Here is a 57671-nt window from a genome sequence, read left to right as displayed (position 1 = left end):
TCCTCAGCCTTGCCCAGGAGGGCCGTGGCGTGGATCCGCTGCATGCCTTGCTTGACCTTTATGCCGATCGGGGCGATCCCAGCCTTGCCCGCAACGTGCATTCGATCGTGCGCATCGATTCACGCCCAGTGATCGAGCGGCTCCAGATCGACGGGCCAATGTGTTTCGGACGCGGCACCGAAGTGACACTGCATGTCGACCAGTCCGTGCTGGCGGGTCAAAGTTCGCTGCTGCTTTCGGCCCTGCTTTCGCGGCTGTTCGCCCGCCATGCAGGGATAAACGGATTTGTGCGGACCCGTACCCGGTTGCTGCAGAAGCAGGAGGACGTGCCATGGCCGATGACGCCCGGCAATCGCTACCTGATCTAGCGGAGCCCGCAACAGTCGCGGCCGAACTGTTGCTGGAGAGCTTCGACTTTTTCGAACTGCTACGGCGCCTGGAGCAGCGCCGTGGATTGTTCGGCCATTCCGGAACGGCCGACCGCGAGCCGGCGAGACTTGGCCAGCATGTGCGCCTGAGCTTCTCGGCCCGCGACGTCGTCAAGCTCCAGGACGCCGGGGAGAAGGCCCCCGCCCGTGTGACCGTCGCCAATCTCGGGCTGCTTGGACCGGAAGGACCGATGCCATTGCATCTGACACGCTGGGTGCTCGACCGGCTGTCCCAACGTTGGTTCACCGGGGCCGATGCCGAGCAGACCAGCGACACGACCTTCGTCGATTTCGTCAACATCCTGCAGCACCGCATCATGGCCCTTTACTATCGCGCCTGGGCTGACGCGCATCCGGCGGTGCAGGTCGAGCGGTCCGTCGGCGGGCGTGTTCGCGCCATGCTGGAGGCAATGTCGGGGATCGGCCTCCCCGGCACCCAGGATCCCGAACTCGACACTGTGCGACTGCGACAGGCTGGATCGCTCGCCAGCCAGGTCGACGGCGTGGAGCGGCTGACGCTGTTTCTCGCCACCGCCTTCAAGGTGCCGGTGCAGGTCAAGGAATTCGTTGCCGCTTGGACCACCATACCGACGGCACTGCAGACGCGTCTCGGCAAGGCCCATGCCGGGCTCGGACGCGGCGCGACGATCGGGCCGCGGGTCTTCAGCCGCCAAAGCAGGATCGAACTGCGCGTCGGTCCGCTAAGCCTCGACGACTTCAGGTCGTTCCTGCCTGGCGAACGGCGTCTTGGCCTGTTCAAGAAGGCGGTACGCGACATGATCGGCGAGACGCTCGACGGCGATTTGCGCATCGTGCTCGCGTGCAAAGCCGTGCCGCCGCCACGGGTCGGGACTGTCCAGCTTGGCCGAACAGCCTGGCTGGCGCGTCCCGCCGAAAGGGGTGACGCCGACGATCTCAGGTTGCACGCCATCGTCGGCTGGCGGCCGGAAATGGCGGAGGCGGCCGCATGAGCCTGCTGCTGACGCTGGAACAAGGCCCGCGCTCGCAAGTGGTCAGGCAGAGCCGGCTGGACGAGGGCGAACTGGTGATCGGGCGCAGCGCCGATGCTGGCTGGCAGATCGACGACCCGGACATGTTCGTCTCGCGCGCGCATTGCAAGATCAGCGGCGATCGGGATGGCTATTTCATTACCGACACGTCGAGCAGCGGATTGTTCGTCGATGACTCCGACAGCCCCCTGGGACCTGGCAGGTCGATGCGGCTGCAGAGCGGCATGCGGCTGCGCATGGGCGACTATGTGTTCCATGTCGAGGTTCAATCCAAAGCGAACCGGACGTCAGTAGGCCCGGTTCCGGTCGCGAGCCAACCCGCGCCTGCGTGGTCATCGCCCGGAGCGCGAACGCCTGCCAGCATCGGCGGCGACGACTTCTTCTCGGCCAAGGTCGAGGAAGAACCACGCCCGCCACGCCCGGCGGACCTGCCGAACCCGTTCGAGCAGCCTGTTCCGGGGGCTTATGATCGCGCATCGAGCCAAGGCAGTTCGCCTGCCTTTGACGACCCGTTCAGCCTCGACCCGGTGGCGACGTCGCAATCCGGTGATGTCGCTGCTCCAGGTCAGCCAGATCCGTTCGGGTTCGGCGAAATGCCTTCGCGCAACGATGCGTCAGGGCATGCGGCAAAGCCGGCCAGCTTCGATGACGATTTCAGCTTTGGGCCGGCGGCGACCCCGCCTCTCGCCAACGGAGCCGACCCGGCAGGACGTGTGCAGCATCAGGCTGAAAAGCCGCGCGCCGGGCATGCCTGGGATGTGCCGGTGCAGGCAGCCGAGCCACCGCCGCCGCGACGCGCCGCTCCAACGCCCAGGCCGGCGCGCCCGGCGCAGCCCGCATCCAGCGATATGGCGCTTCGTGCCGCATTCTTGCGCGGCATGGGCGTCGAGGAGGCCGATTTTCCCGGCCGCGATTCGATCGCCGAAATGGAAAAATTCGGGCGTGAATACCGGCTGATGCTGGATGGCTTGATGCAACTCCTGCGCAAGCGCGCCGAGGAGAAGGGTAGCGCGCGCGTCGCCCAGACGGTGGTCGGCGCTTCCGAGGTCAACCCGCTTAAATTCCTGCCGACGGCCGACGATGTCATCGTCACCATCATCTCGGAACGCAGTCCGGGCTTTCTATCCGGCGAGGCGGCGATCAACGATGCGGTAAAGGATCTTGCACAGCATCACGTACGCGCTTGGCGCGGCGTTCAGGCCGCGCTTCGGCGCATGATCGACCGTTTCGATCCGGCCGTGATCGAGGAAGAGCTTAAGTCCAATTCCGCCATCGGCAATCTGCTGTCCGGCGGACGTAATGCCAAGCTGTGGGAGCTCTACCAGAAACGCCATCGCGACATCGCCCAGAGCGCGGAATCGAGTTTCCTGGGCGAGATCGGCGCAGACTTCAGGGACGCATATGAAGAGGAGGAGTAGGACATGATCGACAGACGCGAATTCGTCGTTGCCCTCGGCGCTACCGGGCTGCTTGCGGCTTGCCAGAGCGGCCCGCCGAAACCATCGGTTATCTCGGTCAACGTGACGGGGGGCGCCGGCATGAATCCAGGACCGGGCGGCGGCGACAGGCCGGTGACGGTCCTGGTGATGCGGCTTGCCAGCACCGGCAAGTTCAACTCGGCCGACTATTTCGCGCTGCAGGGCGACGCGAGCTCGACGCTCGGTGCCGACCTCATCGGCTCCGACACGATCTCGGTTGCGCCCGGCAAGACGGCGGCCAAGACCATCACGGTCGAGCCGAACGCCACGGCACTCGGCTTCGTGGCGCTGATCCGCGAGCCAGGCGGACGCAACTGGCGCACGACCAAGTCGGTATCGCCAGGGTCGAAATTCACCATCAATGTCAGCCTCGGCAAGGGCGGTATTTCCGCCTAGCGACAGGGGCCGCGGATGGTTGTGTGCAGAAAGTAGTGGCATGAGCGATGCAAACAGGGTGCTGTGGTCGGAGGGCCTGTTTCTCAGGACCCAGCACTTCCAGCAGCAGGATCGGTTCTTCGAGGGCATGGTGCGCGGCGCATTGCAGGCCGGCCAGCTCCATACTTTCGGCTTCCAGCAACTGACCCTCGACCAGTCGCTGCTCGATGCCGGCCAGGTCTCGATCGTGTCCGCCCGGGGCATTTTCCCGGACGGCACGCCTTTCTCCATCCCGGAACTGATGGATGCGCCCAAGCCGCTGCCGGTCACGGCGGACACCGGCGCCGGGCCGGTGCTGGTCGCATTGCCGCTTGAGCCAGCCGGTGGCGTCGGATTCGATCCGGCGCATGCGGCATCGACGGGCGCGCGCTACCACGGCAAGATCGTTTCGGTGCGCGACGCCGTCCAGAGCGGCGCCGATCCGGAAGAGATCGAGATCGCGCGGCCGCAAGCCGCCCTGCTTGCGCCCGGCAAGTCGGTCGGCGGTTATACCGCCTTGCCGATCGCCGACATAAAGGGTGTGCGCGCCGACGGCGGCATCTCGCTCGATGAGACGTTCCTGCCGCCGACGCTGATCACCGGCGCAGTCCACTGGTACCGGCAATTGCTGCAGGAGGTCGTCACCGGCCTCGACCAGATCGCTGAAGCGCATGGCAAGATGGTGATGGGTGGCGCCGGTCGCAGCGTCGAAGACCTTTTGATGCTGCACCTCGCCAATGCCGCTCGCCCGCGGCTTGCCCATATGCTCGCGCAGGATGTCTTTCATCCGGCCGAACTCTATCTCGAACTTGCCGGACTGGCCGGCGAGATGGCAACCTACGGCTCGAGCTCGCGGCGGCTCGGCGAATTGCCGGCCTACGATCACATGGCGCCCGGCCCCGCCTATATGGCGCTGGCCGACGCCTTGCGCTCGCTCATTCTGAGCCTGCGCTACATCGAGCCGAAATCGCGCGTGCTGCCGGTCATGCGGCACGCGACCAATGTCTGGAAAGTGCGCATCGACAACCCGAAGCTCTTGGTCGCCAGCCGCATCGTCATCCGCGTCGGATCGGAACTGTCGGAAGACGCGCTGCGCAAGATCTTCGTCAACCAGGCGACAGTCGGCGCCGCTGACCAGTTCGAAGGTCTTTGGAAGTCCCGCCTGCCGGGCATTCCGCTGAAACCGCTTCATTCGCAGCCACGCGAGATTCCCTACGATGGCGACCGGCTGTGCCTGGAGCTTGATCAGAAGAGCGAGCATTGGGCCTCGTTGCTCGACGCCCCCGGCTTCGTCATCGGCGTTTCCGGTGTCCTGCCGAGCGAGCCGCAGGTCGACTGCTACTCAGTGAACAGGTGACGCCATGAGCCGGGATGATCCTTTCGGACTGTCGGAGGATCGCGAACGCACACGGATCAGGCTGGCGGGCGCTGCGCCACGGCCGATGGCGCCGCTAGCACCGGGCGCCCCGGTCAAAATGGCGCGCGCCCATGCCAACACGCTCATCAATATCTTCGCGCCATTGCTCGAATTCGCGCCGGAGCTCGAAAGCGCGCTGGCGCCGGAGAACCCGGAAGCGATGCGCACGCGCCTGCTCGACGAGTTGGTTCAGGCGCGCGACGCCGCGATGGTAGCGGGCTCCTCGCTGGAGCGCGCCGACCAGGCGGCCTGGGCCGTGGCGGCGTTGCTCGACGACCTCGCGTTGAACACGCCTTGGGGCGGCGCCAGCGCCTGGCCACGCCAGCCGCTGGTGGTCATGCTGCGTGGCGACGTCGATGCCGGCACCCAGTTTTTCACCCGCCTTGACGAGCTGGAGCGTCACCCGAACCGCGACCACGAGATGCTGGAGCTTCAGTATTATTGCCTGGCGCTCGGCTTCCGCGGCAAATATCGCGTGCCTGGCCGCGCCGGCGACCGGTCGCTCAACGCCGTGCGCCTCGCCGCGGCGCGCTTCCTGCGTAACGCCGACGCCGAAGACGCCCCGCTGTCGCCGCACTGGAAGGGCGTGATCGCTTCCGACGAGCCGCAGCGCTTCATCGTCCCGATCTGGGTGATGGCACTTGCCGCAATTGCCGCCGCCGCCGCCGCATACATCGGTCTGTCGATGAGCTTGAGCAGCCAGGCGGTTGAACTCTCCGCAGTCGTGCGCACGCTGCCGCCGGCTTCACGCGGCGACGTTACCCGCGCCGCCCCCAAGCAGGACGCGCCCGAACCTGAACCGCCGCAGTCGGTCGATTTCGCGCTGTTGCCCGCGTTCAAGGCCGAAGCGCCGGCCAGCCTCAAGGGCGCGCTCAGCGGCACCGAGAGCGTCTCGCTAGCCAAGCTGATCATCCAGTCTTCCGACCCCGAGCTGTTCCAGTCCTCGCGGTCGACGCTGTCCCAAGGCTATGAGCCGCTGATCGCCGCCATCGCCAAGGTCATCCTGGACAACAAGGAGCTGATCGGAAACATCACGATCATCGGCCATACCGACAACGTGCGCCTGCAACGGTCCAACCCACTCGCGAGCAACCAGCGGCTCTCGGAGGCGCGCGCCCAAACCATAGCGGACCTCCTGGTTCAGGCTGGCGTGCCACAAGAGCACATCCATTCCGAAGGCCGCGCCGACACCGATCCGGTGGCCGACAACGCGACGCGCGAGGGCCGCGCGCTCAACCGGCGCGTCGAGGTCCTGGTCGAGAAGAGGCTCTGAGATGTTCATCCTGCGCTTCTTTTGGGCTGTCATCACCTCGCGTTTCCTGTGGACGCTGCTCGGCATTGCGCTGCTTTCGCTGTTGATCTGGGTGTTCGGCCCGATCGTAAAGGTCGGGCCTTACGCGCCATTCGAATCCGACAATGTGCGCATCGCAATGATCGCGGGGCTGATCATCCTGTGGCTGATCTGGCTGATCCTCGCGCAGCGGCGAGCCATCCGCGCCAACCGCATGTTTGTCGCCGAGATCGCGGCACCGGTGGCGGAAAAGCAGCTCACACCCGGCGAGGAGAGCGTTGCAGCCGTTGGCGCCAAGTTCGGCGAGGTGATGGCCGAGCTCAAGCGCCGCAAGCTCGGCGGCAGAAAATTCCTGCGCGAGATGCCCTGGTATGTGATCGTCGGGCCGCCTGCCACCGGCAAGACCACGGCATTGCGGCAGTCAGGCCTCAATTTTCCAATTGATCTCACCGATGATTTGCAAGGCGTCGGCGGCACGCGCAATTGTGACTGGTTCTTCTCCGAAAACGCGGTGCTGATCGACACTGCTGGCCGCTACGTTCAGCAGGAGAGCCAGCCGGACGTCGACGCGGCTGAATGGCTGGGCTTCCTCGACCTTTTGAAAAAGCACCGCGGCCGCCGCGCGCTCAACGGGGTCATTGTCGCGCTGTCGATCGATGCGCTCTCGGAGGGCGACGAAGCGATCAAGGCGCATGGGCGCAAAATCCGCCGCCGGCTGGCGGAGCTGAACGATCGGCTGGAGATCCGTCTGCCTGTCTACCTGATGCTAACCAAGGCAGACCTGATCAAAGGGTTCGAAGCCTTCTTCGGCGGCTTGTCGACGAGCGCCCGCGAGCAGGTGTGGGGGACGACTTTCCCGCTCGACGCCCGTGTCGACGCCGGAACAATCCAGGCGGAACTTACCGGGCTTGCCACCGAGTTGGAGCGGCGGCTGGTACCGCGCCTGGAAGATGAAGACAAGCTCGGCTCACGCGCCGAGATCTTCCGCTTTCCGGCGCAGCTGGCGAGCCTTGTCGAGCCGATCAAGACACTGATCGAGGCGATGTTCGGCGAAAGTCGCTACGAGGAGGCAGCCTGGCTGCGTGGCCTTTACCTGACATCGGCGACACAGGAAGGCGCTCCCATCGACCGGCTGACCGCGGCGCTGTCGTCGTCCTTCGGCCTGCCACCGCGCCGCGCCATGCCGACGGCGCGTGTCGAGAAGCGCAGCTTCTTCCTCAGGAACCTTCTCACCGAGGTGATCTTCAAGGAGGCCGGCCTCGGCACATTCGATCCGCTGGCGCAGCGTCGCCGCGCCTGGATCTGGCGCGGAGCGGCCGCCGCCTGCGCACTCGCGGCTTTGCTGGCCGGCGGACTGTTCACCTGGTCCTACCTCGACAACCGCAATGCGATCACTGAACAGGCCGGCCAGTTCGAAGCCCTGCAAGGGCCGCTCACCCAAGTCGCCGCCACCCCGGCCGCGGTCGAGCAACCGACCATGGATGGCGCGCTGGCGGCGATGGACGCGGTGGCGACCGCCCGGACAGCGCCGCCAGATGCCGTCCATAACCTGCTGGGCCCGACCGCCTCGGCGGAGCTGGTGCGGGCACAGACCGATACCTACGACCATGCGCTGCGCAATATGCTCGAGCCGCATATGGTCGCCCTGCTCGAGGCCACGATGTGGCGGCAAATTCGCGATCCGGATTTCATGCTCGGCGCGCTGAAGACCTACCGGATGATGACAGGCTTGTCGCAGATGGACACCGAGTTCGTCCAGAATTGGTGGGTGAACAGCCTGCCGCAATTCGCGCCGGCTCCCCCCTTCCCCACGGCCGACGCCGAAGAGCACCAGCTCGCAGCCATCCGCCGCATGGCCGTCGACGACAGCTACATCGCTCCGGACAAGGCGCTGGTCGCGGAGGCGCTGAAGACTGTGTGCACGATCTCACTGCCGGAGCGCGCCTACAAGCAGCTCCTGGCCGACCCGGAAGTGGCGGCCGTCAAGGAATGGGTGCCGGCCAATTTCGCTGGGCCGAACGGCGCCAAAGTGTTCGCGCGCCGCTCCGACAAGACGTTGCGCGTCGGTGTTCCTGGCCCCTATACCTATGCCGGCTTCCACGACGCGATCCTCGATCGGGTCGAGGATGTAGCGGGACAGGCGGCCCTCGATCGCGCGGTGTTTGCCGGTGGCTGCGCGGAGAATTCGGAGACGTCGGTTTCAGCACTCTCGCAGGACATCTTGAAGCTTTACTATGACGACTATATCGCGCAATGGGACTCTTTCCTGCGTGACATGCGGCTTGCCCCGCTTACCGATCTCAACATCGCCAGTGAGAACCTCAAGGACCTTTCAAGCGCCGACTCCGCGCTGAAGCGCCTGTTGACGGCAGTGGTGCAGGAGACCGACCTCACCCGTTCCGACGATGCGCCAGCAGGCGACAAAGGCGGCGCTGCCGCCAGCACGGGCTCGAAGCTGCTCAGCAAACTCGGCAAGCTGGGCAAGGTGGTGACCACAGGCGCGAAGCTCCTGCCGCGCGCCGGATCCGCCAGCCAGGTGGACATGACCGGCAGCCTCGTTGCCGAGCATTTCAAGCCGCTCAAAGGCACCATCGCCCAGGTCGACGGCCAGCCGCCAGCGCTCGACGCGGCGATAGTGGCGCTGACTGCGCTGTCGAACGTGCTGCAGACGGTCACCGCCAATCCGAACCCGCAGGATGCGATCAAGAAACAGGGCGGCCTTGCCGAACTGACAGGCGCGGTCGCCAGGCAGGCGCAGATCCTGCCCTCGCCGATCAACGACTGGCTCGGCGGTATCGCCGGCGACACCAGCGGCCTGTCGCAGAAGGCCGTCACCAACGAGCTGAACGCCATCTGGCGGGCCGACATACTCCCCTTCTGCCAGGCGGCGCTCAACAACCGCTATCCATTCAGCGCCGACAGCGCGGTCGACGTCAATGTGCGCGACTTTCAGCGTCTGTTCGGACCCACCGGCATGATCGATGCATTCATCAACGACCACCTGATCAACTATGTCGACACCGCCAGCGAACCATGGAAATGGCGGGCCGATTTCGGCCTCGACCCGGCTGCGCTTGCAGCGTTCGAGCAGGCCAGGCATATCCGCGACGACCTGTTTCCAGGCGGCACTGGCCCGGTGATGAACTTCACGCTGGAACCCAAGGACCTCTCACCCAACGTGGCGCGGGTCACGCTCAACCTCGATGGCCAGAATCTCGTCTACTACAACAACGCGACGAGGCCGCAGCCGATGACGTGGCCCGGCAAGGATGGCACCGGCGTGATCTCGCTCGCCTTTCAGCCGGTTGACGGCTCGCCCGAAGTGATGCTCAACGAGACTGGCAGCTGGGCCTGGCTCAGAATGCTGCGCGGCGGCCGCTTCGCCGCGACCAAGCTCACCGACGTCTACAGCCTGCGGCTCGGCACGAAAGGCGTTTGGGCCGATTTCGAGCTCAAGGCGGCCAGCGTCGAGAACCCATATACGCTCGAAATGTTCAAGAAGTTCACATGTCCGCCGCAGATCTGACCCTGCCCGGCTTCTACGGCAAGATGCCCGCCACCGGCGATTTCGTGACGCGGCGGCTGCCGGCAGATTTCGTGCGCGCATGGGACCGCTGGCTGGCGCAGCACATCGTGCCGCTGCTTGGGCTCGAAGCCTGGCGGACAAGCACGCCCTTGCGCTTCCTGGCCGGCCCCGATTCCTTCGGTCCCTCGGCCGGCATCGTGCTGAAGAGCGCCGACCGGGTCGGCAGGCAGTTCCCGCTTAGTGTAGCTGCTTGGCTCCCCGAAGCACGGCTGAAGCTGGCCTACTTGGACGCGTGGTTCGACGGCATCGAAACCGCCGCCCTGGCCGCACAACGAGGCGAGCTGACACCCGACGAACTGGATGCCGCCCTGATGGCCTTGCCCGTGCCTCTAATCGAGCAGGATGGCGATGTCATCGACGACCTCGTCATGTGGTCCGCGCATACGGATATTTTCGACGTCGATCCGCAGGCGCCGCAAACGACACTTGAACAGATCTTCGCCGGCCACGTGGAGGCGAGCTGATGCAGATCTGGAACCAGATGGGCTATCCTCATCAGTTCACCATGGGCATGGACAAGGCCGGCCACGAATGGATCGTGGTCGTGGTCAAGGGCACTTTCGATTTTCCGACGAAGCCTGGCGGGCTGGTGCAGAAATCGGCCGAGCAGGTTCCGCTGGTCATGGCCGACACGCAAACCGGTGTGCCTGGCTATTCGGCAACGTTGTGGGAGACGGATTTCGCCTTCCGCAAGCCGCGCTGCGATGTGATCGCCAATGGCTGTGCCCATGCGCCGGGGGGACGGCCCGCGGAGCGCGTTCCGGTCGGCATCAAGGTCGGCAACTGGTCGAAGCTGTTCGAGGTCGTCGGCCACCGCGAATGGCGCGCCATCGGACCGGTCTTTACCGCGACCGCGCCGCAGCCCTTTCTGAAACTGCCTATCTCCTATGACGTTGCCTGGGGTGGCATCGACAGGCTGGATCCAGAGGACAAGCTTCCCGCCAGCTATAAGTACAACCCGGTCGGAACAGGATGGTCGCGCACCAAGAACCAGCGCCTCGTCCCAGGGTTGCGGCTGCCCAACACGCAGGCGGTCGATGAGGAGATCCGCTCGCCCTTCGGCGACTACAAGCCGATGAGCTTCGGCCCAATGGGCCGCGGCTGGCCTGGCCGGATCGAGTATGGTGGCACCTATGACGATAACTGGACGAAGAACATCTTTCCGTTCCTGCCGCCGGACTTCGATGAACGCTACTTCCAGATGGCGCCGCCTGACCAGCAGATCGATAATCCGAAAGGCGGCGAGGAAGTGGTGCTTGTGAACCTGACGCCAGAGGGACGGACGAGCTTTCGGCTGCCGGGGACCGCGCTGCCGATGACGTTGTTCAAAGGCAGGGAGAAGGTATTGGAGACAAGCATCCACCCTGACACTATCCTCTTCGACACCGAGAACAGGCGCCTCTCACTAGTTTGGCGGATATCGCAGCGTATCCACAAAACGATCCTCGACTTCAACGAATGCTGGATCGGTCCGCCAACTGCATCGATGCTCCGCGCGCGTGCTACCGGGCGAGCCTATATCCGCGCCAATGGAACAGCGCCTGAGGAAGATACCCAAAACGCATGAGCACGGCGATCGACATTGCCTCGATTGGGATGGTGACCGCCGTCGGTCTCGACGCCCCATCGGCTTGTGCCGCGATGCGGGCACGGCTCGATGGCTTTCAGGAAACGCGTTTTGTCGGATCAGGTGGAGGGTGGTTGATCGGCGCCCCTGTTCCTCTTCCGCGCAACTGGATTGGCGAGAAGCGCATCGCTCACCTCGCCGCAGGCGCGATCTGTGAAGCTTTCGAGAGTGTCCCGCAAGCGCGAGGCAAGACCGCTTTGATCTTGTGTTTGCCCGAGCAGGATCGACCGGGCCGCCCAGTTCAGGACAACTCCGTCCTGCTCCGCCGAATTGCCGAGATCGTCGAGGTGGAGCCCCACATAAGGTCTCGCATCGTCGCGCATGGTCGCCCGTCAGGGCATGTCGCGCTCGACCACGCTCGCAAGCTTCTCGCTGCCCGCGAAGTTCCTTACGTGATGATTGCCGGTGTTGACAGCTATCTGACCGCACCTGCGATCGCACACTACCTAAACCAGCGCCGTTTGCTGACACCCGATAATCCCAACGGCTTTATTCCCGGCGAGGCCGCCGCTGCAATATTGTGCACCCAATCAAAATCCGGCGGGTTTCGGCTTTTCGGTCTTGGCCTGTCACGGGAAGTCGCGTCGATCTACAACGGCCAGGATCTGCCTCTGCGAGGCGATGGAATGACGGCCGCCTATAGTGCGGCGTTCGATGAAACCGGCATCGAGATGAACCGGCTTGGTTATCGGATCGCCGACCTTATTGGCGAGCAATACTGGTTCAAACAGAGTGCGCTGGCTAGCCTGCGATTATTGCGCGGCCGTCACGATTTCCAAGACATCTGGTCACCTGGAGAATCTGTTGGCAATGTCGGCGCGGCCGTCGGCCCATTGATGATCGGCATGGCGTGGACAGCGGCGCAAAAAGGTTATGCCGCAGGAAACCCTGTGCTTATTGAGGCTTCCAACGACGCTGGTGCCTGCGGAGCGGCGCTACTCGCAGCGAGGGCGGCCTGATGACTGTCTACGCGAATGGTCTGGAAGTCGCTTGCAAGGCGCAGTCCAACAAGGTCATTGCAGCCTTTCCTGACGTCTGCTTCACGCCGCCGGAAAATCCCGCGACACCGCCAGGGGTACCTGTTCCCTATCCCTCCTTCGGCCTTGACTCCGACACCGACAGCGGCACCGGCACCGTCAAGATCGGTGGCCAAACCATCACCCAGAAGAACAAATCCTACTACACAAAGACCAGTGGCACAGAGGCTGGATGCGCCGCCAAGAAAGGCGTGATCACCTCAGTCAACACCGGCAAGGAATATGCCGTCGCATGGTCGAGCGATGTGAAGGCGGATGGCGAACCGGTCAGCCGCATGACCGATCTTTCGACTAACAACCATGCCTCGCCAACAGGTAACGCGCCGCCCTGGCCGAAAGTCGGCCAATTGACCGTCGGTGGGGTGGACTGTGCGACCATTCTCGCAAATCTCGGCATGAAGGTTCATGCCTACAAACATGCTGACAAGGAATGCAGTTCAAGTCAGCAATCTGATCACATACTTCAGAACGCCTGTTTCCAAAACTCACGCGGCGGTCAGGCAATCAGCACAGTGTCGGACTATAAGATAGGTGACGCACCCTGTGTGTGCCTCGACGACAAGACCACCCGTGGCACCGAGCATGGCGAGAAAACCGCTGAGCAGGGCGACTGGTCGAAGAAACAGCGGGCAACGGGCAAGAACCCGACCTACAAGGAAGTTCGTGAGGGCAATTTGAATGCTATGAAGAAGGCCAAGGCGCCCCATATGGACGATGGGCCTGACGGCAAGGAACATCCCGCCGTCACTTGTTTGCGGATGATCTGTGACGCCTTCTTCAAAGATATGATGGACGGCGACGATGAAGCCGCTAAGGACAGCACACAATGTCGGGCGCCGGCAACCGGGGCATTCAAGCAACAGGCCACCGTTACCAGCGGTCCGGTTTGATGAAGGACAGGATCTATGAGCGATTATTCAGTGAGTTGTGATGGCGTGGCGCTCGACGGCGACGGCGTAATCTACAGTATAGCTGTTTACAGCGACGGAGAAGGCTTCAATTCGTACGTCTACCAGGCTTCCGACGTAGCCGATCGCCTAGCGCCAAATATCCAAACCGAGTTGCTCGATGTCCAACTGTGGCTGACGTCGATCTGGCGTTCGAAAACCGGCTGGCTGTACGTCACTGATGCTGATGGCAACGTAAGAATATACGATGGCGCGGGATGGACTGTATCGCAGGCGTCCGCTCAAGCGCTAACGTGCATCTGGGGTCTGTCGGATACAGAGGTCTATGCCGCGGGCGACGAAGGGGTCGTCTACCGCTGGAATGGAACGGCGTGGTCCGCCTTCAGCCCGCCCTTGGGCGGGGTGATTTTCTCGATTCGCGGCGTGTCCGGACGCGATCTATACGCCTGCGGAACGAACGGCTTGCTTTGGCACTTTGACGGTTCCTGGACCCGGATTCAATTGCCGACCAACCAGCGGCTCCTTGGTCTTCTGGCACTCACTGCAAGCGACATCCTGGTCTGCGGAGCCGGAGGAGTGCTTTTCCGCGGATCCGACATTAACTGGAACGATGTGTCTCAACCGGGCCACGATTTCCATTCGCTGGCCGATTATCGAGGAGCAATATACTTGGCAGGAGGGAGTGAGGGAGTATTCCGCTTCGACGGCACTGCGATCACCAACGTCAAGAACACTATCACTTCTTATAGGCTGGTTTCCAACGCCAGCTACCTCGCCAGCGCCGGGGATGTGATAGCAGCCCGTTTTGACGGCCAGAGTTGGTTTGGGGCCCGCTACAGCTGAACGGCAACTCAAAGCCCAACTACAGGTCAGCGCCTCGCGCCAGCACGCAGGTAGGCCCGCACCCTTTTCAGATCTAACTCCACTATTCTGGGCGGTTGTTTCACCGAGAGCATCTGGATTACGAAAAGTTCTCCGGTTTCGGGAAATTCCGCATGGAGTTGTTCGGCAATCTCGCGCCCCGTGGCCCCCGCGACTCTCAGTCCATCGAGATGCGCCTCCAGCCGCTCGACAAGCCGTGCAAGGCGCTCCTCATCCATGTCCGGATTCTTGCCTGGGTTGAGCAGGTTGTAGTCGTACACGGTCCAGAGAAACGCTGCCATCTCGGCGTGCTGGCGGACGATATCACGAAGGACCGGCGCGGCCATCAGTTCAAGTTGACCGAGCCGCCGCGGATGCGATTGGCGGCACTTGCGTGGCTGGTCAAATATGTGCCCCGGATGGTGATGCGGCCGTCCTTCTCCATGATTATCGTCGCCTTGCCGCAACGAAGCTCTATCCGCTCGTCCCCGATGATCCGTACTTTCTCTCCATCGCGGACGATCTGCGGGTCCGAAGCCCGGCGCGCTGGCTCGACGATCCGCCCGACAATGAGAGGCCGGCTCGGGTCACCATCCTGAAACAACAAGGCTACCTCGGCACCAATCATGTCCGAGGTGAATACGGCGAGGCTGCGCGCCGGAATTGCCGTCTCTCTCTCATTTCCTGGAAAGACAACGAGCGGGGCGTCCTCGCCGAAGCCGAGAAATATGCCGATCACAACTCCCTCAATCCGCGCTTTCGTAGTCGTCATCGCATGCCCTCAGTTCTGCTTTATCTCCGAGCCCTTCATCGTAATGTCGCTCGAGGCTTTGACGTTGATCTTTCCAGACCCCTTGATGGTAATGTCCTTGCCTTCTATCGAAATCGTGCCGTCCTTCTTCATCGCGATCGCCGCCGAACCGCATTTGATGACGATGGAATCACCAGCTTCGATCATCAGATCCTTGCCGATCTTGATCGCGCCGTCTTCGCCCACTTCGACAAGGCTGCCCTTGGCGACTTTGAGTGCTCGCGAGCCACCAACTTGAATGACATCATCGTCGGCTATCTTAGAGGTACGGCCCTTGCCGATCTCCGAAGTATGCCCGCCCCCGACACTGAAACTCTGATCTGCGGCTACCTGTACGCTCTGGTTAGCTCCCACAGACCAGCTGTCGTCCGCACCAATTGTGTGGCTCTGCCCCGCCCCCACCGTAACCGAGCGGGATGTGCCGATGGTGTTCGTCTGCACCGCGCCGACGCTTCTTGTCTCTGAAGCTCCGACGGTGTCGACGCGCGCGGCGCCCACCGTGATGGTTTGGACGATCGCTACCGTCTGCGAATGGTTGGCGTCGATGTTTTCCGTCGAGTTCGACACAACGTGGATCGTCTCGTTGGCCATCACCGTCAGCGACCGGTTCTTGCCCACCGTCTCGGTGTCGTTCGAGCCGATGCTCGTGGTCTGGTCGACGCCAATCTTGACCGTCTTGTTGTTGCCGACGTCTTCGTCGAGGTTGTGGCCGACGGAGTGCTTGGCGTCGTGGTCGATGCGGTCGGACTGGTCGTGCTGCACCGTCTTGTTGCGGTCGTGCTTGATCAGCAGATGGTGGTCCTTCTGCGCCTGGAAATTGACCAGCTCGGAGCCGGCCTTGTCCTCGAACATCAGTTCGTTGAAACCGCCGCCGCCTTTCGAGGAGTTCGACTTCCAACCCGATTGCGTCGCGTTGGCCGGCAGTCCGTAGGGTGGCATCTCCGCGGCATTGTAGACGCGGCCGGTGATGATCGGCAGGTCCGGGTTGCCTTCGATGAAGTCGACGATGACCTCCTGGCCGATGCGCGGGATCTGGATGAAGCCCCAGCCGCTGCCGGCCCAGGTCTGAGACACGCGCACGAAGCAGGACGAGTTCTGGTCCTTCTTGCCGAGGCGGTCCCAATGGAATTGCACCTTCACACGCGCGTATTTGTCGGTGAAGATTTCCTCACCCGAAGGGCCGACCACCGTTGCCGTTTGAGGGCCGCGCATGATCGGTCGCGGCGTGATTCGCGGTGGCCGATAGGCCAATTTCGTGGGTGCTACGCCCAGCACTACCTTGAAGTTCTCGCTGTGTGCTTCGTTCTGGGTCCGGTAGCCCGGATCGAACAGCCGGTATTCGGCGCTGACCACCAGATAGTCCTGGTTCTGGTCGTCGCGAGGAAAACTTTCCAGCGTGAACTTGCAGCCTGAAAAAAGGCCGCGCACGGTGCCTACGGCCGTGCTGTGCTGGTGCACCGCCTGGAGTTCCTCGCGCCGGATACCCGCAATCTTATCGCCCCGCCCAACATCGAGATGCGCGCCGGGCTGGCGATAGTTTTCGCCCGAGGCTTCCTTGTGGCTGAAGGGCTGGGCCGATTTCGCCATCAGATCGGCGCCAGGCTTCTCGAAATCATAGTCGGTATGGGCATAGGCGCCTGGTCGCACCGCGCTGCCTGGGATCCATTCGGTAATGTATTCAACGTCGCGCCGCGAGCCGTGGCCTTCGAAATTATAGAGCACCTTTTCGTAGCCGGGCACCGGCTTCAGCTTGCTCATCGCATCGCACAGCACCAGCGTGTGCTTGCCCTCGTCATGCTCGAAGAAATAGAAGATGCCTTCGTGCTCAAGTAGCCGCTGCACGAAATCGAGATCGCTCTCATCGTACTGCACGCAATATTCGCGCGAGGGATAAGACCCCTGCAGCCGCTTCTCGAATTTGGCGATGCCGTATTTCGAGAATATCTTTTCAATGATCTCGACCGCTGTCATGTTCTGGAAAATACGGCAGTCGGTGGTGTTGCCGAGGAACCAGAGCCATGGCCTGACAGTTGCCTCGTAGAACGCCAGCCGGTCCTCGATGCGGGTTAGCTTGAAATCCGACGCTAGGCCGCTGAACCAGCGCTTTGGATTGGATTCACCTTCGACTGAAACGATGCCGCCCAGCATCTTCAGCGGATCGACGTCCCGGCTCGTGCTCACGAACCCGACGGTATAGGCAAAACAACGACTGATCTCGTCACGACCGACAAGATGGGTAAAGGTCAGCACATCGGCGCCAACCGGCGTCTGCACAACCGTGGCACGTTCGTTCGGCATGGGTCGTGCCCCTCCTGGACGCGGCCGCCAGTGTGATGGATTGAAGCCCCCGCATGCGTAACTGCATCACGTTCGGGAAGTTTTCGAATTCACCGCATCGGACCATTGCAAGCCTAGCATATGTTTTCTGGCGGCCAAACAAAAGCAATGGCTAACCGTGGCGTATATTCATGTTAAACGCACCTCTCCCACCGCGCTGGCAAGCTGCTAGAATGCCTTGGATTTCAGCGTTGACAGTGGCTTCGAATGTTCATTTCGCTCCAGATCAGCAATGTTGATGGGCTGCCGCCGGGGGTCGCGACGAGCTATGCCGCGCGCGACCGCAGTTTTGAAATCGGGCGCGAAAATTGCGATTGGACACTGTCGGACCCTGAAAAAATCATCTCGGGCCGGCATTGCGAAGTCCGCTATCAAACTGGCTCGTTCTGGCTTCATGACGTCTCGCGCAACGGCACTTTCGTCAACGGCTCCCGCCAGCGCATGAATGCGCCGCATCGGCTGGCCCAAGGCGACCGGCTGCTGATCGGCCGTTATGTCGTCGCCGTTTCGGTCGACGAAGAGCGCGTCGCCACCGGTCATCCCCAAGCCAGGACCGGTTCGACGCAACGCGAGTTGCCGCCCTCGACGGGAACGCCGCTGGAACTGGGCAGCGCACTATTCCTCAAGCCGGCGGAGGCAACGCCGGTGTCGACGTCCCCAGTGCTGCAGCCCAGCCCCGCTGTCCCGGCCAGGCAGCCAGGGGAAGCGGACGGGATACTGCGCGATATCGCCAGGGCGGCCGGCTTATCGCCGGAGTTGTTGCAGTCGCGCGACCCGAATGACGTCGCTGCCGAGATCGGTGCGGTGTTGAGAACCACGGTTGAGCAACTGTCCTTGCTGCTCAAGGCGCGCGCGGCGGCCAAGGTGCTCGCCAAAAGCGCGCACCGCACGATGATCGGCGCCGATGACAACAACCCACTGAAATTCGTGCCGGGCACCGACGACATACTCGAGATCATGTTTGCCAAGCGCCGGGCCGGCTATCTCGACGCCAGGCATAGCATCGAGGATGCGTTCCGCGACCTGAAGACCCACGAAATCGCGACCTACGCCGCCATGCAGGCCGCGCTCTCGAGGCTGCTCGACGACCTGTCGCCGGAGGCGATCGCCAAAAGAATCCCGCCTGCGTCCTTTTCATCCAGGAAAAGCCAAGCCTGGGATGCGCTCGTGGCAACGTGGCGGACGATGGAGGACAAGCACGAAAACGGTATGCTGGACGTCTTCCTCGCCTATTTCGCAGAAGCCTACGCGAAGGCTGGCAAGCAGAAATAGCCTGGCAAGCAGAAATAGCCGCGCTCGGCCAATGTCGTCAGCAACGCCCTTACGGGCTGTGTGAGGGACCGCTAGACGGAGCCGCTTCCTTGATCCTCCCGCTTTCCGATTTCAATCGGCTTCGGGTGCGACTAGGATAGCGCATGGGTGCTTGCTTGGCTGGCAAAGCGGCGTGGCTTGGGGCGTGTGCAGGAATGTCATGTTTCGGCAAGATCAGTCTTTCCATCCGGCACGCTGTTGATACCCTGCCTGGTACGCCCCTATCATCCCGCCTGGAATATCCCCATAGCACCTCGACGGTGGTGCGCCGATGAGTTCGAAGGACGATCCCTCCGAGCCGCCGGACAAAACCGTCATCCGTGCGCCACGGCCAAGGCAAAAGCCGCGCGTGGCTCCCGATAGTTCCGGTGCTCCATCACCCGCCAGGGAATCGACGGTGTTCGACCCCGGCCTCGGCCGACAAATGCCCCCCGGCTGGTCGTCCGGAACGGTGGTCTTTCAGGGGGCCAGCCACGGAGCTGAGCCCTCGGCGGCACCGGCGTTGCAGCAGGACGCGTTGCTCGACGCCATCGCTGGCGTGAAGTATGCCGCGACAAACCCTATCCTTGCCGCCGCAGCCCCCTTGCTCATGCTGTTCGGTCAGTTCCGGCTGATACCGGTCGAACGGCAAGCCGCAGCCTTGGCGGAGCATATCGCAGACGCCATCGAGACCTTCGATCATACCATTGCCAAAGCCGGTATTGGGGAAGAAGACGCACGGATCGCGAAATTTGCGCTTTGCGAAACCGCCGACGATCTCGTCGGCAACCTGCCCTGGCCGAACAAGGAAACCTGGCTTCAGCACAGTCTGGTGGTGCAGTTTTTCCACACACGACCGACAGGCACCGGCTTCTATGGAGCGCTGAACAACATCCTCGCTAAGCCTGAAGCGCATTACGACCTGCTCGAATTGATGCATGCCTGCCTGTCGCTGGGGTTCGAGGGCCAGTATCGGGGATTGTCCGGCGAACGGAACAAACTCGAGCGCGTTCGGCGCGACGTCTACGACACGCTGCGCTATTTCAGGCCGCGCGCCGCCGAGGACATTTCGCCTCGGTGGCAAGCCATGGCGGCGGCAATGGCCAGGCCAGGAGGGCGGCTGCCTCTGTGGACGATCGCAGCCGCCGCAGCGACCCTTGTGACGGCCGCCTTTTTCGGGCTGCGTGTATTGATCACCGACGAAGGCGACGCGACCGCCGGCGAGTTGCTGGCGCTCAATCCTTCCACCCCGGTCACCATTGAACGCGCCAGCGTGGCGACACCCGCCGAACCGGTGCAAGCCAACCCGCCGCCACGCGCTCCTCCAAACACCACGCAGATCGACCGCATCCGTACTGCACTCGCCAAGGAGATCGCCCGCGGCGGACTGAGCGTCGGCACGAAGGGCGACTTCATCGTTGTCGCGATCAGCAACCAGCTTTTGTTCGTATCCGGCCAGGCCGAGTTGACGGCACAGTTCCAGCCCATCGCGGCGGATATCGCCACGGCGCTCGATGCCGAACCGGGGCCCATCAAGATCGTCGGCCACACAGACAATGTGAAGCCGAAGAAGTCGAGCACGTTCAAGTCGAATTTCGATCTTTCCGTCGCGCGTGCAAAAGCGGTGCAGGCCATGATCGCCAAGCGATTGAAGGATCCATCGCGCCTGAGCGTCGACGGCAAGGGCGAAGACGAGCCCATCGCCGACAATGCGACGGCGGACGGCCGCGCCAAGAACCGCCGCGTCGACGTGATGATCCCGAAGGAGGGGTCGTTGTGAGCGAGCGCGGCGAGGAGCGGCTGATCCGCTGGGTGCTGCGAATCTTCAGCGTGCTTGCCTTGGTCGGCTTCTCGGCCGCCGTCTGGTATGCCGGACCGCTGATCCGCTTCGCCGATACCCGCCCGCTTGGATCCGTGTGGCTGAGGGCGGTCATCATCGGCGTGACCGTCGCGGTGCTGGCGCTGTTCTATGGCATTCGCTCCTGGCAAAGGCGCAAGGCGCAAAAGGCGCTCGAAATGGCCATTGTGCGCAGCGACGAGCGGAGCGACGATTCACAGATGCTCGAAGCGCGCATGAGCGAAGCCATAGCGACGCTGAAGCGGACGAGCCGCAAGCGCAACTTCCTTTATGACGTTCCCTGGTACATCATCATCGGCCCGCCAGGCGCCGGCAAGACGACGGCGCTGGTCAATTCCGGGCTGAAATTTCCACTTGCGGGCTCCGGCAATGCCCAGCCGGTGGCGGGCGTTGGTGGCACGCGGTCATGCGACTGGTGGTTTACCGATGAAGCGGTGCTGATCGACACGGCCGGCCGCTATACGACGCAGGAATCGGACCGCGAGCGCGACAAGGCAAGCTGGCTTGCTTTCCTCGGATTGCTCAAGAAAAGCCGCGCCAGGCAACCGATCAACGGCGTGATCCTCGCCATCAGCCTCGCCGATTTCATTGGCCTCGACGACCAGCATATCGAGGCACATGTCACCGAGATAAGAAGCCGCCTGCGCGAATTGCACGAGACGCTGAAGATCCAGTTTCCCGTCTATCTGCTTTTTACCAAGGCCGATCTCGTCTCCGGCTTCATGGAGTATTTCGGTGAATTCGACGAATCGCGCAGGCGCAAGGTGTGGGGCACGACGTTCCAGACCGTCGATCGCACAAGGAACATGGCCGGCGAGGCGCCGGCCGAATTCGACGGTCTGGCGAAGCGCTTGGCGGAAGAAGTTGTCGATCGCTTGGAGGAAGAGGCCGACCCGGTAGCGCGCATCGCCATCTTCGGCTTCCCGGCGCAGTTCGGTGCCCTCAGGAACCGGATAACGCATTTCATCGGCAGTTTGTTCGATGCCTCTCGATTGCGGGTGAATGTCAGCCTTCGGGGCCTCTATTTCTCCTCTGGTACCCAGGAAGGAACACCGTTCGACCAGGTGCTGGGCGCAATCGGCCGCAGCTTCGGCACCACCTCGCAGGCGCATCTTTCCGGCACAGGCAAGAGCTTCTTCCTGCACGATCTCCTGACCAAGGTGATCTTCCCGGAATCGGGCTGGGTATCCTTCGACCGAACGGCCGAACGGCGCACCAGGCTCGCGAGACTTGTCGGCCTCGCCGCGATTGCGCTGGCGGCCTTGGCGGCGCTCGGCGCCTTTGGCCTCAGCTTCTTCGCCAACAAGTCGCTGATCACCTCCACCAGGCAGGCCATGGCGCAGTATCGCGACAGCGCCGATTCGCTGCTCAAGAGCACGACGGTGACCGACGTCGACCTGGAAAACGTCATCGGCCCGCTCGACCAGCTGCGCAACCTGCCCGCCGGCTTCGAGAACGGCGACCAGGCAAAGCCGATCGAGGAGACGTTCGGGCTTAGCCAGCACGAGAGGCTGCTGTCTGCCTCCAGAACTGCCTATCGGCAAGCGCTCGAGCGGACATTCCGCTCGCGGCTCTTGGTGCAGGCCGAGCGCACCATCCAGGCCAAGATGGCCGATCCGATCGCGCTCTACGAGCCGCTGAAGATCTACCTGATGCTGGGCGGCAAGGCCCCGAAGGTCGATGACGAGTTGATCGTTTCCTGGATGAGGCAGGATTGGGAAGAGAACCGCTATCCCGGCGAAAGCAACCGCGAGGGCCGCGCGCAGCTCGAAAAGCATCTGCGCGCCATGCTCGCGCTCGACGACGCCTACGATCCCGTCTTCGAACTCAACCAGCCACTGATCGAAGCCGCGCAACGCTCGCTTGGGCGCATGAGCCTTGCCGACCGCGCTTCGGCGCTGATCAAGTCGGCGGTCTACGCCGCAAGGCTGGAAGACCTCTCCGTTGCAGCGAAAGCCGGCCCCGAGGCGCAGCTGCTGTTCGAACGCATGGATGGCAGCGATCTCGCCGATCTCAACGTTCCTGGACTTTACACGCGCGCCGGCTTCAACCGCTTCTTCCTGCCACAGCTGTCGCGCATCGCGCAAATGCTCGTCAACGACCAGTGGGTGCTCGGCGGAGGCGGCGAACAGGGCGGCATCGACCAGGACCTGCCCAAGCTCGGTCCCGAATTGATCGACCGCTACGGCGAGGAATTCTCCTCCGCATGGAACCGCGTGCTCGACCAGCTAAAGTTCAAGGCGTTGCTCAAGGACAAGCCGCAATATCTCGCGCTTTCCGCCCTCGCCGCGTCGGACTCGCCTCTCGATCAGTTGTTCACGGCGATCGCCGATGAGACTGCATTGACGAAGCAGAACACCACGGCCGAGGGCGAGAGCAGCGCAGCGCAAGAGGACCCACCCAGCATGGCCAAAGGCCTGGCACGCATCGGCCTGCAGATCGCCGGCGGCAAGTCGCAGAGCCGAGCCGGACTGGATTCGGCTGTCGCGCAGAATGCCGGCGCGGGCGTCGAGGCACAGTTTCGATCGTTCCAGGCCCTGGTGAGCGGCGTCAGTGGACGGCGGCCGCTCGATGCGTTGACGCGGAATTTCCGCGAAATCCTTCAAAGCCTCAAGCTTTCGGCCGATGTCCCTTCACAGACCGAACGCGTCAACGCCAACCTGCAGTTGCAGATCTCCACGCTGCGCGCCAATGCCTCCCGCCTTCCGAAGCCGCTGGCGCGCATGGTCAACGCGGCAGCGGACGAGTTTGAAAGCAATGTCGCCGAAGCCTCGGTGGCCAACCTCAACCAGAATCTCGACCAGACGGTCACGCGAGCCTGCGAGGAGACGGTCAACGGTCGCTATCCCTTCGCCAGTGACGGCACCGAAGAGATCTCGATAGCGGATTTCGCCAAACTCTTCGCGCCGGGCGGGCTGATGGACCGCTTCTTCGCGCAGAACCTTGCGCCGCTGATCGACATGACCGGCCAGGAATGGACCTGGAGGCAGGATGTCCGCTCCAGCCGCGACCTGGCGAAGTCGACCTTGAAATCATTTCAAGCGGCCGCCGAAATCCGCAGCGCCTTCTTCCCTTCCGGCGGCTCGGTGCCGTCGGTTTCGATTACCTTCACGCCTTTTTCGCTGAATAGCGACGCTAACAACGCGGTTCTCAACATCGACGGCCAGACCGTCCAAAGTAGCCAGGCGGGGAGCGCGCCAAGCACAGTGACCTGGCCAAACAGCACTGCCTCTGGTTCCGCCAGCCTCAGCCTGATGCCGGAAATGCCAGGCCGCGACTCCGCTCTCAAATTCGAAGGACCGTGGGCCTTGAGGCGTCTGTTGGACAAGGCGACCATCACCGGCAATGGCGCCAACACCGAAGCCCGTTTCGTGATCGGCGGACGAGACGTCGCTTACACGATACAGACCGGACCGGGGCCTAACCCCTTCCTGCTGCCGGCCCTGTCCGGCTTCAGCTGTCCGAAGGCGTTCTGACATGGCTGTGTTCCAGCGCACCGACGGCCGCAGCGTTCATTTCGGTACTCTAACGTATGCGCTTGTGGCAAAGTGGCCTGGGCACCCTGCCCATGCTTGGTCACAGAGGACGCTCGCGAAGCGCTTGGTGGCAAATTGAGCTCTGTCGCCCTTCCCATCGAATGCTTCGGCGTGAGCCATAAGGGCTGCGTGCGCGACCACAATGAGGACAACTACCTGATAGAGCCGCAGACCGGCCTGTGGGTGGTGGCCGATGGCATGGGCGGGCACGAGGCCGGCGAGGTCGCGTCGGCCAGCATCGTCGATCATCTGGCGACGATCGGCATTGCGAGCTCGGCACCAGACCTTCGTGCGCGCTTCGAAGACCGGCTGAGCCGCGCCAATTCCGAGATCCGTAACATCTCGCGATCCCGCGGCATCACCATTGGCTCGACCTTCGCGGCTTTGCTTGCCATGGACGGACGGTTCGCTGGCCTGTGGGCCGGCGACAGCCGCATCTATCTGGTCCGCAACGGCGCGATCTTTCAGGTCTCGAAGGATCACACCGAGGTCCAGGAGTTGCTGGACCGCGGCATGATCAGCGCGGAGGAAGCGCTTACCTGGCCGCGCCGCCATGTCATCACCCATGCCGTCGGCGTCAGCGATGAACTCGAGATCGATTTCCAGCAGGGCGAGCTGATGCCGGGGGATGTTTTCGTCCTGAGCACCGACGGACTGACGGCACATGTCAGCGACGCCGAGATCGAAGCCGCGGTGATATCCGCAACGCCCCAGGCGGCGTGCCGAAGCCTGCTGGAGACGGTGCTGGCGCGCGGCGGAACCGACAATGTGACCATCGTACTCGTGAAGATCGGCGGCGGGCGCAACGGTGCGCTCCATTCGGATCGGTCCGAAGCGGAGAGCCTGGCGAGATGAGCGACGACAAGACCCGGATATCGACGGATGCCACCTATGCTGGCGTCGGGACCCAGCTCAGCGGCATTTATGAACTCGACGAGAGGATCGCATCCGGCGGCATGGGAGAAGTCTACCGCGGCCACAACATCCAGACCGGCGACCATGTGGCGATCAAGATCGTACTGCCCGAATTCGCCCGCGACCAGACCATCCTGTCGCTGTTCCGCAAGGAAGCGTCGATCCTCAACCATCTGTCGCATGACGCGGTGGTGCGCTATCACGTCTTCACCATCGATCCGAGGATCGGCCGCCCTTATCTCGCGATGGAGTTCGTGGACGGCCAGTCCCTGTTCGACGTGATGCGTCGCGGACCGATGCCGGGGGAAGAAGTGCGGCGGCTTTGCCATCGCCTGACGTCGGGGCTCGCCGCAGTGCACCAGGCGGGCGCGGTTCACCGCGATCTCTCGCCGGACAACATCATCCTGCCTGGCGGGCGGGTGGAACGCGCCAAGATCATCGATTTCGGCATCGCTCGGTCGGCGGCCGCAGGCGGTGAAACGCTGATCGGCGGGAAGTTCGCTGGCAAATACAATTACGTCTCCCCGGAACAGCTCGGCCTCTATGGCGGCGAGGTTAGCGAGCAGTCCGATATCTATAGCCTCGGACTGGTGCTCGCCGCCGCATTGCGCGGAAAGCCGCTCGATATGAACGGCACGCAGTACGAGGTCATCGAGAAACGCCGGACCGTGCCGGACCTGTCCGACATCGATCCCGATTTCCACGAGCTTATCGGCGCGATGTTGCAGCCGGATCCGCGCGATCGGCCGGCCAGCATGGCCGAGATCGCCAGGGCAACGCGTAGCGAGGATGTCGACGTGACATTGCCGCCGGCATCGTATGGTTCGCGTGAACGCTCCGGTTTGCCGCGCGCCGGCTGGACGGCGCTGACCGAGTCCAGGCTCCAGCCTTCAGTGCCTCCGGGCGAACAGCGCTTCGTTGAACATGTGCGGCCGGCGCATCTGTCGCAACCAGGGTCCGCGCCGACGCCCGCGCCGGCCAGCGCCACCACGCCGGCTGGGCCGCGAAAATCGTCGCGGATGCCGGCCATCGCTGGCGGCCTTGTGACGCTGGCGGTCCTGTTGGGGGGCGGCGTTTACTTCAGTGGCATGCTGGCGCCATCGCCGGCCGAAAAGGAACTCAAGCCTCTGATACCGAAGCCGGTGGCCCAAACACCGCAAGCGGAAGCATCGAAACCTCAGCCACAATCACCGGTGCAGCCTCGGCCGGAGCCGTCAAAACCTGACAGCGCTGCCACCGTCGAAACGGTGAAGCCACCTGCCCTGCCGGATGTACAGGTGAAGACCCCAATACCGGCTGAGAACCAGGCGGAGGCGGCGGGCGAGCAGACGCCGGAGCCGGCCAAGCCCACCGAAATCCCCGTACCGACCCCCAAGCCCGAGGTGCCGCCGGCGACAGAATCACGGCAGCCCGCCGAGCAGGCGCCGGCCGCCCAGTCCGAATTGACGGCCAACAACAATCGAGCGCAAGTGCCCTCGGTCGAGATCAAGCCTGCCCAGACGCCGGCCGCGAACCCGCCAACGGCAGTGCCGGTGCCAAAGGCTGAGGAGAGTGCGAACTCGTCAAAACCAGCCAGCGCGCCGCCGAAGGCGTTCGAGCCAAGCCAGGTGGTGGCAGAGGGCAAGCCGGCACAGGAGGCAACCCCGCCGGCGACAAAACCAAGCGCAACCGACCTCGTCGACACGCTGTCCAAATTGGCCAAGCCGAACGCCTCCTCGCCTCCGATTGCGCAGAGCCCCGTGCCGGCGCAGCCGACCAGCCCGCCGGCTGAACAGCCGGCGCCGACCCCGACCGCCAGCCAGCCGCAACCAACCGCGCCATCAGAGCCAACGCAGGCGGCGCAGCCGTCCCAACAACCGCAGTTGCCGGTAACCACGCAGCCCGAAAATACCGAAGTCGCGATCAATGTGCCCAAGCCGGCGGTGCCGCCGGCGAAGGCGGTCGACGAGACGGCGCAACGCGCCTCATGGGTGCGCGACTTCAGCGGCGGCGACTGCTTCTACGCGTCGCTGACACCGGACAACGCCAGCACCCCCGCCATCGAGGGCTTCGCAAGGGCCGTGCAGCCGTTCGAGCGGATGCTCAATGATTTTCGGTCGAGGTTCCATGTCGAGCCGGACATCAGCGTCCGTCTCATCGAGCAACCCCAGTGTGAAGTGACAAACTTCCTGCGCTTCATCGACCGGAACCGTGCGGAAAGTCCGCAGCTCGTTCTCGACCGGACATCGGTGCCGGATGGCGCGCCGATCAGCGGCACGCTGGTAACGCATGGCGGGCTGGTTTCCAACGTCATGCTGATCGACCACAGGGGCATCGCCTTCAACCTCGACGATCGCATCGTGGCGCAAGCCGACAAGGCGACTTTCAACATCCCCATCGGTCTAGGCGCCGCCGACAAGGCGGCCGGCAAGGCCCTGCCGCAGATCATGCTGGTGATCACCGGACCGAAGGACATCCAGGCCGCGATGTTCTCGAGACCGACACCGGTCTCCGAGCTTTTGCCAAAGATCCTCGAGGAGATCGGCTCCGACGGCTCGCGGTTTTCCGCCACCGCCAAATATTTCCGGCTCGGCGGATAGATATGAACGCCGATGGACCTTCGCCCCTCGCATTCATTTTGCCAGCCCTCGTCACGCACAAAGCGTAGCTGGTTTCGATTATTGCCGGACTTCTCCCACCGCCTGGCATTTTCCGCGCTGTTCGGCGCGGCGCTGCTCGTTGTCCTCTCGACGAGCAGGGCGCATGCCGAATTCACTGTCTGCAACCAGACGCTCGACGTCGTCAACCTTGCCGTCGGACAGAAGGTTGACAATGCCGATCAGACCGATGGCTGGTGGACCATCGGCGCCAACCAGTGCGTGAACATTATCCGCGAGGAACTGGCCAACCGCTACATCTACCTCTACGCGACCGACGTGTTCGGCCACGCGATCCTCAACGGATCGACCGAGATGTGCGTTGATCGGCGCCGCTTCTCCATCCGTGGCATCGAGGATTGCTGGCAGCGCGGTCACATCGCGGCGCGTTTCGTCGAGGTCGATACGCTGGAGCAGGTGCGCTGGACCTATTTCCTGACCGGAAACAGCCCGTGACGCACAGCATCGACACGAGCTTCAGACAGAAGAAGCTGGCGCGCTTGGTCGAGCGCAGACGCAAACTCTGGCGCCGCGTTCTTGCTGGCGTTGCAACGCTCACCGTCATCGCGATCGCCACCGGCTTCTATCTTACCAAGGACAACTGGTCGTTCGGCGACGAGGATGAGGAACTGCATCCCGTCGAAGGTATGGAAGACGTGCCGCCCGACGCTTCGGTCTATGTGCCGGCCATCATCGACCTTGCCGGTGACCCGATGTGGATCACGCTGGCGCCCGATGCGGACACCGCCGCGAAGGGCCACACGGTTGCGCGCCCGGCCGAACTCGATAGTTCCGGGGCCTCGCCGCAGATCGAGATTCTGTCCGACGTGATGTTGAGCGCCAGCGAGAAGTTCATGACGACGATCCCGTCGACGCAGGAGGATTTTGCCTTCTTCAAGGCGCAGCGGCAGACTGCTCCGAAGCCTTCAACTGGCCCAGACGATCAGCAACCGACCTCGCCCGCACCTTCGCCCAACGACCAACCGGGCGATCTGGCGAACGACCTGCAGGCGCCGCCGGACGCGGGCGATATCCCCGCCGGTTCGGCGCCCAAAGCCGACGCAGACTCCCCCGAGGCCGGCTGGGGCGAGACCATCGACCAGGGAGAGGCAGCGCTCCCCGCCTTCAAGAGAACCGCTATCGAGAACAACACCACAGTCGCGACCGTCACCAGCGAATATCAGCGCTTCGCGGCGACAGAGGACACTTTCGTGAAAATTCTCAACGACCGCAGCCTGGAAAGCGTGGCGCTCGACGCGCATTTCTCCGAGGAGGACGCCAGGCTTGCGGGCGAGGCGCTGAAAGCGCTGTTCAAGCGAGATGGGCTCGAGGCCGGTTTTGTGGTCGCCATGCGAGGCTTCCGGCCGAACCGCGAGACGACGACGCTGTCGCTGATGCAAGTCTCGGTCTACACAAGGAACGTCTATGTCGGTACGCTGACGCGCAACGCAGCGGGCGCCTTCGTTTCAGGGGTCGACCCCTGGGTGAGCGAGGACCTCTTCAACTATTCCGGTGCCTCGGACCAGGGCGGGCCCAAGCGGCAGTACCGCCTGCTCGACGCAATCTACTCGACCGCGGCACGCAACAAGGTGCCGACCAGCGTGATCGGCGAAGCGATCATGTATCTGTCGAGGGGACAGGATCTCGACGCTTTCGCCAGCGAGGACCAGCGTCTGGTGATGATCTATTCGCAGAGGCCGCGCGACCAGGGCGAGATCTCCGGACGGGTGCTTTATGTCGGCGTCCAGGGTAAGGACAAGAACCTCGACTGCTTCGTCTTCCAGCAAAGCGATGGCCAGTATGCCTGCGTGACCGGCGATGATCAGGTTCGTTCGCTGACCGTCAGCAACGGCATGGTCACGCCGGTCGCCGGGGTGATGACGTCGACCTTCGGCCCACGCAAGCATCCGATCCTCGGCACGGTTCGGATCCACAAGGGCGTCGACTGGGCGGCTCCGGTCGGGACGCCTGTCATGGCCGCTTTCGACGGCGAGATTTCCTTCCAGGGCGATGGCGGCAGCTATGGCAATCTGGTGAAGATCACGCATGCCAACGGCCGCGAGACGCGCTACGCGCATATGCAAAAATTCGCCATCGCCAGCGGTGTCGGCACCAAGGTGAAGGCCGGCGACGTCATCGGCTATATCGGCACTACAGGGCTTTCGACGGGCCCGCATCTGCATTTCGAGCTCTACGAGAACGGCGAGGCGATCGACCCGCTCGGGACAGTCACCGCAGTCGCCACCGCCGTTTCCGTCAGTTCCGGCGGGCCCGGCGATTCCGCGGTCGAGACGCTGACCGACCGGATCGTCCACGTCGAAAGCGGCGGCAGCGCTCGCGCCAAGAACCCCAACTCGTCGGCAACCGGCGCCGGCCAGTTCATCACCAAGACCTGGATCCGGATGATGAACACCTATCGTCCCGACCTTGCCCGATCGCTTTCGACCGGCGACCTGCTCGCGCTTCGCTATGACGCGACGCTGTCGCGCGAAATGGTGCGCAATCTGGCGCGCGAAGGGGAGGCCTACCTGCGCGCCCGCGGCCACCAGATCACCGCCGGTCGCCTGTATCTTTGCCATTTCCTCGGCATGGAGGGGGCGCACCAGGTGCTGGCGGCGCCGGGTTCGTCGCAATTGAGCGCCGTGCTGGGATCAGCCGTCATCCAGGCTAACCCGTTCCTGACCGGCAAGACCGTCGGTTACGTCATCGATTGGGCCGAGCGGAAAATGGGGCAGAAAGTGCCGCGCGTGGTGACCGATCAGACCCAGCCGACGACCACCACGACCGAGGTGCGGCAGACGTCGCCGGAGTTCGAGAAGTACAAGCAGGCGATAACCGCGCTGCTCAATTCAATCCAAGAGAGGCTTGAGCCAGGTTAGTGACCGTCCCTGCTCAAAAGCGACACAACGATTGCCTGGTCGACGATTTTGACACTGACGGCTGGTATATCGGCAAATATTTGCAGAGGCCAGAGTGCACCCGGTGAACCTAAACTGTCGTCGGGGCGACATAAGCCTGAGAGCCATTTTTGACGAAGCGACATTGTCGCTGACGAATTGAGCATGCACAGACATCAATTCCGTGCCCCGATGGGCCGGAGGGCTGATCCATGAAACTGTTTGCCATCCTTTTGAGCGGACTTGTCCTTTCCATCCTTGCCGCCTTCGGCGTCCAGGCCGCAACAGCCGAGAGCAAGCGTGTCGCACTGGTCATTGGCAACAGCAAATATGTCAACGCCGTTGCCTTGCCTAACCCGGCGAACGATGCCCACCTGATTGCGTCGACGCTGCGCAACGCCGGCTTCGAAGTGATCGAAGGCGTCGACCAGGACAATGCCGGCATGCATGGCCTGATTAGCAAATTCACCGAAGAATCCTACAACGCGGACCTCGCGGTCATCTTCTACGCCGGCCACGGCATGCAGGTCGACGGCAAGAACTATCTCATACCGGTCGATACCGACCTGACTTCACCCGCCTATCTCAAGACCCGCACAGTTCAGATGGACGAGTTCATGGCGGCGCTGCCTGCCGATCCCGCCGTCGGCATCATCATCCTCGATGCCTGCCGCGACAATCCGCTCGCTCGCACGCTGGCCACGGCGCTGCCCAAGAGCCGCTCGCTCGGCGCCGGCCTCGCGCCGGTGGATGCAAAGGCAGACGGCGTCGGCACCGGCGGTGTCCTGATTGCTTATGCGACCGATCCCGGCGCCGTCGCTTTCGACGGCAACGGTGTCGACAGCCCCTACTCCCTGGCATTGGCCAAGCACCTGACCGAACCCGGCGTCGAGATCCAGAGCGCGCTGACGCGCGTGCGCGGCGACGTGACGGAAGCCACGCAAGGTCGGCAGCGCCCATGGCACAACGCATCGCTGGGGCGCGAGGTTTTCCTTGGCAAGCCAGCGGCACAAGCCGCGGCGGCGCCGATCGCCAATGCAGCCAAGACGTCGGCCTCGCCCGCCCCTGAGCCGGTGGCCAGCGATCCGCCATCCTGGGAGGTCGAGCAACGCCTTTGGGATGAGGCCTCGAAAAACAACGCCATTCCCTATTACGAGGCGTATCTCGACCAATTCCCGAGCGGCCGCTTCGCCACGGTGGCAAGGCTCGACATCGACCAGCTGAAGGCGGGCAAGCAGACTACGGCGCCGCCGAAGAAACAGGTCGTGCAGAAGTCCCGCACCCTGAAGCCGGTGCCACACAAGCAACAGAAGGTTGTCCAGCGCAGGCGCAGCAGCGAGACCAATGTGCGCGACGAGCCGCCGCCGAGAGACAATAATGACTTCCTGGCCAGGGCGCTCATTTTCGGCAGCGGCGTTGTGATCGGCAGCGCGCTCAAACATTGATCAGTAGGCATCAAGGGGGAATCGGCGTTTTGACAAGATTCCTTGCCAGTGTCGCTGTTAAGGATCGGCCTGGCGGCGACCGCCTACTCGGTCCTGATGCGCATTTCCACGCGTCGGTTGACCGGATCGTAGGGATTGGCGACACGCGGGTGCGACTTGCCCAGGCCGATCGCTTCGAGCCGCGCCGATTGAACGCCGCTCGCTTCGAGGAACGCGGCCACCGACTTGGCCCGCCGCTGCGACAGGTCCTGGTTGTAGCGATCCGGGCCGGTTGCATCGGTATGACCTTCAACGACAAAGCTGAACGTGCTCAGCCGATTGTCCTTCAGTGCCTTGGCGAACTCATCGAGTTCGGTGCGCGCGATCTGGTCGAGTTGCGCGGAATCAAGGGCGAAATTGATCATCATGTCGAGACCGGTCTTTTGTTGAGCTGAGCCGGTCTTCTCGGCCTTGCTCTTGCACTCTTCCTCCGTGCCGACGCAGATGCCGCGCGCGGCACCCAGATTGCCGGTCTGTCCGGCGAAGAACTTGACGATGTCTTCCGATTTCTGAAGCGGATCGGCAAAGACGTGCGTCGCAAGAAGCATGGCCGCCAATGCCAAGGCTGAACTGCCCCATCGCATGACCGTCACTCCTGTGTAAGTGGATTTCGCTGGCGGCATCATATCAAATCGGGAAGCGATTGTCTGTGGACAAACGCATGCCGCCCTTGGCCGCCACCTGCCAACGACTGACGCTTGACCGGCGCTCGGCCACAGGCTTGAGTGCTGTTCTGGTGGCTCTCGGGGTATGGCAGCCATGGCCAATGAACTCGGATACAGAACGGCACGGGATCTGTTTCTTGCTTGTCCCGCCATCGCCAGGGACATGAAATCGCTGGCCACCGGCCAGCCGCCACTTGATTTTTGCCGAGCCCTGCTTGCGGGGCGCGTGCCGGAAGAAGCAATCACGTTCTGTGCCTACCTCCTGCCCGAGCGAGCCGCCGTCTGGTGGGGACATGAATGCCTGAGCACTCTCGCCGAGCTCCTCGCGGACCGGGATCTCGAATTGCTGGCGCTTGTCCACGACCGCGTCGGCGAACCTGACAATCCCGACCATCAAGCGGTCTTGAGCAATTCCCTGGACCTGCCGCCAGCGACGCCGGCCGCCTGGATCGCTCTGGCAGCGGTGTGGCGCGACCCGACCCTCAACATGGTGTCGACCGGATTTCCTGCCGCCCATGCCGTCAATGCCGGAATTCTGGCCGCGCTGGCCCGGGCCTCGCTGGCGGACCGGTTTGCCGTGCTTTCGGCCTTTGTCGAAATGGGCATCCAGATGGCGGAGATGGAGGCGTAACGGCATTCGCCGATCCCTACGCGCCGCCCGTCATCGCCGACATCAGTCCGGCATTATTGGCAGCCGCCTTGCGCCCACCTGGCCAGCGCGACCTTGAAGCGGGTACCGAGCGGATGCTGCAGGCGCAGGACCGAGACGTCGTTGGCGGCGAAATTCTTCGCTTGCTCGCAAAGCCGGGCCTCATTCCACTGATGGCAGGTCTCGCAGTGCTTGCCTTCCCAGACCGATTTGTCGAGGCCTTCCACCGGACTGAAAAGCGGTTCGCTCTTGATCAGTTGGGCGATGCTCTTGCCGTCGATCGCCGGGTCGCCGAACTTGATGGGACGATCGAAAAGGATAGGGCCGTCGGTAGCCAGCTTCGGGATTTTCGCACGCAGGGTATCAAGCGCAAGCTGATCGGCATTCTGGCTTGGCGAAGCGCCGGTGTTGCGTGCGTCAGAGCCGGCTTCAGCTTGCCGGGTGCTCGCCTCGCCGACGATCAGCGGCGCGTTGAGATCGACCTTGTGCAGGACAACCTCGGTGGTCAAAGAGACGTTGATCCAGGGGCGTTGCTTGCCGGCGGTCGCGTTGAAGACGTCACTGGTCACCCTGTTCATCGCTTCGGTGATGGAGACATTGGATTCCCCAATGTGCTGGAGCAATGCCGTCGTGAAGGGCGAGTGGTCGCCAGACCCGTCATAGGCGAGCTGGTTGGGACTGGCGGCAAAGGCGACGAGCGTTCCAGCGCCGCCATTCTCGATCGGAATTTCCGCAAGGCCACTGCTTGCACCCTTGATGCCGGCGGTCTTTGCCAGCACATCGGCCAGAGGATTGTCCCGGCACGCGTCCAGAAACACCAGCCGTATGCTTGTCTCGCGAGACATCTGGCGCAAAATGAAATCGACCGACACGGCCTCAAAGTCGAGCGAGGTCTCGTCCTCGAGTGCGGCATCCACCGGAAGCAAATAGTTCTTGCCTGAAACCTGCAGGCCATGGCCGGCATAGAAGAAAAGCGCCACATCGGCGCCGCGCACCTGCTTGGCGAACTGGGCGACCGTGGTCTGGGTCTGCTGCTTGGTGAGATCGAAGCCAGAGACCACCTCGAAACTAAGGTTCTTCAGGCGCTCGGCCATCGCCTGGGCATCGCGCGCGGGATTGGCCAGCGGCGCGGCGTGCTGATATTGCGAGTTGCCGAGCACCAGCGCGACGCGGCGCTCGGCACTGGCGGCCGTCAAAGTCAAAAGCAGGACAAGCGCGACAAGGCCGGAGCCGCGAAGCAAGACGGTGCAAAATGCGATTGCACGGGAACCCACCCCGACCTCAGTTCGCGAGCTTCGTGGCGGAGAATTCGATGCGCCGGTTGAGCGCCTTGTTCTTTGGCGTGTCGTTGGCGGCAACCGGGCTCTCCTCGCCATGGCCGGCGGCACTGATCTGCTGACGCGGCACGCCACCGGCGACCAACGCATCGGCAACCGCCTGCGCTCGCCGTTCGGAGAGCGCCTTGTTTGCTTCGGGCGAGCCGTCCGAGTCGGTGTAGCCGGACACCTCCACCTTCAGGGTCGGGCATTTGCCGACGACCCCTTCAACTTCGGTGAGCAGCGGACGGCTCTTGGCATCGAGCCGGGCGCTGGCCGAGCGAAAGTAGATGGCGCCGGTGCGCGACAGCACGGCAAACCGGTTGAGGCACTCCTCGTCGCTGAAATTGGCCTTAGCGGCGTCGGTGGCCACGGGACCGACTTCGGCGGTTCCGGCGGCGACTGTCTGCACCGCGCCCGGCTTGCTGCCGTCGGCGACAAAGACGAAGTCGAAGGACACCGAGGCGGTGGGCACGATGTTCGTCACATTGGCGGCCTGCTGCAGCTTGTCGACGTTCGGCAGCAGGCCGAAGTCCTCGACATGCACCGCGACGGGAGCCTCCGACGCGACAGAAACCTGAGTGTCGCTGATCATGGTTACGACGACGCTCGCTTCCAGATCCTTGTCGACGCCGTGCAGGCTCAGCCGGAACGGCAAGGTTGCCTTGATCCGGCGCTTGGCCGGCAAGTCGGCAAAGGCGGCTGGGTCCACCTTCGCCGTCAGCTCGGCCGTCGGATACTTGAATGTTTCGAAGAACAGGAAGCGCATGCGCACATTGCGCAGGTCGACGCCCGTGTCGACGGAATTGAGATCGAAGCGGATCTTGGCATCACCGGCGGAATTCAGCGTGCCGGTGATATTCCTGATCTTGTTGGTTTCGACGACCGTGTTCTTCTTGACCGACTGATAGGTGAGCACCGAGGCGTCAGGGTCGAGCGTCCAGTTCGGCGCGGCATTCGCTGTCTGCGGTCCGAAGACCAGCAATCCCAATATGGCTAAGATGATCAGGTCAGGACGCTGCGCTTTTGCTCGCGCTCGCCAGAATGCAACGACTTCGAACATGGAACGCCCCCGCCAGGACAACCCGATCTCGATAACGGCACGTGGCGGGAGCATAGAGCACTTGCCTTCGATTGGCGAGCGGTTCTAGCAAGTTGCGGAGAAGCGAGACGAGTCATCTCGCTTCGGAAGAACGTGTGTCGAGGTTGCGCCGCTATCACCACCCGCCGCCGCCGCCGCCGCCGGCCCCGCCGCCGCCCAATGGCTGTATAATAACAGGCGTGGGCCCATCGTTGACCGGTTTGACCAGTTTCTTGGCAGTCACCTTCTTCTGTTTGACCACATTCGGCGCCGTCGTCACGCGAACCTGTTTGGTGCGGTGTTTCGTTGCCGGCGCCGGCTCGATCCTAGGCGTCACGGTCGTGCACCCAACGACCGCAAGAGATAAGATTGCCGCGATGACCGCCTGCTTCAATGCCCTGCCCACCATTGCCTCCTTGTTGATCAGAACAGATCGCGACGCGGATTGGCTTGCTCCCAGACGGCTCTCGCCGTCTTGACCAATTGATCGTCAACCGAGCCGCCCGCGGGGACTTTCGATTTGAGTTCGGAGCGTAGCTGCTTGAGGGCAGCCGTCTTCGGTTTAGCGCCAAACTGCGCCAGCGTGGTCCGGGCGCTCGGCAACTCGTTGCGAAGATCGAGCCCTGCAGCGAAAGCCAGATAACGGACGGCGACGACCTGATCGGATTTGTCGCCTTTCTGCATCTCGATAGCCGCGCGATCATAGGCGGCCGAATAGTCGCCGCGATCGGTCGCCAGTTCGAACAGCTTCTGCGCTTCAGTAAGATTCTGCTCCACGCCGTCACCGTCCCGGTACATGCGCGCGAGACTGCCGGGCGCATAGGGCTGGCCGAGATCCATCGCCTTCTGGAAAAGGGCCTGCGCCTGCTTTGTGTCCTTCTCTACGCCGCGCCCACTGAGATAGTTGCGTCCGAGAATGTTCATGGAATACATGTCCTGGCGCTCGACGCCCGCCTTGAGAAAGGCAACGGCCCGAGCCGGATCGGCAGGCACGCCATTGCGACCTTCGGTGAAGATCGCGGCGAGGTCGTTCATAGCATAGGTGTGGCCCATGGCCGCCGCCTTGAGCAGCAGGTCCAGGCCCCTGCCCGTATCACGCTTAACGCCGAGACCGTTGAACAAGGCGCGGCCCCAGGCAGTCATTCCATAGGGGTCGCCTTTGTCGGACGCTTTCGCATAGAAACCGTTCGCCTTGCTCGGATCCACGGCTGCCCCGATGCCGGATGAAGCGATATAGCCAAGCTCGAACACTGCGCGGACATGCCCCCTGTCGGCAGCCTCCTGGATCGCCTTCTTCGCGTCATCAACCTTGCCGGCTGCCAGCAGCGCACGCCCGAGTTCATAGTGGAAGCGGGCGACGTCGGGATAGGCTTTCACCGCCGATTCACAGGCCTTCACCGCATCGGCGCCGATCTCATTCGGCAGCAGGCCCGGGACAACACCCTGCAGGTCGAGAGGTTCACCGGCAGCCTGGTCGCACGGGTCAACGTTTGGCGAGAGTTGCATTGTGACCGGTTTGGATGAAGCGTTGTCAGCCCGGATTTCGAAGCCGACTATGAGTGGCTTGACGGCGCCGATCTGTGGTTCGTAACGCAACTGATCGACCTCATCGGCCATCACGCTCGAGCCAGGCGACAAGGCCCGATCCGGCAGGGACAACGTTCCCGTTGCCGGATAGCTCGCGAGCTTTAGGCTGACCGCGGGATCCTTGGTCGGGAAATCCAGCTTCAACGGAACCGGGCCGACGCCGACGGGAACCTGAACGTCACGGTTTTCGATCGCTTCGGCGGCGCCCGTAATGTGAATGCCGCGTTCCACCACTTCCTGCTTCTGCTCGGACTCGAGCGAGGCCACAAGCTGCTTGCCCTCGGCGCCCTCTCCATTCTTGACCCGGAACACCAGGATGCCTTGGGATTCGCCACCCCAATTGTCGCGTGTGGCATAGGCCATCATGTCGACCTCTTCCTGGGCGCCAGCACCCTTGGGGACGTCCATCTCCAATCGCGGGAGATCCTTGCCGGCGATCGATTGACCCGCCGCAACCGGCTTGCCGTCCAAAATCAGACGCCCCAACGCCGGCGGCCTTTCGATGCTGACGGTGACCGCGCCGCCATCGACATCGACCGGTTCCGGCAGGTCCAGCGCGACGGGGCCGACGCCGGACGGCACGACCTTTTCCAACACAGGCGGCAGTGCGGGCCGGTTGGCGCGACGCATGAGGACGACCTCGTCGATCAGCGATGAGTTTTCCCAAGGCACCTGCTTGCCGGCCGTAGCCTCGACCACATCCCGGCGAACAGCCGCCATAACCGAGCGTATCTCCTGGTTCGGCGCCAGCGCGCGACGGGAGAAGGCGGAGGAAAAAGGACTGAGATCGCCACTTCCGTCATAAGCGACGGCACCGGGCTCGGTGGCGAAGGCTATAAGCGTGTTCAGCGAACTTTTCACCTGCGCAAGGCCGGTGTCGCCGGCAGTGATCAGTTGGTCTCGCAACCAATAGTCTTTGCGCGGAAACGGATTGTTGCGGCAGGCGTCGAGGATGATTACCTGGATCTTCGATTTCGCGCGCAACTCCTGTAGCACATCGTCGAGCTTGACGGCCTGGACCTCAATGTCGGCCGCGTTCCTGAGCGATGCATCGACCGGGATGAGGAAATTTTCACCGCCGATCTGAAAGCCATGGCCGGAATAGTACACGATCGCCAGATCGGCGCCGTCCGCCGCCGCGAGGTAGTTGCGGAACTGCTTTTCGAATTCGATCTTGGTGAGGTCCTTGGCGACGAACACGTCGAATCCGGCCAGCCGGAAGGTGTTTGACACGTCCGCAGCATCCTTGTCCGGATTCTTGAGGACCGGAATCTCGCGGTATTCGGAATTGCCTATGACAAGGGCAACCCTTCGATCGGCACAAGCTTGGAAAGCCGTGAAGCACGCGAGCATCAGGGCCGCAATGAATGCAAAACATCGCAGCATGGCGCATCCTTAACTGCTCATGACCTGGAGGGCACAAGACACAGCTTGCGACAACCTGATCTGTTAAAGACTTCCAATCTGCCGAAACGGCAAGGTCGCACCCGCGATGGATGGCAGATGCTGTTCCCACAACTGCTAAAATAGCCCAGTGGCGTCGGTACCGCAATAAGCTGGGCGAGTGCGACCAATCAACGGCGGTATCGGGCCCTGCAGGCAGGTTGCTACACGCCTGTACCTTCTGTCCAGGCAGATCAGATCGACCCAGCGTCACGCCGCAAGAAGAAACGCAAGGCGCAAACGGCCTGGTTCAACGCGCCCCACGAGACCGTGCGGCCCACCGAGTGGGCCTGATAAGCGCGCACCTCTTCGTATCCCAGTTGACCGGTGATCGTCCAAAAAAATCGACTGAACTTCGCCACGTGATGCACGTTGGATCGCTGGGTCTCCGGTGACAAATTGCGGATCGTCAGATCTTCAATCATCCGCTGACGCAGAGGACTGGTCTGCTCCATCTGGGGTTCTCCTGTCTGGAAGGTTGGCTCGACACCAAATCTTCTCAGACAAGGACCCTCCTCAGGCCAGACCGGCGCATCAGCTACCGCGGCAGCGGTTTAGTTCAATCACAAAACCGACTGATCCGGAATCCCTTTTCCATCAACTCGTGAACCGCTCTAGTTCCGCTCGAGAGCGTCGCTGGACTTCAAGTCGCACCGAGTGCACAGGAACGCACGCGGTAATGCGATGCCTTTCGCCATGACGGCTGAGCGCACGCAGCGCACACGAGTTGCCATCTAAACTTCGGCCCAAATCTGTCGCAAGAGCCAGTGCCGGGAAGCCGCTGGCCCCTTAATAACCGCTGGGCATCAGACGCGTTCCCGATCACGTAGATTCTGCACATAGACATTGATGATCAGCGCGACGAGCAGAATGATCCCCCGGATGAGGATTTTCAAAAAACTGTCGATCTGGACATGATCGAGGCCATTGTTGAGGACGCCGAGTATGCACAGGCCGATGATCGTGTTGCCAATCCCGCCACGGCCGCCAAAGAGGCTGGTGCCACCGACCACCACCGCTGCGATGGCGTCGAGCAGATATCCGTCGAACTCGTTCTGCTGGGCGCTGCCGAAATGCGCCACGCCAATCATCCCGGCGACACCGGAACAGACCGCTGAAATGACCATCACCGCGCCTAAGACCAGTTTGACGTTGACACCGGAATATTCCGCCGCTTCGCGGTTGCCACCGACCATGTAGATATATCGGCCGAAGCGCGTGTAGGTCAAAACAATATGACCGACCAGCAGGAATACGCCCAGCACGATGATGATCCAAGGAAATCCGGCTATCGTGCCGGAACCCATCATCGTAACCAGATCGGGAACGGCATAGGCGATCTGGCCGCGCACCAGAAGCGCGCAAATGCCAGCGCCGATCTGCATCATGGCCAGTGTCATGATGAACGAGGGAATTCCAATCAGCGTCGTGCCAAAGGCGTTGACCAGGCCCAGGAAGGCGCAGATGAGCAGCGCCAACCCGATCGCCGCATAGCCTGGCAGGGGAATGTTGGGAATGTTGACGTAAGATTCCTGCATTGTGAAATAAGCAACGGCAATGCCGGTGGCATTGGCGATAGCCGCCACCGAAAGATCTATCTCGGCGCAGAGGATGACAAAAGTGAGCCCCACCGCGATGACGCCCGTGACGGAAATCTGCGTCAGCACGTTGACCCCGTTGTCGACGCTGAGGAAAGATGGGCTGGCGATGCTGAAGAACGCGAGCAGGATGATCAGCGTGGCGAACGGCGCAATGTTGCGCATCCGGTTGCGCAGGAAGGCGCCAGCCCGCGACTGCGACCCTTTCAAGGTTTCTTGAACTGGCATGATCATAGGGCGTTCTTCCTCAAGCGGCGTCGAGTAGCCGGTCCTTGCTGATCGTTTCGCTGGCGAACTCGCGCACGATCCGGCCTTTCTTCATGACGATGATACGGTCGGCGAGCGACAGGACGGTTTCGGGCTCGGCCGAGACAACGATGACAGCAAGGCCCTGGTCGCGCAACGCACGCACTATCTTCACGACATCGTCTTTGGCGCCAACATCCATGCCTCGGGTCGGCTCGCTCAAGATCAGCACCTTAGGGATGTATGTCAGCCATTTCGCCAGCGCGACCTTCTGCTGGTTGCCGCCGGAAAGACTGGAGAGCAGCGCCATCACATTCGGCGGACGGATATTTAGCAGTTCGACTTGGCGGCTGGCGATCTCGCGTTCCACTGCCAGGTTCAACCAGAGGCGCGAGATGCGGCCAAGCACGCTGATCGAGACATTCTTATAGACCGGTTCCTGGTAAAACAGCATGGAACGCCGGCTCTCCGGAACGAAGGCTATTCCCGCGCGACGAGCGTGCGCCGTGTTGCGGAAACGTTTCGCCGCGCCCTCGATGGCCAACATCCCGGTGCTCGGCTTGAGCTTGCCGAACAGTGTCCGCGCCAGTTCGACTTGGCCGCACCCCATAAAGCCGTAGATGCCGAGAATCTCGCCGGCCCGCGCATCCAGCGACACATCGGCGACCGCGCCTCCTACCGTAAGATTTCTCGCTGAAAGGACGACGGGCGCCTCGGACTTGCTGTTGAGGGCGATGGCGCCGGTATAGCTTTCCTCCAGCTCCTCGTGACCGCTGCCGATCATACGTTCGATAACCCAGCCTTTGTCGATCGAGGCCGCGGCTTCTGTGACGACACGGCGGCCATTCCGGAAGACGGTCACCGTGTCCGAAACCGAGAGGATGTCGTCGAGAAAATGGGAGATGAAGACGATGCTGCGGCCGCTTGCACGAACACTGCGAAGCACCTCGAACAGGCGATGCACCTCAGGAGGTGACAGCGCCGAAGTAGGCTCGTCTAGTATGATGATCCGCGCCCCCGAGAAGAGCACGCGTGCGAGTTCAACTAGCTGCTGAAGGCCAATCGACAACGACCCCATCGACGCACGGGGATCGACCTCAATGCCTAGGCTGGCGAGTTGTTGCCGGGCTGCGGCCACCATGCCGGGCCAATCGATCAGCCCTCCCTTCGTCGGCTGTTTGCCGAGGAACACGTTTTCAGCGACGGTGAGATCGGGAACGACGCTCAGTTCCTGATGCACCATGCCGATGCCGGCCGCAAGCGCGTCTCGGGTCGAGCGGAAATGGACCTGCTCTCCGTCGATGAACATGCGGCCCTTATATTCGGCGTGCACACCGGCGATGATCTTCATCAGGGTCGATTTGCCGGCGCCGTTTTCCCCAACGAGCCCATGGATCTCGCCGGCGCGCAACACGAAATCCACATCGTGAAGCGCCACCACGCCGCCGAAGGATTTCGATATCCCATCCATGCGAAGGCGTGGCGCGACCTCTTGCAAGGCGGCTTCAGTTTGAGCGTTCATTCTGTCCGCGTGGCGATTGTCTAGTGGCTGGGCGAATGGCTGGCGAATGATCCGCCAGCCATTTGGGACGAAGATCAGATCAGGAAATGGTCTTCCATCCATTGCATGCCGGCGGCATTTTCCTTGGTAACCACGGGACCGTCGGCTACAACGCTTTTCGGGATTCCTTCGCCTGACTTCTCGCCACCTGTCACGGCGGCGACGCCGGCGACAATGGCGCCGCCATGAATACGGCAGGATGGATTCCGCACGGTGGCGTGCATGCGACCTTCGGCAACGGCGGCTATTGCAGGGGGCATGGCGTCGCAACCGCCGATCTTGATGTTGGTACGGTTATGGGCCTTCATGACGTTGTACGCCGCAAGCGCCATGTCGTCATTGTGGAAATAAGCCGCGTCGATCTGCGGATATTTCGTAAGATAGGTCTCCCATAGCCGCGCCACCTTGGTGACGTCCCAGTCGGCCGGCTGGTTTTCCAGAACTTCGATGTCGGGATGCTGCTTGACGACGGATTCGAAGCCCCGGTTTCGCCCTTGAGCACCCGTGTGGCCGAGCGCGCCCTGCGTGGTGATGACCTTGCCCTTGCCGCCAATGGCGGTGATGAGCGCCTGTGTCACCGATGATCCCATGAACTCATTATCCGGCGCGATGAAGCTGTGCACATTGATCTTGTCGAGTGGCGCAATCAGCGTGTCCATGTCGATGACCGGGATCCCGGCGTCGATCATCTTTTGCACCGGCTGCACCAGCGTGCCGATGCCAAACGCCTGGATCGCCACGAAGTCCCATTTCTGGGAAGCCATGTTGTCGATCGCCGCGCGCTGCTTTACCGCATCGAGTTCGCCGTCGAACCAAGTCACCTCAACGTTGAACAGTTTGCCCCAGTATTCCGCCGCCGCCTTGCCCTGGGCGCACCAAGTCGCCTGAAGTCCGGCGTTCGAGAACGCTGCCTTGAGCGACTTTTCGGAACGGCCTGAGGCAGCGGCGGCGGCGCGGGCCTGGCTGATCCCGAAGCCGCCCAGAAGAGCAGCGGCGCCGCCAACAGCCGCTGCTGTCAGAAAATTACGTCGATCGTCGTCTATTGTGTTTTTCATAATTCCTCCCAGTACGGGTCATGGAAATGCGACCCGTGGAGGCATTATGGCCCCGCCTATGTTGCGGTCAAGGTTCCGAGACAACGTCGCTCGACTCGTCGCGGAATTCAGTGATTGGCGTTCGACGTCAGAGCCCTGGCGCGTCCCGGAACCGACAACCATAAACAAGTGACGCATCCGGACAGCCCACCGCCGAACCGTGGCATGTGCGTCGGCAGCCTCCAGGACCCGAGGCAACCTGTGTGCTTCGGGGGTGAGATTCATGCGTTTGGAGTGGCTATCACGAAAGCATGGCCGTCCGGGTCGGATCGTGTCCCGGTCGCGGTAGCCGTTGCGCTGGGCGAGCCGCAGCGGGTTCTTCTCGCCATAGCCGGCGCCGGTGGCCGCGCCCACCTCCATTTCCATCAGCCGCTCGGCGGCAAAGCCGATCATCTCGCGCAGCAGATCGGCATCCGGGGTCTTCTCCACGAGCGTGCGCAGGTTCATCATGTCGTCGGTCATCGGTGGTCCTTCCGAAATGGGGTTGGCGTCAACAACCAAACCCTACCGGAAAACGCCGATGACCACCGACACCCCGCTCACTCGCTACAGCGCTACTAACGGCGCGCTCGCGAGCGGCTTCGTAACCGCCAGCTACACCACTTGATGGGACACGACCAAATTAGGCGCAGTATTTGGCGATAAATCCTACGAATTCGTCGATGTCGGCTCTAGTTGTTCGGTGATTGACAATAGCGCAACGCACCACTAGCTCGCCGTTGATGGTTGTCCATGAGGGCGAAGCCAAGCCGGATTCTTGCAGGTTCATGACCAAATTGCGGACAAACTCGGCGTTGGCCCCACGAATGCCGAAGCAGACGATGTTAAGGGCCACTGGCGCCTTCAGCTCGAAAGCAGGGCAACTCGTCAGGCGCTCCGCGAGGTAATGTGCGAGCATGCAGGTGTGCGCGATCGACTCTCCCATGCGGACCGTTCCAAGCGCCTCGATCGTCATCCATGTTTTCAACGCGCGAAACCCGCGCGACAAGTCCGGACCTAGATCGCAAGGCCAGGTTTCGCCTGCGGCAAGCCCGCGTTCGCCCCGCTGTAGATAGGCGGTAGGCTGCACGAATGTACGCTTCTGGGCATCGCCATCCCGCACCAGCAGGAATCCGGCATCATAAGGAACCTGACCCCACTTGTGAAAGTCGAGGGCCACCGATGCCGACTTTTCGATGCCTTTGAACAAACCGCGCAGGGAATCTGACAACACGCCGAGTGCGCCAATAGCTCCATCGACATGAAACCAGAGTTTTTCCGCGGACGCGATATTGGCGATTTCCGCAAGTGGGTCGATAGCCCCGGTGTTTACCGTACCTGCGGTACCTACGACCAAAAATGGCAAAAGTCCCTTCGCCCGGTCCTCCCTGATGCCTGCGCACAGTGCGTCAGGCAGCATCCTTCCGGCGTCGTCAACCGCGACGGTCCTCAGATTTGCCGATCCGATCCCGGACAATTGCATTGCCTGCGCGATGCAGGAATGAGCCTCTCTGGACGCATAAGCGGCGAGCTGGCGGTCGCAGTTCCCCAGGCCGGTCTCCCGAACGGACTGACCCAACGCTTCGTTCCTGGCGATCGTGACCGCGACGAAGTTTGCCATCGAAGAGCCGGTGAGAAACAATCCGCTCGCGCCTGTGGGGTAGCCAAGGGCTTCGCTCATCCAGCGCACGATCTGTTGTTCAACCGCCAGGCCAGCATGGTCGCGGCCGCCGCAGTTCATGTTCAGCCCGCCCGCTACGATTTCCGCCAACATTCCGATCGGCGTACCAGCACCATGAACCCATCCCATGAACAACGGATGCAGGTTGCCGGTCGCGAATGGCATGATGTGCTTGCGCACATCGTCCAGGACATCGCCCAATTCGCGAGGACCGTTCGGTAGCGGGCGGGCAAACCTCTCGCGCGTTTCATCGGTCGGTCGCTGCCATACCGGCTTCTGCCTGATCGTTTCGATGTGGGCGATCATGTCGGCCAGCAAGCCGTGCGCTACCTCGCGAAACTGATCCCAGTTCGATGGATCAAGGCTGGTGGAGGTCTCGGCCACACCTTTTCCTGCTGGGCGTTTCTGCTCGATGGATCGCGACATCAGGCATCTAGCGGATGTCGGAGGACAGCAGATAGTTTCTCGAAGAATACATCGAGCCTTGATTCGATCGGAGCGAACGCCTGATGCAACGACTGGCCCGCCGATATCCTCTTCGAGACGCTGATCACATCGTGGGCGGAGGCCGCGACGCGCAACACCGTGCGCGGACCGACACGCACGGCTTGCCCGACGTGGCAGATCGGGCCCTCGTTGAGACCGCGCATCAGCACCTGAATGGTTTGGCACTCCTCGAACGAAGCGAAGGAGCCCGCGCTATTTGTGACGGTCAGCGGGACCATTGCCCGTGAGCCGAGATGGTCGCCGTCATCATCCTGATGCAGGGAAATACCGCTGAGCGGGCCAGTTCGTGAGCGAACCAGGCGAACAAACTGTTCCTTGACGAGGTGTTGCCGGGGTTCATCGATCTCTGCATAGGGGTCAAGATGAGCCAACGCAGCGACCCACCGTAAACCCAGGCCCAGATTCAATTCCGACTTGAACGCGAAGGTCATCCGTTGGCGAAGGGTCGCCGGCCAGTCTTGAGCCGCGGTATATTCCGCCAGGCCTGCCGGAATATCGGAACTTGCCGCAATATCTCCGGCCAATCCCGCGGGGATGAGAAGTGCGCCGGAAAAAGGAGGCCCGGCGATGAACTTGGATCCCGTCACAGCCACCACGAAACCGTCTTCCAGATCCTGCCTCAGTTGGGAAATTGAGCCACGGAACTGGCAGGCATCGACGATAACCCGCACCCGACCTGGGGCAAGAGCCGCGGCGTGGCGCGCGGCTTGTCGGGTCACGGCCGGCAAGCCGGTTTTCGATGTGTCGAGCACATGGACGAGGACATCTCGATCTAGCTTGAGCTCCAGTTCGACGGTGGCGATGATGTCGGCATCGATTTCATGCTGATGTCGAGGCTTGCCTTTCTCGTCGCGGATGGCAATCGTGCGCACTTCAATGCGGCCCGGTGACAGCCCTTCAAGGGGAGCACCAGTCTCGACTGCGCTACCGAGTGCCGTCAAATCCGAGTAATGCCGCCCTGCCGCCGCCCGTGGAACCCCATTTCCTGTTTCGTCAGGTGCAACAAGCAAATTGGTCAAGGGGCGCCTGGAGAGGCCTGCAATCGTGCAGAGCGCGAGAAGCTCCGCATCCGTCCCGGAAGCGGCGAGAATGACTTGCGCTCCCGTACAGCCAAGATCGGAAACAATTCGCTCTCGAATGTCACCGAACCATCGATCGGATGCGACAGGCGAACGTGATTCGATATCAATGAGGCGTCGCAGCTCGACCCCGGCCGCCATCAACCCCTCCCGAGAGGCGTTGCTGGCCGTTGTCGACGAGAATGAGATCTCATCGTCCGCCGAAGTCGTGCGCGTTCCATAACGATTGCGCCGTGTGATTGCATCCGGCCAGATGCGCCTGTCGCCACCTGTCCCGAGCAGGAATGAAAGGGAGGCCGGCGAATGGAGCTCGCGATCCCACCCACCCATTTCCGAGGTCGGATTCGCCGGCACCTGCGGGATACCAAGCTGAATTGCAGGCATGACGTTCTCCGTAGTCGGGGGGATAGCGAACTGGTTTCGGTTAAAGCGGTTCACTGACCGCCACGGCACCGGCCAGGTAAGAGATCTTGGCGTCATGACTGATCAACGGTTCGAGATCGCTCGCCCGCTGAGTGAACTCCAACCCGCATCGGTCGACATAGGATCGATCGACGCGTTCGCAAAAACCCGGGTCGATGATCTTCTCTCCGTCCCAAAAAACGGCATGGCCGGTGTTTGGAACGGTCGGTGAAACCACGCCTATGATCGCGGGTTTGGCCCAGAGCATGTAGATACTGCTCAGAAGAACGAAACCGCACTTGTTGGCCACGCCCCGCATGATGGAATGGCTCATCGGTCCGCCGAGAGGGTATGCGGGATCGCAGATTCGTGCGATTTCCTCGACTTGTTCGTAGGTTCGGCCCGTGAGCATCGCCAGGACACAGACCAGGCAGTCGTCATCAGTTCTCTGATAGATCGCAGGTTTTCCCGTATGGGCGCATTCGATCGCTGGCGTGGACGTCGTCCGCGCCACGCGCCGTGCCAGTGCGCCTTCGAATGCCGCGAAGAGTTTGCGCATGGCGCTTTTCTTGTAGGGGAAGATGCTCTCCCAATCCATGGAATGAACGATCATCGCGACATCGGCTTCGAACACCAGCAGACGGCCATCTGCGAGTTCGGCGCAATCGATGGCGAAGTAGTCCAGCCCGAGAAGTCGATGAAGAGCATCGAATGCACGAGCGTGACGTACCGCGAAATCGTTGTCGAAGTTTGCCATCCACAACGCTTCCTCGGCGCGCCTGTCTTCGTGATGAGTCATGCCGGCGTTGAGGTAGTGAACCATCCAATGCTCGGAGACCGCGAGATGGCTGGCATAGGGCCGCCCGTTGATGAACGCGACGCGCTGCTTGCGGAATTTGCGGTCCGTCCCGCTGTAGTCGATGAACGGCGTGATGTAGAATTCGCTCTCGTCCTGCGAATTCAGATAGGCGGAGAGTTCCGGTCGCGTGGAGATCTTCTCCATTCCCTTGCCGGCATGCGTGCCGACCGGGCGGACAATCACAGGAAACGCGGTCGCCGCGAGGATTGCGTCGACCTCGATTTCCCCCGAAGCCAGCCTCTCGATCAGCGCCCGATCAGCGCGCGCTGCGGGCGGGGCAAGGATCGAAGGCTCATGCTTCAACGCCTCCGCGACCCCGTCCCTGGACAGGGCCATGATGAGACGTGGCGCGTTGTTCATTATGGGGCCGGACCAGCCGCGCAGCAGCCGGTGAAGGTTTTCCAGTACTGGAAGATTTACCGCGGACTCTCCGACGGCCACGAAGGCGACGTCGTGCTCGGGAACATCGTTCAGGTCCGCGGTGTCGGCGTCGACGTAGTGGACCAGCAGGTTCGCGTCGGAGCCCTCCAGCAGAAATTCGATCGGCGTGTTCGCCATGAAGTCGCCGGCCGTCACGAAAACAAGGACGTTCGGTCCTGTGCCTTGTCCGTTGCGTATCCGGTATTTTCGACTGATCTCGAGCGCGGCCTTCTGGCTGATGGCAGCCTTGTCTTCCTCTCCGATCGCGTGAAGGAGGATCGATACATCCAGGAACGCAGCGGCATCGTTGAGATCAGCAGATACGCGCGAGAACAGCCCGTCCCATATTGGGGAAATATCCCTTCCTTCAAAGACGGCGCGGACTATGGGGGCCTTACCCAAGATGAGGTTCGAATTTTCCGACACCTGTGCCTTGGCTACCGCGCTTTTCAAAGTCTCAAGCCCTTCCGTCACGCGGTGGTGCGGCCGTCCCGGCCGCGGCTTCGTTGCCCAACACGATGGGCGATTGTTGCTCTCAGCGCTTGTGCGAGCCTTGTGCATGCAGGCAAACGGGCCTTACGGATTTGTAATACCCCGGCAACGCTCCCGTATGTTTGATCGGACATAGTCGCCGACGAACCGCAGCGGCTACGTGTCCATAAGCTGGCGAGTTCGAGGGGTGACTTCCAAAGATGCTGGACCGCGGTTACTCCACCCTATCGGGCAAGTGGATCCGGATCGCCACGACCGTGGCTCTTCTCGCCATTGTCTGCCTGTTGATCGTCATGCCCGGCCATGGACCGCTCGCGGACGAACGTTCTTACGTGCTTTGGGTCTGGTAACCCAATGCTGTTGGATCAGTTCTGGGACGATACCGGTGCTGCCAGGCCGCGCGTTGCAAGCCTGGCCAAAGGCACTCCTGCTTCCCCTGTTTTCCAGCTGATTGTCGTGGTCGTCGCATTTCTGGTGCTCCGGATTGGACTTGCCTCGGTCATTCCGCTGTCGATCGACGAGGCCTACGCGGTCGTGGTGTCGCGCAGCCATTCGCTTTCATATTTCGACCACCCGCCACTGGGTTTCGCGCTGGCCCGTCTGATGGCGGATGTTTTCGGCTGTGAATGCCGGCTGGCCGCTCGGCTGCCTTATGTGTTGCTCGGCTCGCTCTCGACGTTGCTGCTTTTCGAAGTGACGCGCCATGCCTACGGCAAGGTTGCCGCATTCTGGGCCGCGGCCTGGTTCACCGTTGCGCCGTTCTTTCTTATTTCGGCAGGGCATTTCGTGGTGCCCGACGGGCCACTCGATTTCTTTCTTCTGGCCAGCGCCTGTGCCGCCATGCCCATGGTTCTGGGCGAACGGCCACGCTTCGCTTTGCTCCGCTGGATCATCGTCGGCTTCGCTTTCGGCCTGGCGCTGATGTCGAAGTACCAGTCCGGGCTGTTTGGCATCTCGGCCCTGCTTGTCTTGGTGTCGACGCAGTCCGGCCGGGCCGAACTGCGAACGCCAGGCCCCTGGATTGCCGGCGCCATCGCAACGCTTGGTCTGCTGCCCGTCATCATCTGGAATATGGACCATGGCTGGATCTCGTTTGCCTTCCAGACCGGCCGCGGCCTTGCCGAGGATGGCCATGCCCTGCATCCTGGAAATCTTGCCATCACGTTGCTGGGCCAGGCTGGCTATTTGTGGCCGCCGACCTGGCTTCTGGCCATGGGGTGCATGTGGGGCGCAGCCCGCAGCGGTTCGGTGGCCGATCGGTTCTTCGTGACCATCGCGGCGCTGCCGGTGGTGTTCTTCGACTTGGTCGCCCTGTTCAGCGCCCATTCCCTGCCGCACTGGTCGATGAGCGGCTTCCTGTTCGCCTTTCCGCTCTTCGGGCAATGGTGCAGCCGTCTTACCGAACGCCGACCTGGATTGCTGCGGCTGTCCTTCACTATCGCCGCCATCGTCGTTCCGCTGCTGACGATGGGGTTTGCGGTGCAGGTCCGGACCGGCGCCTTCACGCGGGCGTTTTATGAACGAGCGCCGAAATTCGACGTCAATTGGCAACTCGTCGATTGGTCTGCGTTGACCAGTGAGCCGCAGGGCAGCGATCTCAGCGGCGCCAACGCCTATGTGGTCGCATCGAACTGGATGCAGGCGGCGCGGGCCGCCGCCGCCCTTGGACCGGACGTACCGATAGAGGTGCTGCCGGGCGACCCGCGCCATTTCCAGTTCATGGACGACGGGCGCTTGAAGACGCGAAGCGCGGGCTTCTTCGTCGGCGCCCTGGACTTCGGCAAGGAAGCGGCTCGCGAGAAGGAGTATCGCGACAGCCTTGACGGACGATACGTCGTCGATGGCCCGCCCCGGCGCCTGATACAGCGCATCGCCGGCTTTCCCGTCTTCGAAATCCTGATCCTGCCGGTCAACCGTATTGTGGCATCGCAAGCACACTTGCCGGGCAACGGCCAAGCAAACGATGGCGGACCGCGTCCTTGAACCAGGCGACATACCCAGTGCCAGACGTCGAACTGGCGGCGGATACAAGCAGCGGTGCATCGCTGCAACGCCGCGGGGCGGAACTCACGGTCGTCGTCCCAACGCTGAACGAGCGCGCCAACATCGATCTGCTGGTTGCGCGGCTGCACAAGTCGCTGCTCGGGATCAATTGGGAAGTGGTCTTTGTCGATGACGATTCAAAAGACGGGACGATTGCGGCTGTCCGCGACATTGCCAGCCATGATTGTCAGGTTCGCGGTATAAGGCGCATCGCCCGCCGCGGCCTAGCCGGGGCATGCCTCGAGGGCGTCCTGTCCAGCTCGGCGCCCATCGTTGTGGTCATGGACGGCGATCTCCAGCACGATGAAACATGTCTTGCCGCGATGTTCGAGACGATGCGAGGCGGCGGGGCCGACCTAGTGGTGGCCAGCCGTTATGGAGACGATGGCGATGCTAACAGTGGACTGAGCCGGCTGCGTTCGGGAGGCAGCCGGCTGGCGACGCATCTCGCGCGGCTGTTGCTGAGGGTTCCGCTCAGTGATCCAATGAGCGGCTTCTTCATGGTGCGGCGTGACATCGTCGATGCGGTGGCGCCGCGCCTGTCGCGGCAAGGCTTCAAGATCCTGCTGGACATTGTCGCATCGTCGCCGACGCCGCTTCGCATCCGGGAAATCCCCTATGTGTTCGGTCCGCGCCTGCATGGACAAAGCAAGCTCGATTCCCTGATTGTGCTTGAATATCTGGGACTGCTGGTCGCCAAGGCGTCGGGCGATCTGATCTCGACGAGGTTTCTCGCCTTCGGTCTTGTCGGCTCGGCCGGTGTCGTGGTCCACCTCGGCGTGCTGCATACGCTGCTGGCCCATGGCCTGCCTTTCGCGGTAGCCCAGACCGCGGCCATGTTCACGGCCATGGCGTTCAACTATACACTGAACAACACATTCACCTATCGCGACCAGCGCCGGCTGGGCTGGCGCTTCGTCACCGGATTCGCGATATTCGCGGCGTTGTGCAGTTTTGGTGTGGTGGCGGGCGTCGGCGTGTCGACGCTTCTTTACACCAGTCCGTCGCGCTGGTGGGCGGCCGGGCTTACCGCCGCGGCCGTCGGCTCGGCTTGGAACTATATCACCAACTCCGCCATCACCTGGCGCGTGCGTTGATCGCCTGAAACGAGCCCGAAAACAGACGGAAATCCCCAAATGTACCAAATCGATGCCGCAGTGACCGCCTGGATCAACAATTGGACGGGACATGCTCCCGCAGTCGATTTCATCATGGTCTGGATATCGACGCTCGGCGTTCCGCTCATGGTGCTGGCAGTCGCCTTGCAATGGTGGCCGCCCCAGCCGGACCGGACCATGCGCCATGTGGTAGTGGCAGCCGGCCTGTCGTTCTTGCTTGGTCTCGGAATCAATCAGCTGGTGTTGCTGTTCGTACAGCGGGTGCGTCCCTACGACGCTCATGTCACGCATCTGATTATCGGGCGGACCGTAGATTTCTCATTCCCGTCCGACCATGCCACCGCGAGCTTTGCCATCGCGGCGGCGTTTCTGGTGCACGGCTTGCATCGCCGCGGGCTCGCATTTCTGGCGGCCGCATTGCTGGTCGTGCTGTCACGCGTTTATTTGGGAACGCACTATGTCAGCGACATTCTCGGCGGGGCCGTCACGGCAATCATGGCGGCTACGCTGGTGCGCGCAGCCTACAGGCAGAACACGCGAGCCGACCGTTTGATCACCGGCATATTGTAAAGAGGTATTAGTCGAATGGCGACCGGCTATCTCACCCGATTTTTGGAAAAATGCGCGGGTGGTCCGATACCTGCGCAGAATTTCCCGGAAATACTCTCAGAATTTCAGAAAATGACAGAGCCAAACCAGTCCGCGCGTCGGGGGTTTTGGAAGCCGTTTGACAGATAAACCGGAGCACCCAGCAAACTTGACTTCATCAGCGCCACGGCAGGCTCTTAGCGGTCGGTGAGGTACGGAGGCGCCGTCAGTTCCAGATGATACTGGCTGCCGTTGCTGGCCTTGAGGCCACCACGGACGAAATTGCCGCGGATTCGATACCGCCGATGCAATTCCAGACCGGCAATGCCCGATCCGACAACTGGCAGATCATGCGCCGAGATCCGACCGTGCGCCTCGTCCGAGAACAGCACGTAGTCGGAATGTCGCGCGAGCGGAAAGCCCATAAGTTCCAGTTCCTGACCAATATAGCGCTTCGGCTGCCATGTGACCGCGCCGATCCGATGCAGCGCACCGGCGGCGTCGGCCGAGGTCGCAGCCGAGGTGAGAATCATCAGTGCGGCAAGCGCCGAGCACGCGAACATTCGCCGGATGGAAAGGTTGTTCATGTCAGCCTGCCTTTGCAAGGTCCTGGTCCGTCTTGATGATGTCGAGGCCGTCAGGGATGTGCAGATAGCCTGGATTGCTTCCCTGGTGCTGCGTGACGCCATATTGCCAGAGCACCGTGTTGGTCGCCTTGTCTATGACGACCACGCGCTGGTTGAGATCATCGGTTGCAAGGACGTTGCCGTTCGGCAGCTCGATGGCCAGCGAGGGACGGTTGAGTTCTTCGTCCGGCTTGGGCTTGTACTGCCAGACGATTTTGCCAGCGCGGCTGATCTCGATGATTTTTCCGGGCTTCGTGTAGCCCGCCACTAGAAAATTTCCGGCCCTAGTCATTTGCGGATCGGAGGGATACCGGATCGGCAGCTTGAGATGCAGGATCTCCTTCCAGTTCTGGTCGAGCTCGATCAGGGAATGATCATGGATCGTGCTGACGAGCACGTGGCCGTTCGGCAGCGGCTTATCGCCGTTAGGAGAGTCGAGTGCTGGGGCTTCTCCCCAGCATCGCCCCGTGATCCCGGCCTGCCGGACGATCTTCTTGTCAGGGGAAATGTCAAGAATTCGGCAGTTGCGGATGTCGGCGACAATGACGTCGCCGTTCGGCAGCTTGTAGGCGTCGTCGGGAAAGTCGAGATAGCCCGGGTTCGAACCGGGCCGTCCGAGGCCGCCGTATTCCCAGGTCACCTTTTTTGTCTTCCGGTCGATGATGCGGATCACCTGCTGATGTTCGAGATTGGTGATGACGCTGTTGCCGTCGTCGGCGAAGAACGCGTCGTCCGCGCCCGAGCCAGGCGGAACGTCGGCGAAATGATATTCCCAGAGGATCTTCTTTTGCGGACTGACCAGGAGGAGGCGATTATTGCCGCGGTCGGCGATGAGAACGTCGTAGTCGCCGAGCGCGCTCGCGTCCGCAGGAGTGGCTGCAACTGCCGGATCCACCGGCTGCGGTTTTCTTATGGGTATTGGCGGGGTGTTGATTGGCTGATCCGGGAGAGAGCTTTCGGCTGGCGCACAATATCCGGGCCGGGCGAGCAGAAGAGCTACCGTGACCATCGTCGCGAAGAAGAGTCCCCGCCGGATCGGTTTGGTAGCTCGCATCCGTCGGGTCACGAGTCCTTTCGAGGTCGCGCTGGCTCCCTCGATTCGCCCGGAACCCATGCTTTCAAGGATTCGAAAACGACGCCCGCCTTCCGCTGGAGTATCAGCCGGTCGAGAACGAGAATGACGATCAAGACGAGCGCCCAGGACAGCAGAGTATCGCTGAGGAAGGAGGAGCACCACGCCGAATAGGAAACTCCAACAGGGGGTGGACGGGATCGTATGGGGACTTGACGTTCGGCCCTGCACCTTCCCCTCCGAAAAGCACGGTGCGATGACAGGTTGTGGCTCCAGCACGCGCCGCGCCGCCTGTGAGAGAAGCCGCAGAAGCGCACTTCGCGTACCGCTGACCTTATATACTAGAGAGTATCCTTGCCGGCAGTTGTCCGGTAACTTACGGTTTCGTAAGGATCGAGCCTGACAATGCTGACAGGCAGAGCAATCCGGCCGTCCGGACACCTCGTCGTGGTATGGTCCTTCACCGGGGCACCGGACTTCCTGATCGCATCGACTCCTGCGATCCACTCCTCGCGGGAGCGGGCTTTGCAATATTGATCCTCGTCGGCCACGTTAGTGCAGTTGCGGCAGAACTTAGCGCGACGGCTCCGTCGTCGGCGTGTGTTCGTGTTCGTAGATACCACTCCGCCAGAAAACGTCATCGCGTTCGTGATGGACAGAATGGGCTGATTGTTTTCTGACCGGCACGGCATGGAGCCTGTTCCACGATAACCGGCAATGATGGCGGCCGGCGTAGCGTTCTACCTCTCGCCATCCGGCTGATCGGTTTCGCCGTCCGTGCTCGGCCGAGCTACGCCATGTAGCGACTGGCCGCTTCCAAACCATACGGATTTGTGAGTCGCGCAATGGCTATATGTGGACTAGGCTTGCATCGGTCCATGCTCCGAATTGCATGATGGCCAAAAGCCACTCTGGCGCTTCACGACTTCGCCGATCATTTGCTCGACGGGCGTATTTGTCGCCCCGATCGTTGACTTGCCAACGACGCATCTTGGTCGGCTTCCAACCGGAAGCAAGAATGAATGTTGGATAAAACAAACCAGGAACCGCCGGTAATGCAATTGGTTCAAAGGGTCGACAGATGCACCGGAGACTATGGGCTTGGCCTTCAAGGCGCGCCTTATCCGTGCACCCCTCCGGTTCCGCAGCGTGAGTCGGTCTTGAAAACCCTTGATGGCACCCTGGGCCTGCATAACTTTATCGCCCAGCAGTTTTCTATGCCGGAGGGTATGTGCGGGCGCGTGACAGGGGCGGTTATGGGGCTGATAAATCATCTGCCCAACAGGCGCGCTATCGAAATATTGGACATCGCCGAACAGGATGATGTGCTCGAAATCGGATTCGGACCGGGTTTCGCGCTCAGGGAGATGTCCAAACGAGTCCGCAGCGGCACCATTACCGGGGTGGATCTATCTCCGGTCATGGTTCGCCAAGCCCAAGCCCGAAATCGAGCCGCAATTCAACATGGAAAGCTGAAACTGATCCAGGGGACCTTCGAGCGACTGCCGCTGGAAAGCGTCTCGGTCAACAAGGTTCTGGCCGTAAACGTAATCTATTTTTGTTTGCCGATCGGAACTGCCCTCGCGGAGGCCCGCAGGGTTCTCCGCCCGGGCGGAACAATGTCGATCTATGCGACGGATTGCTCTTCCAGGAGAAGGTTGCAATTCATTGGTCCGGAAACCCGGCAAACATTTGATCGGAAAGGATTGGAAGATTTCTTGAGACAGAGTGCATTTGCAACAGATCAAATCGATATTCAAACGGTTTGGTTGCCCTTGGGTTTTCGGGGCCTGGTGGCACGACTTTGCAAGCGGTGAATGCGGCCATAAAGATCGATGTGCTATCCTAGGCGCGCCCAGCAGCCATTGGGATGACTATCGTGGCAGTGTAAATTTGCCCGCGCTGAACAAACGGTTCGGCGCCGCAAGCCGCGGAAAGTTACTTGGACCCTACAACAGATAGCCCTCGCGCCGCGCTACGCCAACGGCTCCGCGCCAGCGCCCGTCGCTCCATCCGCCCAGCAGGGCACACCCAACGCCGGAAACGAACTCAGAACTGGATAGAAACTGGGGGCAACGTCAATCTCGCACCAGCTTTGCGGCGCTACGCCACCAACATCAAGCACGGCTTCCGTGATTGCCTTGTCACGGCCTCATCGGCCATCTCGTTGATGCCCTTCAGCCGCTCGATGAGCGCATGAAGCCGCTCGGTACGAATCAAGGTATTCGGCTTGGCCAACGGCTCGAACCTTCATGCCCGAGCTTCCATCAACGAGCCCTTTGGTGGTGGGAATGCTTCGCAGGCGATTCGATCCAGGTTGTTCGCGCTGCCGCTCGGCCTTCGGCAGCCACCGTTTTCATCGTATGGAAGGGAACCGTTGCACGGGCTGCCTTGTTAGACTGTCGTTAAATCAAGACCGATGGATCAATGACGTGAAGCACGCTATCGCTCGAGTTGCTGATCATCCTCGCAACGGGCCGCTCCGGGCACTTCTTGGACTGCTGCTTGCTGCTGGAATTTCAGCAGCCACGCCGGCTTGTTCCCAGAGCCGCTCTGACCGTGCCTTCCTGGAGTGGGCGATTCAAATCGAAATTCAACAGCAGGACATGGGAAGGATTGCAGAAAGGCGGGCGCAGCTCCCTGCGGTCCGAGAACTCGGCACCTATCTTCTCGGGCGGCATCGTCAGGCTGAGGCCCGGCTGAGACAGACTGCAAGCCGGTTGGGCGTTGCGCTTTCAAGCAGGCTGTCGGCGACGCATCTCAGGGTCCAAAATCGCTTTGCATCAATTCCGAGCGCAAATTTCGATAAAAGCTTCATTCGCCACGAAATAGGCGATTACCGCTATTTTATAGCCCATTTCAACGCAGCGGCCGCTTCCCGCGACCGCTCAGTTCAACAGTACGCGACCAACGAATTGGCCAGCCTCAGGCAGGATCAGACCAGGATCTTGACCCAAGCGCATTAGGGGTCGTGAATTTTCGCCGACGCCATGGCTAACTCCAGAAGGTACTGGTCCAAAGAGGGAGTGCGTCAACAAAAGCTATCCGATAGCGGATTTTTATATCCCGACCTTCTTCACAAACGCCCGCAATTCACCTGGAGGGGCGAGGCAAAAAGTTCGAAAAGCTTCCAAGAAGCCCAGCCAAACCGGATACTGGGCAGTCAACTTCGCTCCACGAGCCACTTCCCCAGCCCGCGTTGCCTTTTGCCCACGAAGAGAACCATAGCACATTCCGCGATATGGCTCCAATACGGCCTACCACTTGCGGTCGATCATGCGCTGCGCAATACTACCTATTGGGGAAATATAGCATTGTTGGGTAGGTCGCATGCCTGTCTATGTTGTTGCGGAAATGCACTATGATCGCGTCATTCGGTCTAAGGAAGTCCAAGCGAATAGTCCTGATTCGGCTGCATCGGAAATGAATGCCTGCAAGACTGTCTTTAAAAGATGGGCGAAGGACTGGTTCCGAGTGACCGACGAGGTTGGCAAGAATTCGCGTACACTATCGCCCGGCGAAAGAATTCTGCTTAAGCGACCGACACGTACTCTCAGAATTTGTAGTTAATTCTGGCGACGACAGTGTTCTCGGTCTCGCGAGCGCTGAGCACGAAGGCCGGATCTAGGCTGCTCGCGCCATCTTTCGAGCCAAAATCGTAATAATTCCATTCGACGCCAGCGGTCCAATGGTCATTGAAAGCGTATTCAACGCCGAGACCAGCCGTCCAACCCACCCGAGACC

44 protein-coding genes and 1 pseudogene (1 of these 45 running past the window's edge) are annotated in these 57671 nt (G+C 61.9%); 26 read left to right on the top strand and 19 right to left on the bottom strand.

The genetic code is table 11. The features are described 5' to 3' along the window. The 12 genes in view from tssF to LB543_RS18265 are tightly spaced (at most 40 nt apart) and all read left to right on the top strand, a layout consistent with a single transcriptional unit that may run on beyond the window. On the top strand, window positions 1-368 hold the 3' end of the coding sequence (gene tssF, locus LB543_RS18320; protein WP_224615074.1) for a type VI secretion system baseplate subunit TssF. Its footprint begins 1507 nt before the window's first position; the window shows 368 of its 1875 coding nt (coding positions 1508-1875); its start codon lies beyond the left edge, outside the window; the stop codon is at window positions 366-368. Further along, window positions 332-1399: a type VI secretion system baseplate subunit TssG gene (tssG, locus tag LB543_RS18315; RefSeq protein WP_224615073.1), complete on the top strand. Its 1068-nt coding sequence runs from the start codon at window positions 332-334 to the stop codon at window positions 1397-1399. The genes tssF and tssG overlap by 37 nt, the downstream gene beginning before the upstream one ends. Beyond that, window positions 1396-2856 (top strand): type VI secretion system-associated FHA domain protein TagH, encoded by a 1461-nt coding sequence (tagH, locus tag LB543_RS18310; protein WP_224615072.1) that lies wholly within the window; start codon window positions 1396-1398, stop codon window positions 2854-2856. Before tssG ends, tagH (LB543_RS18310) begins: the two co-directional genes overlap by 4 nt. A 3-nt stretch (window positions 2857-2859) precedes the next feature. Next, window positions 2860-3312, top strand: coding sequence for a type VI secretion system lipoprotein TssJ (tssJ, locus tag LB543_RS18305; protein ID WP_224590323.1), 453 nt, complete (start codon window positions 2860-2862; stop codon window positions 3310-3312). A 40-nt stretch (window positions 3313-3352) separates the two neighbouring features. Continuing rightward, the gene (gene tssK / locus LB543_RS18300) at window positions 3353-4687 is read left to right on the top strand and encodes a type VI secretion system baseplate subunit TssK (protein ID WP_140813267.1); all 1335 of its coding nucleotides are present in this window, start codon (window positions 3353-3355) and stop codon (window positions 4685-4687) included. A gap of 4 nt (window positions 4688-4691) precedes the next feature. Then, on the top strand, window positions 4692-6020 hold the full coding sequence (gene tssL, locus LB543_RS18295; RefSeq protein ID WP_224615071.1) for a type VI secretion system protein TssL, long form: 1329 nt from the start codon (window positions 4692-4694) through the stop codon (window positions 6018-6020). A gap of 1 nt (window position 6021) precedes the next feature. Further along, the gene (gene tssM / locus LB543_RS18290) at window positions 6022-9564 is read left to right on the top strand and encodes a type VI secretion system membrane subunit TssM (RefSeq protein ID WP_224615070.1); all 3543 of its coding nucleotides are present in this window, start codon (window positions 6022-6024) and stop codon (window positions 9562-9564) included. Next, entirely contained in the window at window positions 9546-10088 is a 543-nt protein-coding gene (tagF, locus tag LB543_RS18285) for a type VI secretion system-associated protein TagF (RefSeq protein ID WP_224615069.1), read from the top strand. The genes tssM (LB543_RS18290) and tagF overlap by 19 nt, the downstream gene beginning before the upstream one ends. Further along, window positions 10088-11191, top strand: a complete 1104-nt coding sequence (locus tag LB543_RS18280; protein WP_224615068.1) for a DUF2169 domain-containing protein — start codon at window positions 10088-10090, stop codon at window positions 11189-11191. Before tagF ends, LB543_RS18280 begins: the two co-directional genes overlap by 1 nt. Continuing rightward, complete coding sequence (locus LB543_RS18275) at window positions 11188-12210, top strand: 3-oxoacyl-ACP synthase (protein ID WP_224615067.1); 1023 nt, start codon at window positions 11188-11190, stop codon at window positions 12208-12210. The genes LB543_RS18280 and LB543_RS18275 overlap by 4 nt, the downstream gene beginning before the upstream one ends. Then, window positions 12210-13178: a DUF4150 domain-containing protein gene (locus LB543_RS18270; protein WP_224615066.1), complete on the top strand. Its 969-nt coding sequence runs from the start codon at window positions 12210-12212 to the stop codon at window positions 13176-13178. The genes LB543_RS18275 and LB543_RS18270 overlap by 1 nt, the downstream gene beginning before the upstream one ends. 15 nt (window positions 13179-13193) lie before the next feature. Then, on the top strand, window positions 13194-14039 hold the full coding sequence (locus tag LB543_RS18265) for a WD40/YVTN/BNR-like repeat-containing protein (RefSeq protein ID WP_224615065.1): 846 nt from the start codon (window positions 13194-13196) through the stop codon (window positions 14037-14039). 26 nt (window positions 14040-14065) lie between these two features. Here the strand turns inward: LB543_RS18265 and LB543_RS18260 are convergent, their stop codons facing one another. Genes LB543_RS18260 through tssI form a run of 3 tightly spaced genes read right to left on the bottom strand, consistent with a single transcriptional unit; the run spans window position 14066 to window position 17166 of the window. Then, window positions 14066-14407, bottom strand: coding sequence for a hypothetical protein (locus LB543_RS18260; RefSeq protein WP_224615110.1), 342 nt, complete (start codon window positions 14405-14407; stop codon window positions 14066-14068). After that, entirely contained in the window at window positions 14404-14829 is a 426-nt protein-coding gene (locus LB543_RS18255) for a DUF6484 domain-containing protein (RefSeq protein ID WP_224615064.1), read from the bottom strand. Before LB543_RS18255 ends, LB543_RS18260 begins: the two co-directional genes overlap by 4 nt. 9 nt (window positions 14830-14838) lie before the next feature. Beyond that, the gene (tssI, locus tag LB543_RS18250; RefSeq protein ID WP_224615063.1) at window positions 14839-17166 is read right to left on the bottom strand and encodes a type VI secretion system tip protein VgrG; all 2328 of its coding nucleotides are present in this window, start codon (window positions 17164-17166) and stop codon (window positions 14839-14841) included. A gap of 246 nt (window positions 17167-17412) precedes the next feature. On the opposite strand from tssI, the gene tagH (LB543_RS18245) reads away from it, so the two are divergent. From tagH (LB543_RS18245) to LB543_RS18210, 8 genes are all read left to right on the top strand, one after another. Further along, the gene (tagH, locus tag LB543_RS18245) at window positions 17413-18477 is read left to right on the top strand and encodes a type VI secretion system-associated FHA domain protein TagH (protein ID WP_224615062.1); all 1065 of its coding nucleotides are present in this window, start codon (window positions 17413-17415) and stop codon (window positions 18475-18477) included. Between the two features lie 310 nt (window positions 18478-18787). After that, on the top strand, window positions 18788-20275 hold the full coding sequence (tssL, locus tag LB543_RS18240; RefSeq protein WP_224615061.1) for a type VI secretion system protein TssL, long form: 1488 nt from the start codon (window positions 18788-18790) through the stop codon (window positions 20273-20275). A gap of 20 nt (window positions 20276-20295) precedes the next feature. Then, window positions 20296-23829, top strand: a complete 3534-nt coding sequence (tssM, locus tag LB543_RS18235) for a type VI secretion system membrane subunit TssM (RefSeq protein ID WP_224615109.1) — start codon at window positions 20296-20298, stop codon at window positions 23827-23829. A 135-nt stretch (window positions 23830-23964) separates the two neighbouring features. Continuing rightward, complete coding sequence (locus tag LB543_RS18230) at window positions 23965-24744, top strand: PP2C family protein-serine/threonine phosphatase (RefSeq protein WP_224615060.1); 780 nt, start codon at window positions 23965-23967, stop codon at window positions 24742-24744. Continuing rightward, window positions 24741-27383, top strand: a complete 2643-nt coding sequence (locus LB543_RS18225; RefSeq protein ID WP_224615059.1) for a serine/threonine-protein kinase — start codon at window positions 24741-24743, stop codon at window positions 27381-27383. The genes LB543_RS18230 and LB543_RS18225 overlap by 4 nt, the downstream gene beginning before the upstream one ends. A gap of 12 nt (window positions 27384-27395) precedes the next feature. Next, a complete protein-coding gene (locus tag LB543_RS18220; RefSeq protein ID WP_181178779.1) occupies window positions 27396-27896 on the top strand; it encodes a DUF1036 domain-containing protein in 501 nt (166 codons plus the stop codon). Next, complete coding sequence (locus LB543_RS18215) at window positions 27893-30319, top strand: M23 family metallopeptidase (protein ID WP_224615058.1); 2427 nt, start codon at window positions 27893-27895, stop codon at window positions 30317-30319. Before LB543_RS18220 ends, LB543_RS18215 begins: the two co-directional genes overlap by 4 nt. Before the next feature lie 230 nt (window positions 30320-30549). Further along, window positions 30550-31782 (top strand): caspase domain-containing protein, encoded by a 1233-nt coding sequence (locus tag LB543_RS18210; protein WP_224615057.1) that lies wholly within the window; start codon window positions 30550-30552, stop codon window positions 31780-31782. A gap of 83 nt (window positions 31783-31865) precedes the next feature. Here LB543_RS18210 and LB543_RS18205 read toward each other — a convergent pair whose 3' ends face one another. Next, on the bottom strand, window positions 31866-32405 hold the full coding sequence (locus LB543_RS18205) for an OmpA family protein (protein WP_224615056.1): 540 nt from the start codon (window positions 32403-32405) through the stop codon (window positions 31866-31868). 166 nt (window positions 32406-32571) lie between these two features. Between LB543_RS18205 and LB543_RS34160 the strand changes: the two genes are divergently transcribed. Then, window positions 32572-33117, top strand: coding sequence for a DUF6931 family protein (locus tag LB543_RS34160; RefSeq protein WP_140763717.1), 546 nt, complete (start codon window positions 32572-32574; stop codon window positions 33115-33117). 53 nt (window positions 33118-33170) lie between these two features. On the opposite strand, the gene LB543_RS18190 is transcribed toward LB543_RS34160, so the two are convergent. From LB543_RS18190 to LB543_RS18135, 12 genes and pseudogenes are all read right to left on the bottom strand, one after another. Then, a complete protein-coding gene (locus tag LB543_RS18190; RefSeq protein ID WP_224615053.1) occupies window positions 33171-34409 on the bottom strand; it encodes a caspase domain-containing protein in 1239 nt (412 codons plus the stop codon). Window positions 34410-34416: 7 nt separating this feature from the next. Next, window positions 34417-35514: an OmpA family protein gene (locus LB543_RS18185; protein WP_224615052.1), complete on the bottom strand. Its 1098-nt coding sequence runs from the start codon at window positions 35512-35514 to the stop codon at window positions 34417-34419. A gap of 154 nt (window positions 35515-35668) precedes the next feature. Beyond that, complete coding sequence (locus LB543_RS18180) at window positions 35669-35938, bottom strand: hypothetical protein (RefSeq protein ID WP_224615051.1); 270 nt, start codon at window positions 35936-35938, stop codon at window positions 35669-35671. A gap of 17 nt (window positions 35939-35955) precedes the next feature. Further along, window positions 35956-38472, bottom strand: a complete 2517-nt coding sequence (locus LB543_RS18175) for a caspase family protein (RefSeq protein WP_224615108.1) — start codon at window positions 38470-38472, stop codon at window positions 35956-35958. Window positions 38473-38756: 284 nt separating this feature from the next. Further along, window positions 38757-39017: a phage integrase N-terminal SAM-like domain-containing protein gene (locus tag LB543_RS18170; protein ID WP_224615050.1), complete on the bottom strand. Its 261-nt coding sequence runs from the start codon at window positions 39015-39017 to the stop codon at window positions 38757-38759. A gap of 351 nt (window positions 39018-39368) precedes the next feature. Further along, a complete protein-coding gene (locus LB543_RS18165; protein WP_224615049.1) occupies window positions 39369-40388 on the bottom strand; it encodes an ABC transporter permease in 1020 nt (339 codons plus the stop codon). Between the two features lie 19 nt (window positions 40389-40407). Further along, window positions 40408-41928, bottom strand: a complete 1521-nt coding sequence (locus tag LB543_RS18160; RefSeq protein ID WP_411908766.1) for a sugar ABC transporter ATP-binding protein — start codon at window positions 41926-41928, stop codon at window positions 40408-40410. Between the two features lie 74 nt (window positions 41929-42002). Beyond that, on the bottom strand, window positions 42003-43022 hold the full coding sequence (locus LB543_RS18155) for a sugar ABC transporter substrate-binding protein (protein WP_140765539.1): 1020 nt from the start codon (window positions 43020-43022) through the stop codon (window positions 42003-42005). Window positions 43023-43334: 312 nt separating this feature from the next. Continuing rightward, window positions 43335-43523 (bottom strand): annotated as a pseudogene (locus tag LB543_RS18150) (transposase); the annotation flags it as partial. Between the two features lie 160 nt (window positions 43524-43683). Continuing rightward, window positions 43684-45147, bottom strand: coding sequence for a pyridoxal phosphate-dependent decarboxylase family protein (locus LB543_RS18145; protein ID WP_224615048.1), 1464 nt, complete (start codon window positions 45145-45147; stop codon window positions 43684-43686). Then, entirely contained in the window at window positions 45147-46691 is a 1545-nt protein-coding gene (locus LB543_RS18140) for a hypothetical protein (RefSeq protein WP_224615047.1), read from the bottom strand. Before LB543_RS18140 ends, LB543_RS18145 begins: the two co-directional genes overlap by 1 nt. Window positions 46692-46731: 40 nt before the next feature. Continuing rightward, window positions 46732-48462, bottom strand: a complete 1731-nt coding sequence (locus LB543_RS18135; protein ID WP_224615046.1) for a RimK family alpha-L-glutamate ligase — start codon at window positions 48460-48462, stop codon at window positions 46732-46734. A 372-nt stretch (window positions 48463-48834) separates the two neighbouring features. On the opposite strand from LB543_RS18135, the gene LB543_RS18130 reads away from it, so the two are divergent. From LB543_RS18130 to LB543_RS18120, 3 genes are read left to right on the top strand one after another with little or no spacing between them, the layout of a single operon-like run. After that, window positions 48835-50463, top strand: a complete 1629-nt coding sequence (locus LB543_RS18130) for an ArnT family glycosyltransferase (protein WP_224615045.1) — start codon at window positions 48835-48837, stop codon at window positions 50461-50463. Window positions 50464-50480: 17 nt separating this feature from the next. Further along, on the top strand, window positions 50481-51620 hold the full coding sequence (locus LB543_RS18125) for a glycosyltransferase family 2 protein (protein WP_224615044.1): 1140 nt from the start codon (window positions 50481-50483) through the stop codon (window positions 51618-51620). A 39-nt stretch (window positions 51621-51659) separates the two neighbouring features. After that, window positions 51660-52211 (top strand): phosphatase PAP2 family protein, encoded by a 552-nt coding sequence (locus LB543_RS18120; protein WP_224615043.1) that lies wholly within the window; start codon window positions 51660-51662, stop codon window positions 52209-52211. Window positions 52212-52426: 215 nt separating this feature from the next. Here LB543_RS18120 and LB543_RS18115 read toward each other — a convergent pair whose 3' ends face one another. Then, complete coding sequence (locus tag LB543_RS18115; protein WP_140765527.1) at window positions 52427-52816, bottom strand: hypothetical protein; 390 nt, start codon at window positions 52814-52816, stop codon at window positions 52427-52429. 1 nt (window position 52817) lies between these two features. Further along, window positions 52818-53921, bottom strand: coding sequence for a hypothetical protein (locus tag LB543_RS18110; RefSeq protein ID WP_224615042.1), 1104 nt, complete (start codon window positions 53919-53921; stop codon window positions 52818-52820). 1166 nt (window positions 53922-55087) lie between these two features. Here LB543_RS18110 and LB543_RS18105 point away from each other — a divergent pair. Both LB543_RS18105 and LB543_RS18100 read left to right on the top strand, forming a co-directional pair. Further along, entirely contained in the window at window positions 55088-55744 is a 657-nt protein-coding gene (locus tag LB543_RS18105) for a class I SAM-dependent methyltransferase (protein ID WP_224615041.1), read from the top strand. Window positions 55745-56359: 615 nt separating this feature from the next. Beyond that, a complete protein-coding gene (locus tag LB543_RS18100) occupies window positions 56360-56893 on the top strand; it encodes a DUF4142 domain-containing protein (RefSeq protein ID WP_224615040.1) in 534 nt (177 codons plus the stop codon). Window positions 56894-57480: 587 nt separating this feature from the next. Here LB543_RS18100 and LB543_RS18095 read toward each other — a convergent pair. After that, on the bottom strand, window positions 57481-57671 hold a 191-nt coding region (locus LB543_RS18095), incomplete at its 5' end, for an outer membrane protein (protein WP_224615039.1).

The sequence above is a fragment of the Mesorhizobium sp. ESP7-2 genome (assembly GCF_020164715.1).
Lineage (GTDB): Bacteria > Pseudomonadota > Alphaproteobacteria > Rhizobiales > Rhizobiaceae > Mesorhizobium.
The sequence above is the reverse complement of the archived record's forward strand: the minus strand, read 5'-3'. Positions and strand labels throughout refer to the sequence as shown.

What these genes read in the sequence shown, in the direction of transcription:
- LB543_RS18170 (WP_224615050.1), bottom strand. Translation starts at nt 39,017, where the DNA reads ATGGAGCAGACCAGTCCTCTGCGTCAGCGGATGATTGAAGATCTGACG.
- tssM (WP_224615070.1), top strand. Translation starts at nt 6,022, where the DNA reads ATGTTCATCCTGCGCTTCTTTTGGGCTGTCATCACCTCGCGTTTCCTG.
- LB543_RS18270 (WP_224615066.1), top strand. Translation starts at nt 12,210, where the DNA reads ATGACTGTCTACGCGAATGGTCTGGAAGTCGCTTGCAAGGCGCAGTCC.
- tssL (WP_224615061.1), top strand. Translation starts at nt 18,788, where the DNA reads ATGAGTTCGAAGGACGATCCCTCCGAGCCGCCGGACAAAACCGTCATC.
- LB543_RS18210 (WP_224615057.1), top strand. Translation starts at nt 30,550, where the DNA reads ATGAAACTGTTTGCCATCCTTTTGAGCGGACTTGTCCTTTCCATCCTT.
- LB543_RS18220 (WP_181178779.1), top strand. Translation starts at nt 27,396, where the DNA reads ATGGACCTTCGCCCCTCGCATTCATTTTGCCAGCCCTCGTCACGCACA.
- LB543_RS18130 (WP_224615045.1), top strand. Translation starts at nt 48,835, where the DNA reads ATGCTGTTGGATCAGTTCTGGGACGATACCGGTGCTGCCAGGCCGCGC.
- LB543_RS18205 (WP_224615056.1), bottom strand. Translation starts at nt 32,405, where the DNA reads ATGCGATGGGGCAGTTCAGCCTTGGCATTGGCGGCCATGCTTCTTGCG.
- tssK (WP_140813267.1), top strand. Translation starts at nt 3,353, where the DNA reads ATGAGCGATGCAAACAGGGTGCTGTGGTCGGAGGGCCTGTTTCTCAGG.
- LB543_RS18145 (WP_224615048.1), bottom strand. Translation starts at nt 45,147, where the DNA reads ATGTCGCGATCCATCGAGCAGAAACGCCCAGCAGGAAAAGGTGTGGCC.
- LB543_RS18175 (WP_224615108.1), bottom strand. Translation starts at nt 38,472, where the DNA reads ATGCTCGCGTGCTTCACGGCTTTCCAAGCTTGTGCCGATCGAAGGGTT.
- LB543_RS18120 (WP_224615043.1), top strand. Translation starts at nt 51,660, where the DNA reads ATGTACCAAATCGATGCCGCAGTGACCGCCTGGATCAACAATTGGACG.
- LB543_RS18160 (WP_411908766.1), bottom strand. Translation starts at nt 41,928, where the DNA reads ATGAACGCTCAAACTGAAGCCGCCTTGCAAGAGGTCGCGCCACGCCTT.
- LB543_RS34160 (WP_140763717.1), top strand. Translation starts at nt 32,572, where the DNA reads ATGGCAGCCATGGCCAATGAACTCGGATACAGAACGGCACGGGATCTG.
- tssI (WP_224615063.1), bottom strand. Translation starts at nt 17,166, where the DNA reads ATGCCGAACGAACGTGCCACGGTTGTGCAGACGCCGGTTGGCGCCGAT.
- tssL (WP_224615071.1), top strand. Translation starts at nt 4,692, where the DNA reads ATGAGCCGGGATGATCCTTTCGGACTGTCGGAGGATCGCGAACGCACA.
- tagH (WP_224615062.1), top strand. Translation starts at nt 17,413, where the DNA reads ATGTTCATTTCGCTCCAGATCAGCAATGTTGATGGGCTGCCGCCGGGG.
- tagH (WP_224615072.1), top strand. Translation starts at nt 1,396, where the DNA reads ATGAGCCTGCTGCTGACGCTGGAACAAGGCCCGCGCTCGCAAGTGGTC.
- LB543_RS18265 (WP_224615065.1), top strand. Translation starts at nt 13,194, where the DNA reads ATGAGCGATTATTCAGTGAGTTGTGATGGCGTGGCGCTCGACGGCGAC.
- tagF (WP_224615069.1), top strand. Translation starts at nt 9,546, where the DNA reads ATGTCCGCCGCAGATCTGACCCTGCCCGGCTTCTACGGCAAGATGCCC.
- LB543_RS18140 (WP_224615047.1), bottom strand. Translation starts at nt 46,691, where the DNA reads ATGCCTGCAATTCAGCTTGGTATCCCGCAGGTGCCGGCGAATCCGACC.
- LB543_RS18255 (WP_224615064.1), bottom strand. Translation starts at nt 14,829, where the DNA reads ATGACGACTACGAAAGCGCGGATTGAGGGAGTTGTGATCGGCATATTT.
- tssG (WP_224615073.1), top strand. Translation starts at nt 332, where the DNA reads ATGGCCGATGACGCCCGGCAATCGCTACCTGATCTAGCGGAGCCCGCA.
- LB543_RS18225 (WP_224615059.1), top strand. Translation starts at nt 24,741, where the DNA reads ATGAGCGACGACAAGACCCGGATATCGACGGATGCCACCTATGCTGGC.
- LB543_RS18185 (WP_224615052.1), bottom strand. Translation starts at nt 35,514, where the DNA reads ATGTTCGAAGTCGTTGCATTCTGGCGAGCGCGAGCAAAAGCGCAGCGT.
- tssJ (WP_224590323.1), top strand. Translation starts at nt 2,860, where the DNA reads ATGATCGACAGACGCGAATTCGTCGTTGCCCTCGGCGCTACCGGGCTG.
- LB543_RS18275 (WP_224615067.1), top strand. Translation starts at nt 11,188, where the DNA reads ATGAGCACGGCGATCGACATTGCCTCGATTGGGATGGTGACCGCCGTC.
- LB543_RS18115 (WP_140765527.1), bottom strand. Translation starts at nt 52,816, where the DNA reads ATGAACAACCTTTCCATCCGGCGAATGTTCGCGTGCTCGGCGCTTGCC.
- LB543_RS18280 (WP_224615068.1), top strand. Translation starts at nt 10,088, where the DNA reads ATGCAGATCTGGAACCAGATGGGCTATCCTCATCAGTTCACCATGGGC.
- LB543_RS18165 (WP_224615049.1), bottom strand. Translation starts at nt 40,388, where the DNA reads ATGCCAGTTCAAGAAACCTTGAAAGGGTCGCAGTCGCGGGCTGGCGCC.
- LB543_RS18155 (WP_140765539.1), bottom strand. Translation starts at nt 43,022, where the DNA reads ATGAAAAACACAATAGACGACGATCGACGTAATTTTCTGACAGCAGCG.